The following is a 57,671-nucleotide window of genomic DNA, read 5'->3' on the forward strand; positions in this document are numbered from 1 at the left end:
AGGCTAGGCACCGATTAGAAAATCTAGTGGCTCTAAATTAATAATCGGTAACAACGCATAGAAGCCAAGTAAACTCGCCCTTTGGGAGTGAGCCAGCGCGCCCATTTCTGTGTCAAATAACGTTGAAAGGGAATACCATTCCTACCGTCATTTTCCTTGAACTGAGCACGCTGGTCTCACTCTGAATCCTGCATCTTGAGGTAGCTTGGGTATAATACTACTTACTTGGCTTTGGCGACCTGTAGGTCGCCATTCTTTTACCTTAGTACCAATTTCCAAACTACCTTTCGGCAAAATACTCGTGCAGTGCCTGCCGCCACTCCGTACTTCTTCTTACCCTGAGCAAGGCTCGGTTGAGTGTTTCTGCATATTGGCTTTTATCCTCGATCGCAAACCCGTAGTTCTGTTTTTCAAATTGGTAGGGCAGCACAATGAGATCACCGTATTCGCCTTTCTCCTTGGATTTCTTAATCAGGTATTTTAATACGGCATCGTCCGCGACAATGGCTTGCACCTCATTGGCCTCAAGTGCTTCAAGTAGTTGGCTGTTATCAGTATAAGTGCGGTGAACAATACTGTGATTGGTGAGGAACTCGGATGACGTTGATGCTTCTTTCGCTCCGACTGGAATATTAGCCAAATCATTAGGACCTTTTATGTCAGAGCTTAACAGTCCAAGCGTGAAGGTACTTGCCAGTACGGCCGTAATACTGGCTATAAATAGTGTGGTCGCTATCGCAAGAATTACCGTGATGACTCTGCCGGTTAGGGTTTTAAATTCGAAGTAATTGAAAGGGCCCTTGGTGATAAAAAGCAGCCCGAGAATGAAGCCTTCAATCAATTGTGCGCAGCGAGAGGATGTAGAGTACAGCTTCTCGTTTACCCTGTGCTCAAGCAGGTAGAAGATAGCGCCAACGAAAGCCGCTGCGGCAAGAACAAAACCAAGAACGGTCAATAAATGTTTGTTGGTAATAATATTCTTGACCGAGGACAAATAGCCTTGCTTTTTCACGGCGATCGCCAAATGTGTTTCGTAAAATGAGTGCGAAAAGTCCAGAATGAGCTCGCGTTCGGGTGTAATAGATAAACAAGAAATTCCGATGTTGATTTCTCTCGTCGATACGGCTTCTAGCAACTCTTTCAGGCCAAGTTCCTTGATTTCGTATTGAAGCCCAAGCTGCTCGGCAATTCTCTCCCACAACAGAATGCTCAGACCTGAATAGGTACCGTCGTCGTGTTTGATGACGAAAGGCGGACAGTGATAACTCCCCACTTCAATAACAGGCTTGGCTGTTGTCGCGGCGAAAGCACTTTGACACAGAAGGAGTGCCGGTAACAGGAGGATAAACAGGCGTTGTGCTGGGTTCAGTTTTGACATATTGGCTGCTCTTTTGCCCACACTAGCCTAAGTATAAGTGTCATTTTTCCTTCATGTTGCTGTCTTATTTTTGAATGTAATAAGCCATAAAAACAGTGTGCTTAATGACTTAGGCTATGCTTATAGCAGTTAATGGCAACTCAGAAACTTAGCAAGACTATCGAGTAAGTCGCTATTTTTCTTGGGGGAGGAAGTTAGATGAGGCTTTTCTCTTATTGTGCGCTGGTATTGACCCTATTGTTTACTGCATTTTCAGCTTCTGCCGATAATGTGTGGGTCATCGAAATTAGAGGTGGAATTGGCCCGGCGACGAGTGATTATGTGGCCCGTGAAATCGACGATGCCAGAGAGGCGCAGGCATCATTTATTGTGTTGAAGATGGACACCCCGGGAGGGCTGGATACCTCCATGCGGGATATTATCCGTGCAGTCACGACATCCTCAATTCCTGTCGCAACCTGGGTCGGCCCCTCTGGGGCAAGAGCGGCAAGTGCCGGGACTTATATTTTACTGGCCAGTCATGTTGCGGCTATGGCTCCCGGTACCAATTTAGGGGCGGCGACGCCTGTTAACTTGACGGCTCCGTCTGGAAAAGATGATGACAGCAGCAGTAATCCTTTTGCGCCTAAGGAAGAAAAAAAAGAACCTAAAGACGAGGAAGCAAGCGCTGCTGAAAGTGATAGTGAGGCCAAACCTGAAGATGATCGGGTAAAAGCGAAAACCGCCATGGAGAAGAAGGTCATTAATGATGCCACTGCCTATATTAAGGGGTTGGCCAAGTTACATGGCAGAAATGAAGAATGGGCGGCGAAAGCGGTAACTGAAGCGGCGAGTCTAGATGCCGAAAGTGCCCTGAAAGAAAATGTCATTGATTTTATTGCCGCTGATCTGGATAGCCTGATGACGCAGTCGAACGGGCGAACCATTACCATAAACGGGTTAGAGCAACAAATTGAGCTGGACAATATTGCTTTTGTCGAGAGAGAGCAGGACTGGCGCTTTAAGCTGCTTTCCGTGATCACCAATCCCAATGTGGCCTATATTCTGATGTTAATCGGGATCTATGGCTTGCTGTTGGAGTTTTATAACCCGGGTGTCGGTTTACCGGGGGTTCTCGGCGGAATATGTCTGTTGCTGGCAATGTATTCACTCCAATTGTTACCCGTTAGCTATGCAGGGCTAGGGTTGCTGCTGCTGGGTATTGCACTGATGGTAGCGGAAGCGTTTAGCCCGAGTTTCGGCATACTCGGCCTGGGCGGAATCGTGTCCTTTGTTTTGGGTTCAATTATGCTAATGGACACCGAAACACCTGGCTATCAAATCGCCATCCCGCTTATTGTTGGTCTGACTGTGGTATCTGCTCTCTTCACCTTCGTTATCCTTGCCTTGTTGCTAAAGGCACGGCGCAAGCCTGTCACAACCGGTGTAGAAGTCCTACTGGGACAAAGTGCCAAGGTTGTTAGCGGCTTCCCAGGTGATGGTCGAGTATTGGTTGATGGTGAGATATGGCAGGCGAAATGCGACCAGCCATTGACTAAAGGGCAGAGCGTCGTAGTGAGAAGAGTTTCGGGTTTATATCTTGTTGTAGAAGACGGCTACAGTGATCCCTCAAGTAATAAGGAATAACATATGGTTACTTATTCGTTAGCGACGATAATCGTGCTGGTGGTGGTCTTAATCGTCAGCATGTTTAAGATTTTACGTGAGTATGAACGTGCCGTCGTTTTCTTTTTGGGGCGGTTTTATGAAGTAAAGGGACCTGGTCTGATCATCATTGTACCGATAATCCAGCAAATGGTGCGGGTTGATTTGCGGACCATTGTATTGGATGTCCCTACACAAGATCTGATCACCAGGGATAATGTGTCGGTGCGGGTGAATGCGGTTGTCTACTTTCGTGTCGTTGACCCAAAGATGGCAATCAATAATGTCGAAAATTATCTCGAAGCGACCAGTCAGTTATCGCAGACAACCTTGCGCTCGGTACTCGGTCAGCATGAGCTTGATGAACTATTGTCGGCCCGGGAAGAGCTCAATAAAGATCTGCAGCTGATCCTTGACCAGCATACCGACAATTGGGGTATTAAAATTGCGAATGTCGAAATTAAGCATGTGGATTTAGATGAAAGTATGGTTCGCGCTCTGGCAAGGCAAGCAGAAGCGGAGCGTGCTCGTCGAGCTAAGGTTATTCACGCTGTTGGTGAACTTGAAGCCTCAAAGAAGCTGAAAGACGCTGCTATGGTGTTAAACGAAGCCCCCAATGCTGTTCAGCTTCGTTATATGCAGACGCTAACTGAAATCTCCAACGATCGTACAACAACAATTCTGTTCCCGATGCCAATCGATTTGGTCGATAAGGTGGGGGGCTTTATGAAGGCTTCTTCGGTCTCCTCGGACACGGATCATAAGATTGATTATCCTTAATACCCTAGAAATTTGAGTACAGAAGTTTGAATACTAATAAGTGCACATATAGATAGGCTCCCGATATAGGGAGCCTAATTTGTATATGGTGGCTATAAAGTTTACTAGTCAGGAAATAAACCAGCTTTAAGAACGCTGAAGCATGAAGGTCTGATACTCAAGATCATCGAATTGTCTGTCGAGCATGATGAGTCCAATAATTGTAGTGACCAGCATGGTAATCGCAAACCCATAGCCATAATACACTGGTCCAAGGTCGATACTCAGATGGGCCAGAATAAAGTTACCTGCAGCCATGAGAGCCGTCAGTATTAGTGCTGAGTAGCGTTTGTCGAGGTAGAACATCACGTTCAGTATTGACATCACCAGTACCTGGAGGCTGACGCCAACAAGATCGACATAGAGTAGATGTAAGTAAGCCAAGTCGATGTTTAACGCAACGAGTATGTCTTCAGCCCACAGCAGCAGTAAGGCGAGCGTCATGCCCTGAACTTTAAAGATTTCGTAGATACTCTGTTGACAGGCAAGGATCATTTTATCTTTAAGTAGGAAGATAGAATCCAGTGTTGCACCTTCACGAACGGCATCGTAGAACCTGAGGCAGGCATCGGCAAAATCAGTCTCCATACGGAGCATAAAGACCGCCATTCCAGGAATAATCGCCAGATAGGCGACGAATATCGGCAGATCGTAGATGTAAGAAGCGCGGAACAGGTCAATGACCTGATGGGAGGTTTCGTCTCTGAACCAAAAAACAAATTTATCCAGCCATACCCCTAGGTTGTATAAAAAACCGCATAACAGTAGCGAGTAAAAGACCTTGCTAGGGTTAAGAAACTCAAAGGAAATTAGCTGCTTGGCAGGGAAGTCGCGAATAACGTGATAAAGAAACGCAAATGTCAGTACTGCTTGGCAACCGCAGAAAATCACCATCAGTCCCAGTAAACCGAAAGGCGGTAATGTGACGCTTAATACAATCATCAACCCGTAGCTGAGCATTATGGTGAAAAAGATACGGTAGTACTCTTTCATCCCACTGAGGAAAATGATGATTAGCCACTGATTACAAAGGAGCACGAGGCAAGTAAATATGGCGATTTTGACGGCGGGCTCTAACTGGGGAGATAACGCCATGACACCACCACCCACTGCAGCGGCGATTAAGCTCGTGACTAACATTGAGCCGAGCAGGTTAGGGATAATCCGATGTTCTTCCTCGGCAAATAGAAGGTCAGAAATAAATCGCGTTAACAATAGCTGGAACAGGCCGCTAATGATCAGCGAGCCGGCCATTAAATAGGTAACAATAACCAGAAATTGCACTATTATATTCGTTGGAAAGACAATTCCGATACTGAGCATGCCGATAGCCAGTAGGGCCAGAATTGAAATAACCCACGGACCTGAACTGATCAAGCCAGCTAACCCATAGGCCTCGAGCATAGACAGCAACGAGTTCTTTTTAAGTATCTTCCTTAATTCAAAGCCAATCCCTGCCACCGATGGCCTCCTCATATAAATGTCGATACGAATCGTACATCAGTTTCTCATCGTAGTAACGGGTGACGCGGGCCTTGCCGACATCGCCTGTTTTGATCCAACTATCTGTATCATTTAATACGTTGATAATGGCTTCTGCCCCCTCAAGTGGGCTGGCTATCGGAATAATAACACCACAAGAGCCCAGGGCTGCATCTTCGCCGGCGGCACCGTCAATAATCTCCCGACAAGCACCGACTTCGGTTGAAATACAAGGGATACCCGCCGCCATCGCTTCAAGCAGGACAAGCGGCTGGGCCTCACTGATAGAGGTCAGCATCATTACGCCAAGTTTGGGCATGATTTCCGCTACATTCTGGCTGCCGAGCATTTTGACATTATTGGTGAGGCCGAGGCTCTCTATCAGCAACTCGCACTCATGCACATAGCCAGGATCTTCTTCTGTCGGGCCAATGATCCAGCCTTCAAGTTCCGGTAATTCTTCAATAGCGCCACGAATGGTACGAATGAAGGTTTTAATATCCTTAATTGGCACAACACGCCCAACCAGGCCGACAACAAGGGGGGGGGAGGTCGGTCGTTTTTCGTAGGCAGCATGAAAACGTTGGGTATTAATACCGTTCACGATAACCTGGGTTTTATGCTCGGGAGCGCCGTCCCTATGCTGTCGTTGCCTGTTGCCCTCGAAAAGGGCCACGATTTCATCGGCCTGGTGGTAGGCCGTCAGGCCAAGTTGTTCGAAAAAACGAATCCAAGTTTTGCGGGTTAAATCCATGTCTTTGTGCATACTGATATCAATCAGGCTGTGCCTGTCTTTAATCCAGTTGGCCTGCGACAGGTCGATTTTGCGTTCTTTGGTGTATATGCCGTGTTCTGAAATTAGAAACGGGCGTCCTGTCTCTTGCCGGCATAGCGCGCCAAGGAAGCCGGCATATCCTGTCGATACGCTATGAAAGGCTTTTGCATCCGGAAGGTTCTGAGAAATTTGCGACAGAACAAAAAGCGGTTGGTAAATGCCTCTATAGGTCCAGAAATAGTCAACGAAGGACTGGTTGTCGGCGGACTCAAGATAACGCTCTGTCAGTACATCCCAAGATGCACGGCTATATAAGAAATCAGTCAGGCTAAGTTTGTTTTTCTGTCCTAAAAACTCTGAGATCTGTCCAAGTAAGTCACCGGGAATTGGTGTCTTTTCTCTTTCAAAAAATGACAGAAAGTGTCCCCAGGCTTGAAATAGTTTACTTTTTCCCGTGCGTGGAGATGGTTTCGTTTTTCCTGGGGAAGATAACAAATAGTGGACTTCAAATCCGACGACATTGTCCGGAAATTCATAGGCCGGTTCGCCATAGAAATCAGGATGTCCGCCCAAAAAGATCAGGTGAAAAGTATATTCTGGCAAGCCGCTGATGATTTGGTGTACCCAGCTCGAGACACCTCCCCGTACATAAGGGTAGGTGCCCTCAAGCAGCAGGCAGATATCGACATCTTTGGTCATGACCAATACTCCTTGATTTGGCTGAGACGCTCACCTTTTTGATCAGGGAAGTAGTCAATATATTGCTTAACCTTTTGATAATCTCCGGTTATATAGGCAGCTTCAGCTAAATAAGGAGCCACCTGTTTGACGCGCAAACCACCGTGTAGCGCAGCTGTTAAGTAGATGATGGCCTGATCGGGACGTTGCTGCTCAAGCAGTACGCGCCCTAGCAACAGGTTGTTTGATGCGCGTTGTTCTTTTTCTATGGAAATCTTGAGGTAATGCTCGGCCTGCTCGAGGTAGTGTTTTTTCAGAACGCCTTCGGCAATACCGAGATAACAGAGCTCCCAGTATTGTTGCGCGATTTCGAAGGCTTTGGTTGGTTGAGCTGTGTTTTCATATTGCTTCTTGAACAGAGATATCAACTCGTTAATCTGACTTTCGATACCTTCCAAAGCGGCGTAGGCTAGCAGGCGGACGTCATCGGATAGATCTTTCAGTGCGAGCTGTAACAAGGGGACAGACTGCTGACGAGGAAGATGACATACGGCATTGACAGCAAGTGACCGGCGATCAGGATCATTACTATGGATCAGTATTTCGCGTAGTGCACCGGCACCATACTGGTTGCCTAATACTTCTCCCGGGTTTTGTGGCAGGGGATGTTCCTCACATTCCTGCCAGGTAATCTGGCTTTGTTTTCTTGGCAGGTATAGGGCTATTAATAACGAGCAGGCAGTGCCAATCATGCCGACGAGCGGAAGTAAAAAGTTAAATAGAAACAAAAAGCTCAGTGAGCTAATCAAAGGAAACTTAAACTTTCGCGGCAGCAGCAGCCAGCTTAGCGCGGCAAAGCTGGCACAGGCAATAGCATGTGAGGCGGCAAATGACACCCATTCGGCAGACGTCATTTCATGATTGAAGACGATATAGAAGCTGAGGCTTTCAAATGAGATCGTCTGAATAAATAGCCAGGCTTTCATCATAAGCTCCAAATTCATTCATAAGAGTTTTTATTTGTTTTTGATCTTGCTCTAAAGATAACGGCCCAAGAATATCGATATCGTCAATGTGATTGCCAATTGTAAGAGACAGAAGTTCCTTTAGGCGCTTTATGTATTGCTGGGCATCATAAACGGATGTAAGTGGTAGCAGGACAACAAGTGCGTGCTGGCCTCTTTTGGTCTGACAAGACCAGTAAACATCCGCCCCACGGCGGTAATTGACGATAGAATCCAGGCTTTTGTTATGAGCACCGTTGGTATCAATACATACGACGAGGGTGCTATCGGCACCGTAGTGACGTTTGTTGTACTCGGCCCTGTCAAGGTAACTAAGAAACAGCGTACTCTGGTGAGCTTGCAGGATTGGGGTGACAATCGCGTCACTGAGTAGATCGGCTGCATGGTTTGACACCAGAGACAGAAGAGCGACATTGGCTGGCGTCAGCATAAAGAATTTGGCATGCTCGGCAATAACAAAGCCTTGTAGTGTCTTATGGGTATCAAGTAGTGGGATACATAGCTGGTAACGTGATTTATGGACTTGATTTTCATCTAGTTTCGCGGGTGAAAGAAGTTTCTGGGTTGCCAGCATGTCCTGAAGCATAGGATCGCTCAACACCAGCCTGTGATGATCGCCGAGCGTCGCCTGTACCTCTGGAACAACGTTTCCATCCTTTACCCGGTAAATACCGGCGACTTCCAGCCCGCCAATTTCAGCCAGAAGGTTGAGGAAAGGGTGTCCTAGGTGCTCGAGCCGGTGTGAGCTGTGTTTCGATGCGATTTTATGTAATGCACTGATACTCGCTCTGAGGCTTACCGTCTGCCCGGCAGTGCGCTGTTCCAGCTGGTCATGGGAGACTTTCAGCAAGTGGTAGTTTTGGGTAAAGCTATCAAGCTTTTGCGCCATATAGGTATGATCTAATATGTGCTTCTGGTTAATGCTGTGCCAATAGTCATGGAATTCGCCTGCAATCATTGCGACCAGAATTAAACCGACAGCCAGCGAGAGAGGGTAATACTCCAGCAGTCCAGTTGCATTCATTATGCTTGCCAGCCCTGCTGTTGTAAGCAACCCGCTAATCAAACCCTTGGCAAACCCGTATCGCAATGCAATGAGCAGCGGACCAAAAAGCGGCCAGAAGAAATTATGCTCAGTCGATGACGGAGCAAGGGAGTCTGACTGGGTCCATATGTATATCGAAAGCACTGAAACCACGATAGTTTCAAGCCAGGCGAAGCCATCTTGTTTGAATCCGATAATAAAGCGATTCCAGATGTTGTTCATTGGCAACCTTATTTTACTTACTGCTTGTTATTATTGTTCGACGTTCAGGCCATCAAGAAGGGTCTCGATAACGATATGGCCGGTGCCACTGACACTTTCTCTTCCCCAGCCGCCACGCGTACCTGTTGCGCGCCAGTAAGTATTTTTGCTTTTGGCTGACTGTACTTCCAGGGTAATACCTACAGCGGGCTCTCCATCAAGACCGCTCTTATAGTGCCATTCTTCAACCGATCCTGTGATTACGTAATCGACATTTTGGGAGGCCAGCCACGCCTGGGCATTTTTCCTTCTCGCCGAGTTATCTAAAATACTTGCTAGGTCATTGGTTTCGCTCGTCGGGTACATTACGGCATCAATACCTTTTGCATACAGTTGCGCGTTGAGAATTTGTTCGGCTTTCTCTGCCGCCAGCGGGGTATTGGAGTTATTGATCATAGGCATCACTGCCCAGCGACTCCCAGCGGCAAATGTCGGGCTTTCCGGCACCTGATAGCTTGTGCAGGCACTCAAGGCAAGGGTGGTTGCAAGCAACAGTTTATATTTCAYCATTGTAATCCTTTAAAAACTGTAAAAGTATCCCAGCGAGAGCTTCATAGACTCATCGCCATTTCTGTCCTGGCTCTGCCAGTCGACGGACAAGAAAAGCTCATCGTTACCGACGACGCGCCAACCGAGGCCGGAGCTCACTGTCATATCAACTCGACTGGTGGTGACGTTGTAACCTAGTGAGCTGTCAAACCAGTATCTCGGAGAGGGAACCATGGCTCCGGGCTGACCGGGGTTCCCATGCCAGACGCGCTGACCGATAGCGACACGTTGATATTCGTCTTCAATAAAATCTGCACTGGTTAATGTCGACCTTCCTTCGCGCCATTCATTGACACCGTCAAGCGGATCATCGCTCAGATTAACGCGCTGCATACTGTAATCGCCATAGATTTGCCATGCCGGATCCGCAAAGAAAAACTGTTCAGAAACGCGGAAGTTAAGGTCCCAGCCCTTGCCGATTTCATCATCAAATCGGGTCGAGATATCATGCAGGTTGAATTGGAAAGCAACAGATTCACGTGCTGTCGGCTGGTAGTTTAGGCTCATGCCTACAATATTATCCTGGCCAGAAAGTGTGAGCAGTTGGCTCGCTTCAATTGCATTATTAAGCCCCAGCTTGAAAGAGGCTGTCCAGTACGCGTCCAGCGGTGTCTGATAAGTGACAGATGCGCCTAGTCGCTGGTCACCAAGGCCATCGGCTATATCAAGATTAAGCTTCCATGCAGTATCTAGCCGTTTGTGCAGGTACTGGCCTCGGAGCCTGGTTTCATTGTCGATGTCATTACCTTGAAACTGGACTGGAGCATCTGCGATTTGGTAGTCGCTTCCCAGCCGCCAGCTGCCGTTATGGTGTGGCGAATAGTAATCCAGACTGAATTTGGCGATATCCCATTGGCTGTTCTGAGTAACCTGTGATCGAATACTGTGTGTTTTATCTGGGTGTTGATTGACGTGCACCCGTCTCAGTTGCTTTTCTGCTGGCTTGTCTATCATACGGCCAAGGTTTTCCTGCCCATGTTGCCAAGCTTCCTGATATTGACCTGTGAGCTGAAGAGCCGTGTTTTTGTCTGCTTCCGGCAGGTTAACTGATTCTGCGAGCAGCCTTTCCATTTCATCTCTGTTCTTGCTCTGTATGGCGAGAGATAACTGTTGCCAGTCAGGGAGCTGATAGAGCTTGAGCGCAGTTCTCTTATGCCAGAACAGGAGGGTGTCGGCTCGGTTTTGTGTAAGGAAAAACTGAAAGAGCTCTTGAGTTTTACGGTTGTTGGGGTGTTCCAGAGCCGCTTCGGCGACCTGGGCATAAGCAAACTGCTCGCCCATAAAAAGTGCAACTAACGAGCGATAGGTAATATCGCCATCTTTAAGTTTGAGCAACGAATCACTGAGCTCGGTCGCGACATAACGACGAAGCTTGTAAGCCGTATCATAGCGCCCTTGTAATTCGAGCAAGGCTGCAAAGTTAATAATAACGGCGACATCGGGTTTTTCTGTGTTCAATAGCAGTTGTTGATACCATAACTCCGCCTCTTTGGGACGGCCGAGAAGTTGTGCCGTGGTGGCAAAAGCAAGCCATAGTTCTTTTTCACCTTTAAGGGCAGATTTATAACGACGATAAAGGCTATCCATAGTCTCATTGTCTTGAGTGTTAATGGCGAGCCATAGCAAACCGCCAATGGCACTGACATTGCTCGGTTCCCGTTTGAGAATGTTATTGTACAGAGTGTTTGCTTTCTCTATGTTGTTTTCATCAAGCGCCAACTGAGCCTGGTAAAGTTGAATATTTGTATTATTGGCAAGTGATGGGTCATTTGAAGCCAGTTTCAGCAAACGGATAAATTGGTGTTGATCATTGGCTTCTTTCGCTGCTTTTATGGCGGCGAGTAGTGGCTGTTCATTGTTAGTACTGGTGTATAGGGTCACCAGTTCGTCTATTTTTTCATTCAGGACGGGTAAATTGGTATTGAGGTAGCGGTACACGTCTATGTTGTCGCTCGACAGCACTAACAGTCTATCTTGAGAAAGTTGCGCAAGTTTGCGATCGCTGGTTTCCCAGGCTAGCGTGGCAACGGCTTCAAGGTAATCCTCATCGGCATTCAGCCAGTCAGCAGGGGCAGTTAAGGCTGCCAAAGCCAATTTTGGCTGATAGGTCATGATGTAGGCGTTAGAAAAACGCAGGGCTTCAGCTGTCGTTGGTTTACGCAAGCGCTGCAGTTTCTTCCACTGCTTAATCACCCGGGCATAGTCACTCTGATAGTCATACAATCGCGCGGTGTGGACGACTAAAGCCGGATCCCTGGGGCGCATTGCAGAAAGCCGTTTTATGCTTTTTAGAGCCGCATTGGTGCCTTCAGCCTTTTCAAGTGCATTTAGCCAGCTTGAATACTCCTTGCTGGTGATTTGGTTATTGGCGGCAAGGCGATTATAGAAGACACCTTCGTGATAAATGTCCCCGAGAGCACGGGATTCTTCAACACCAGCTCTGAGTTGCGCTTCTGATGGCGAACGGCCGAGTAGCTCTTTGCTTAGCGCAAAGGCTTTAGGTACATTGCCTTGCCAGCGATAAAGATCATGTAGCTTGGCGATATGCACAGAGGCGTTTGTACTGCTTACCAATTGCTGTTGAAGAGAGGTTGCTAAAGCAAGGTCACCGTTGGTGATAGCGAGTTCTACCGTGCTTGTCATTAGCTGGTTGCTGGGCTCGATGGCCAGTAACTTTCTCGATTGCATCAGCGCGGTATCGAAATTGCCCATTAGCCTGGAGTGATCAATTGTCAGGTGCAAGAAGTCAGGCTGTTGGCTGAGTTTGCCGTTATAGCTGCTAATAAATTGTTTGCTTAATACCGGTTCATTAGACGAGGTCAGCAATGCCAGTAATGATTTTGCCTGGTCGAGACTTTCGAACTCCCTGAATGCATCCAGTTGAAGCTTCAGAGAGTTATCATAGTCTGAATTCTGTAGTGCGAGAGTGATCAGTTCCTGGTGGCTGGTTTCGCCGCTTTGTAGATGTGGCAGCAATAGAGCCAAACCTTTTTCCGGCATTGAAAGTTCAATGGCGGCATCGGCAAACTGACGCGCCAGTTCAGCCTCGGGAACATAATCCGTACTACTGATTATGCGCTTAATCCTGCTTTCTATTTCGTTATTCGCGCTATTCTGATGAAAAACATCCAGTAACAGCTGAAGGTAGACAGCAAAGGCATCCCAGTCTCTGGTGGCATCGTCGTAGGTGAGGATGGTTTCTGACAACGCTAACGCTTCTCTGCGGCGATCGAGCTGGATATAGGTTTCGATCATCAGTTTGATGACTTCTCGGTTGTCTGGTTCCCGACTATTGATTTCACGTAAAAAGGCCAGTGATACATCGGGGGAGGAAGAACGTGCAACGAGCTTGATCAGCATATTCTGGCTAGGCGAGACCAACCATAGTGCCCACAATGAGGTAATCGTAAGAACGGCCAAGGTTCGCTTGTTGACCAGGCGTATTCTCGGCTTTTTTCTTTTACCTGAGTGGGGACGTTTTAAAAATACTGCCATGCGTAGTTCACCGTTAGTCGTTCTTGTTCGTTGTTACAGATTGACTACTGCAGCGTAGTGAGCCAGATACAGTGCCTGCTTTAAGTGCCTGATATCTGACCCCGCCATTCGCGATGACAGTTGCTTTTAGTGTCGAGTCACTGACGAGTTTGCATCCTGAGCCATTGGCGATTTCAAACTCAAGCGGGGTATGACTCTTAATTGTCCAGGACGTAATTGGCCCGTCTTTCTTCCATTGTATAAGCTGGCCGTTGGCATTTTTTAGATAGGCGTCTTGGTTTTGAATGTTAGCCAAAGCAATAACACTGCGCGGCGCAGATAGAGTCAGGAACTTGCCATCTGGCCCTTGGTCCCAGCCTGCGATATTGCTCTTCGAGATAACCGGGAAGCCCATTGAATCCGGTAGGCGGATGCTTGTAATACCTGAACTGGTGATTTGCCAATTTCCATTGAGGGTTTTAGCAATGCCTGTTTCATACAGAGTACGAGCACGCTCGGCATATTCGCTGAGGTAAAGGGGAGTGGCCTTTTGCTTCACTGCCCAGTCATAGACGTCAAGAAGCCCTTTCAGTGAGGCAGGGTAAGCACCTGAGTACATGTGATAGTAGATAGCGATAGTTTTCAGTCGGCGTGGACTGCCAAGTAACTCGAATGTTTCTACAGCACGTCCGTAACCATCATGATGTTCAGTCCAGAGATTGGTATATAAGTTTTCGTTTAGTACCGGCGCATAAACTTGGACCGCTGAGGGATACCAGGCAATAGTGGGCGAGACCTGGGTATAGTTGTCATTTCCCTTTACCACATAGGTATTACCACCGTTAACATTGAGCAGGTTGGCTTTTTCAGCAATGGTTAGAATATCTTCTTTGGGATCGGCTTTTCCTGACCACAGTATCAGCTTTGTTTTCTTGCCTTTGGGGGCGAGATTCTTGTTGATGTAGTCAACACTACCGATGATCTCATTGTGATAGTCCAGGGTGTAGCCGGGAATAGGCAGGTGATCACCATACTGCTTTTTCTTAAATGTCTTGGTCTGGTCCCAGAAAAAAGGGTGGCTAAAAGTATGTGATGCAATCTCTACATTTGGTAATGCAAATATGTCACGGGCTACCGCTTCCATGGCTTCACTTTCTTTAGGGTATAAGCCGCGCTTGCCAACCTCGCCTTCAATAACAGAAACAGTTTGCGGTAGATCGTATTTTTTAAAGACATGCTTTAGCAGTACTTCTGCGGTATAGGGCTTTCCCGGGAACCAGGCTTTGGACGGGAAACCGTCACCGTCGACATGGCTGGTGAGGATCCGTCTGCCTGATTCCGTTGTGGCGTCGGCGGCGGGAATAACCGGAAGGTCCAGTGTCTCGTCGATTAGGCGGAAAGGATCAATTGTCCATGTTTCGGTGTTGTTTGCCAGGTTAAGTACAGGGAGTGGGGCCAAAACCGCGCCTCCCCAAGGGGCCTTGAACAGGAGACCTGAAGAATGGCCGTTTTCATCGGTTGCTTCAATGAGCGGAGCGATGCTGGCATTTTTGGTAACCCAACGCGGATGAGCTTCAAATTCGCTGAAAGTGGGAGGATAGCGATTGGCCACCCAGTCTCTGCCAAGACTGATAGTGACTTTGCCTTCAAGTGTACCAGCTTCGGTAATGCCGAGCTTGGCTCGTAATGTTTCATCTGTAGGCAGTGATTTGATAAAGAGGACCGGGCGTTCGTCAATGGTATGGAAAAGCCATTGCTGAAGTTTGGCATTGCTTTGATAGGAACTTTCTTCCAGCCACAGCAAAACGGCAGCGTAGCGACTTAGGTCGATATTGTCGATGTTGGTTGACCGGACATCCCTGCATTCAGGGACGTAACCCATGTACTCGATAGGCATTGAGATCATCCGGTGACATTCGGACGACGAAAAGTCAGTGAATTGGCTGTCGAAAAAGCCGAGAATACGCTTAGCCACTGGTTCGATTGTACTCACGCCGAACTTATAGAGCATTCCGTCACTGACATACGGCGTATAGCCTTCGTTAAGCAAGCGTTTCGCGGCTGCAATTTGTGCTTCACGGTTTTTCGCCGGGATATAGTCAATAACAATCGCCTCGATGCCACGAGCTTTAACTTGATTCAGTTTGCCGGTAAGCCATTCTGAATCAGAGGGTTTGACTTTCTTATAGCTATTATCGACAGGGTGATAGCTGTTGTAGAGCGACTCGGCGAGCACAGCAGAAACTGGATGCTGTAGCTGCTCGATAATTTCAAAGCCACGGTTTAGGATCAACTCAGGCTTGCCCGTTAACTGATCCAGGCGGGCGATAATACTAACCAGAGCTTGTTGTTGCTGATATTGTCTTTTCTCGCTTTTAGCAAAGAGGTAATAGCTGTCCAGTGTATCGAGAAATAAACCGTCAAACCCTTTAGAGAGATAAGCTTCAGCTTTTTGGGTCAGATATAGTTGCCATTGGGGATCGGTTAAATCCATGGCATAACTTTGCCAGTTTTCATTTCTTGCTGGAGAGGAAGTACGTAAGTTGTCGGGTAAGATTGGACCGTCAAATTCCCCAACACTCAGATAGGCAAAAACTTTAGTTTGTGCTTTTTTTAATGTCCCTATTTGTTTTGGGGTAATTAGGTCCGCGGTTACAACGACACGATCGTAATTCATTAATTCCATAGCGGAATCAATTGAGTTGTAATAAAAAGCAATTGACGAAGGTGTCTGTGCAGACACCAAAGATGGCAAAACGAACAGCACAAAGATCCATATACGCATAATGCAACTCCTTTGCTTGAAATGCCTAAATAGCACTGCACAGCTATGCCAGTTAATTCCACTGTAAGATTTGAGACATGTTTTTTCTACAAATTTGTCTCATATTTAGCGAACTTTGCGTGAACTGACCATTTATTGACCATTTGTTGGTCATTTTGTCGCGGAGTATGCGTTTAGTTTTGCTTGTGTCTTGGAAAATATTTTTTATATGGTTTGTCCGTGGACTTATTGCAACAAGGTTTATGCTGTAAAATGTAGTGTATCAATTGCAGTTAACCGTATTGTTTAGCTGCTAATTAAGCAAAGTGATAATTAAATGACACAAAAGAAGAAAACTCAGGTAACCAAAAAAGGGTTACATCCTCGCAACCCCCACCGTCAGCGTTATGATTTTGACGCCCTGATAGCGAGCTGTCCTTCGTTAAGTCCTTTTGTAGCAATGAACAAGTTTGGTGACTTGTCTGTTGATTTTACCGATCCACAGGCAGTTAAAATGCTGAATAAAGCATTGTTAAGTTATTTTTATCAGGTTCAGCATTGGGATATTCCACCGGGTTACTTGTGTCCGCCAATTCCCGGCCGAGCAGACTATCTTCACTATATTGCAGATTTGTTGGCCGACTCGAACAAGGGCATGATCCCCAAAGGGAAACGAATAACAGGCCTTGATGTTGGAGTCGGAGCGAATTGTGCGTATCCGATTGTCGGGCATAGGGTCTATGGTTGGCGTTTCGTTGGGGCTGATATTGACTCGCTTTCAATTAAGTCAGCGAAGTTTATTGTAGAGTCTAATCCAACGTTGTCTGGTGGGATCAAGTGCCGCTTGCAGAACAATCCAGACCATATCTTTACCGGGATGATCAATGCAGACGATGTTTTTGATTTTACGATGTGCAACCCGCCTTTTCACGCTTCATTGGCAGAAGCGACCGCAGGCAGTGAGCGCAAAGTACGTAATCTTGCTGCCAATGCTCAAAAGAAGGGGACGGATAGCTTTCAAAAATCCGGAAAAGGGAAGAAGCCTGTTCTCAATTTTGGCGGGCAAAAGGCAGAGCTTTGGTGCCCGGGAGGAGAGGCCGCCTTTATCAAGCGCATGATTAAGCAAAGTGTTGACCATCAGGCCCAATGCTTTTGGTTTACAACATTAGTGTCGAAGAAAGAAAATCTGCCGGAAATCTATCGTAGCCTGAAGAAAGCAGGTGCTGTCGATGTACGTATCATAGACATGGCACAAGGCCAGAAAATTACCCGTGTTGTGGCGTGGACGTTCTTGAATGATGAACAGCAGCAAGCCTGGCGTGAACAGCGTTGGGAGCAGTAGAGGTTCGTTTTTCAGCTCGTCACTTCAATAAGTTTCTAGAATTAGTCATGAACAGTAAAGCGGCCTTTGGCCGCTTTTTCTTTGTTCATCATATAACTAAGTCCGAATCCACACATGTACAAAAAAAAATATTGTACAACATGAGAACATAGGCTAACTTTAGTTGTACAAGTTCATTGGTTTGTACAAGGTTGGTGCGATGACTATTTCAGTAGGTATAAGCGCATGTGTTCTCGGACAAAAAGTTCGCTTTGACGGCGGACATAAGCAAAACCGTTTTGCTGCTGATGAACTATCAAAATATTTTGATTTTAAGCCTGTTTGTCCTGAGGTTGGTATTGGGATGACAATTCCGAGACGCGCCATCCGGTTGTTGCAACTGCCAGCAGGCGATGAGCGTTTGGTGGACAGTAAAGACAATGACATCGATTTTACCTCTCAGATGCAAGATTTTGCGAAGCAGCAAATCACCCATTTTGGTGGTTTGCGAGGTTATGTCGTGTGTGCCAAGTCACCGACCTGCGGCATGGAAAGGGTCAAATTACACATCCCCAACGGCAATACTGTACCTGGTGGAAGTGTTGGGGTATATACTCGAGAGTTGATGGAAAAAATGCCTTGGTTACCCATAGAAGAAGACGGTCGTCTGCAGGATCCTGTACTGAGAGAAAACTTTGTTTTTCGTGTCTTTTCACTCAATGACTTCTATCTCTCGACCGGAGAAAACATAAGCTACGATGCCTTTGTTAAGTTTCACTCACGCTATAAGCTCGTTTTGATGGCGCATAGCCCGATAGCCTACAAAGAAATGGGCAGGTTGGTGGCTTCAATAAAAGAGTGGGATTTAACGGAATTCTATGTCGAATATCGCCAGCAGTTTATGGACGCCATAAAAAATAGGGCGAGCAAAAAGAATAACACCAATGTATTAATGCATCTTCAGGGTTATTTCAAACGCTCATTAACCAAAGAGCAAAAACAAGAGTTAGCCGAACTGATAATGAGCTATCGTGAGGGTAACCAACCAATACTGGTACCTTTAGCACTTATTAACCATTACCTGAAGCAATATCCTGATCCGTATTTACAGCTACAAACATTTTTGAATCCATATCCTGAGGAGTTGAAGTTACGTTATGGATTGTGATCATCAGTATTACGCAATAAAAGAAGTCTCCGATATAACGGGGGTGAATTCGGTAACCCTGAGGGCGTGGCAAAGACGTTATGGCTTGTTAAACCCGAAAAGAACTGAAAAAGGTCATCGATTATATTCTGAACAAGATATTGAGAAGATACGCCTTATTCTATCTTGGTTGGATAAGGGGGTAGCAATAGGTAAAGTGCGTCCTCTTATTGAAGGCGTGCAAGATGCCGAACAGGAAAGTGAACAGCCTGAAAATAAAAAGTCTGTCGACTCTCTATTATCAGCTTTAATCGATTGTAATGGTGCCAAACTAGATAAGCTGCTAATCCAGATAATGAAAGAGTATCCACTGGATGTCTTTGTTACGCATATTGTGAATCCTGTGGAAAGCGAGATAAAAAAAGCAGAGAACCCGTTGGCGAGCATTCAATTATCACTGTGGCAGTCAGCTATGATGCAGCGCTGTGTTGCGTTAATTACCCAAGCTAAAAAGCGCTCATCAAAATTATGTTATTTATTGAGCTTTGATCATCCTGACGATTACCGAATGTGGTTGCAGGCATGGCAGTTAACAGATGAGGATTACAACGTCACTGTTCTTGGCTCGTTAGACGGTAAGTTAACCTCCCTTGGAGCGGCATTGGAAGCATTGAAAGTCAGTAAATTGGTCGTGATTGGTGAAAGGCGTATATCGGCAAATAACCTGGAACAACTAAAAAAGCTGGTTGCGAATTCGCAGTGTCATTTTGAACTCGTTGGCAGTATCAGGACGATACACCAGGGTATGTTAGCTGAGCCGTAGTGGCCCGAAATAATCAACGGGAGTTTGTAGCATGGTTAATCAATCATTAGAAAAGAAAAAGGCGTCAGATACTCCCGAAGGTGCAAGTTTAATATGGTTTCGCTCAGATCTTAGGGTGGTCGATAATACAGCTCTCACGGCCGCAACACGTTGTAGTAACAATGTACTTGCAGCCTTTATTTCAACGCCAATGCAGTGGCATGAACATAATGTTGCCCCGATGAAAGTTGATTTTATTCGGCGCCGCCTTGATGTACTCAGGGAGCAACTTTCTGAACTCAATATACCGTTAGTTATTATCGAGGTGGATGACTTCGAGCAAGCGGCGCAGGCGGTTACCGATTTGTCTGTATCTCACAATATCAGCCAAGTTTATTGTAATCAGCAATATGAGTGGAATGAGCGTCTGCGGGATGAACTCACCGCAGGGCTGTTAGAGAAACACAACATCAGGTTCAGCGCGTTTGATGATGACTGCATTATTACGCCGGGGAAGGTACTGACAAGAAATGGTCAGCCTTTTAAGGTATTCACTCCCTTCAGACGTGAGTGGCTAAAGGTCTATCGTTTTGAAGTGCCTTCTGTCCATCCTAAACCTGAAAAGCAGCAAGCAAATGGTTTTATGGTGGATGTGCAACCAGAGCCGGGGATGTCGTTTACTTACCCGGCTGCAGACAGTGTTCACTGGCCGGTCGATGAAGAAGCTATCAAGCAGCGGCTTCGTATGTTTTGTGAAGAAAAAGCAGCGCTTTATCATCAGCAAAGAGATATTCCGGCCATAGATGGAACCAGTTGCTTGTCACCGTATTTGAGCATAGGAGCACTGTCTGTTCGTCAATGTATGGCTGCATTGCTGGCTGAGTTTCCGCAATGTTTAGATGATTCGAAAAGTGGCGCATTTTGTTGGTTAAATGAAATTATCTGGCGAGAGTTCTATCGTCACTTAATTGTGGCCTGGCCGAAATTAAGCCGGAACCAACCTTTTCTCGATTGGACCCGCAATGTGGTGTGGCAGCAGTCCGACTCTATGCTGAATGCCTGGCAGCAAGGCAGGACGGGCTATCCGATTGTCGATGCTGCGATGAGACAGCTCAGGCAGACAGGCTGGATGCACAATCGGCTAAGGATGATTACAGCCAGTTTTTTGACCAAAGATCTGCTCATTCACTGGCAAGCTGGCGAACAATGGTTCATGTCTCAGCTGATTGATGGTGATTTGGCTTCAAACAATGGCGGCTGGCAATGGGCAGCCTCGACTGGCACCGATGCCCAACCCTATTTCAGGGTGTTTAACCCGACCGTTCAGGGGGAGAGGTTTGATCCAGATGGTAGCTTTATCCGTACTTGGATACATGAATTACGAGACGTGCCAGATAAATATATTCATCAGCCGTTTTTATGGGACAAGGCGGAGAGTCTGAATTATCCGAAGCCGATTGTTGATCATAAAAGTGCAAGGCTCAGAGCTATTGAAGTATTTAAATCGGCCAAAGCTCTAATTGGTGAAGCCCAATAAACCGAATCGGGCTGGGTATTAAATATATTATGTTGAGGATTGAAATATGGCTGAACAGTCAGGGTTTTTGACAGCTAAATTTGTCGAAACATATAACCAACTTACCAAGCATAATTTAACTGAGCTTGAAGAACTCTATCATTCTGATGTGATTTTCGAAGACCCTGCCCACAAGATGGTTGGTTGGCCAAATTTACATGACTATTTCACCCGGCTATTTCGGACCGTCAACGAATGCCAATTCGAAGTACATGACACTTTATCATCACAAAACAAAGCCTACATTCAATGGACAATGACATTCAGCCATCCACGTATTGCAGGCGGAAAACCACGCTCTGTTAGGGGGTGTTCACGGCTAGAGTACAAAGATGATCGTGTTATTTATCATCGGGACTATTTTGACATGGGCGAAATGGTTTATGAGGGGGTGCCGGTTCTCGGCTCTGTTATCCGCCGGATAAAGGTGAGCATGTGATGATGGGACAAGTATTAATTACCGGGGCCAGCTCGGGTATCGGTGAACAGCTTGCAATAGATTATGCGGGAGACGGCTGGCAGGTATATGCCTGCGGCCAATCGCAGCAGCGGCTAGATCCACTCTGTCGGCACAGTGCAAATATTCAACCTGTTCAGTTTAATGTTACCGATATGGATGAAGTCACCCTAGCTATGACGTCATTGCCACAGGTTCCGAAACTGATCATTTTAAATGCTGGTACGTGTGAATATATCGAACACGGACAAATTGACGTCGAACTATTCAGGCGTGTATTTGATGTCAATGTCTACGGACTGCTTAATTGTATTCAAGCTTTGCAGCATTACTTTGATGCCGAAACCCAGCTGGTGATTGTTGGCTCAACGGCATCTTATATTCCGTTGCCCCGGGCTGAGGCATATGGCGCATCGAAAGCGGCTGTTGCCTATATCGCCAATACGCTTGCAATTGATCTTGCGAATAAAGGCGTCAAGGTCACGTTGGTCAGCCCCGGTTTTGTCAAAACACCGTTAACCGATAAAAATGACTTCGCTATGCCCATGCTGGTGACAACGCAATATGCGTCGGCTGCGATTCGAAAAGGTATTGCCGCCGGAAAAGCAGAAATTCATTTCCCACTTAAGTTCAGCTTATTTCTTAAAACGATTGCGCTATTGCCAACTCGGGTTCAGTTGGCTGTGGTTAAACGAATGACAGGAAAACAATCATGAAAATAGCCATTATCGGTACTGGAATATCAGGGTTAACATGTGCGTGGTATTTGCATCGTCAACATGATATTACCGTCTATGAAGCCAATGATTATATTGGTGGCCATACTGCAACGGTCGATGTCTCAGTGGCCAGCGGAGACTACGCGATTGATACTGGCTTTATCGTTTTTAATGATCGGACCTATCCGAGATTCGAGCGTTTGTTGTCGGAAATTGGTATTAGCGGCGATCCGACAGAAATGAGCTTCAGTATCCACAATGATAGCAACGGGCTGGAATATAACGGTCATAGCTTAGCATCCATGTTTGCTCAGAAGCGTAATATGGTTAACCCGAGGTTTTTATACTTTATCTATGAAATTCTCCGGTTTAACAAGTTGGCAATGTCGGTGGATTTGGCTGACGAGCAAAGCCGTACTTTGGGAGAGTTTTTACAGCTTCACAAATTCAGTCAGTATTTTGCCGAGAATTATATTTTGCCCATGGGCGCGGCTATCTGGTCCTCAACTTTGTCAGACATGCGTGCGTTTCCGTTATCGTTCTTTATTCGGTTTTTCCGAAATCATGGACTTCTTGAAGTGACAAATCGCCCGCAGTGGTTCGTTATCCCTGGTGGGTCGCGAGAATATATCAAGAAACTCATTGTCCCTTTCCGGGATAAAATATTGTTGAGCCAGCCGGTTAGAAAAGTAATTCGTCAGCAAGGGAAAGTCATCGTCGAAACCGAACTCAGTCGTGAAGTTTACGATCAGGTGATATTTGCCAGTCATAGTGATCAGGCGTTATCGATGTTAGGGGATGCCACGGCTGAAGAGCAGCGGGTACTGGGTGCAATGGAGTATCAGGATAACGAAGTTGTGCTCCATACCGACATCAAGATGCTGCCTCAATCTCGGGCTGCATGGGCTGCCTGGAATTATCACCTTGGTCCCTGCGTCGAAAATGGGCAACTTAGAGACAATAAGTTAGCCAGTCTGACCTACAACATGAATATTCTTCAGAATATTTCATCTCCCGAGACGTTTTGCGTCACTCTAAACCTGACAGAGCGGATAGCGCCGGAAAAAATACTCCGACGGTTTACGTACGCTCATCCTGTATTTTCCACGTCGAGCATGATGGCGCAGCAAGCAAGAAGCGATATTAACGGTGTTAACAACACATGGTACTGCGGGGCCTATTGGTATAACGGCTTTCATGAAGACGGAGTACATAGCGCGCTAGATGTGGTAGACGGTATATCAAAACTTGCCACAGAGCCAGTCACAGATGAATTGCAGGCAAGTCGGTCTCATACTGCAGCCTCTCAGGTTGAGGGAGAAAGGTATGAATAGCGGACTGTATGTTGGCACTGTCAGGCATCGACGGTTCACACCGGTAGAGCACAGTTTTAGCTACCCGATGTTTATGCCCTTGATAGATCTCGATGAGCTTGAAGAATTACAAAAAACTGTGAAAGGGTTTGGTAAGAGCGTATTGAATTTCGCCCGTTTTCGTCCACTGGATTTTATGAATGATCCAAGTGCACAAGAACAGGCTAGAGATATTGACCCTCAATCATTAAAGCAGGCTGTGCTTGCCAAGGTCGAGAACCTGACTGGAGAGCGAGTCCAGGGGCGAGTCATGATGCTCTGTCAGCTTCGTTATGCCGGCGTGTATTTCAGTCCGCTGAATATGTATTACCTCTACGATGAACAGGGTAATTGGCGCTGGGTATTGGCCGAGGTAAGCAACACTCCCTGGAACGAAAGGCACTATTATGCAGTGCCAGCTGGCTCACGCTATCACAATCCTAAAGCTTTTCATGTCTCGCCATTTAATCCGATGAGCCAGGAGTACCATTGGCGGCTCAAGGCTCCAGAAAAACAACTGGTTGTGCATTTGGATATTCGCTCTAGTGGTAGGGACCAAAATATCATGGATGCCACCATGGTAATGAAGCGCCGACCTTTTACGACAAAAGTGCTCTGGCAGCTTATTAGCGCCACACCGGTTCAAGCAATAAAAATAGTGATTGGTATTTATTGGCAAGCATTGCGGCTGTGGTTGAAAGGTGCGCCTTTCTACAACCATTCGCCAAGTAAGCAGATTCCGTCAAATCAAGAATAGAACAGTAAATAAGGGGCTCATTATGTTTAAAAGTGATGTAAGTCGTTCTGAGTTGGTGATGACGGGAACAGAGAATATTGCCCGCAAAGTGATCTTCAAGGCACTTGAACAGCTTGAAGGCGCAGGGCTTACCGTCGTCGAACAGAGTGGAGATACGTATTTTTTTGGTGAGCGTCAGGCCAGTTGTCAGGCTCAGCTGATTGTACAAAATCCTGCGTTCTATAAGCGGTTATTGTCTGGCGGCAGTATTGCAGCTGGTGAGTCTTATATTGATGGTTGGTGGGACTCCCCCGATGTGACTCAAGTTGTGAGAGTAATTGCCAAAAACCTGCCAGTTATGGAGCGGATTGAGAAAAAAATGAGTTGGCTGAGTGTGCTGAGAGATAAGTGGGTACACCGAACCCAACGTAACAGCAAGGAAGCCGCTAAACAAAATATTTTGGCCCATTATGATCTCGGTAATGATTTCTACCGTACCTTCTTAGACCCGAACATGCTTTATTCGGCGGCTATTTATGATGACAAGCATCAGGAGTTGTTTCAGGCGCAGATCAACAAGATGGACAGGCTTTGCCGGAAGTTGAATCTGACTGAATCAGATCATCTGTTGGAAATAGGTACAGGATGGGGAGCGTTAGCGATACATGCGGCCAAGTACTACGGCTGTAAGGTGACAACAACGACCATTTCCGATGCGCAGCACCAATGGGCCAAAGAGCGAATTGAGCAGGAGGGGTTGTCAGATCAAATAACCTTGTTGCTCAGTGATTACCGGGAACTGAGTGGCCAGTATGACAAGATTGTCTCGGTGGAAATGATAGAAGCTGTCGGTAAGGAGTATCTGACCACTTACATCAAAAAGTGCCAGTCGCTGCTGAAACCCGAAGGTTTGTTTGCTATTCAGGCGATTACGATGAATGACCAACGCTACGATAGCTACAGCAAGGGTGTCGACTTTATCCAGAAGTACATTTTTCCGGGAGGCTTCTTACCGTCAGTGACCACAGTCGCCAATCAAATGACCGAACATAGTGATTTCATTATTCGCGATATTAAAGATATCGGTATGGACTATGCGAAGACATTGGCAGACTGGCATCACAACTTTAACGACAGTATCGAGAAGCTTACAGAGCAAGGGTTTGATAATAGGTTCATCCGAATGTGGCGGTTTTATCTTTGCTACTGCGAAGGTGGCTTTTTAGAGCGCAGTATTAGTACCGTTCAACTCGTTGCCAGTCGTTCGGGATGGCGTGAATAGCCGTTTCAAACTGGAGGTTGTATGCCTGCTCGTCAATTACTGATTATTGGTTTGATCTTTAATGTTTATTGGTTTCTGGCGGTGATAGGTCAGGGGCAGTTTGTTTGGCTTCTGGCTATTTTGTTGCTCGCTTGCTGGTGGCGTTACCAGGGGACGTGGCGGTTTGGACTGATGTTGGGCGCAACGGGTGTGCTGATGGACTTGATGCTTAGCTGGATGGGTCTCTACACGTTTGCAGCTAATGCTTTTCCAATTTGGTTAGTGCTGCTTTGGCTAGGTTTTGGATCCTTTGTCTGGATAGTGCGCCAGACTATAGTGGCTAACTCGCCATACATCATAGTGGTGCTGGGCGGTATAGGCGGGACCATGAGCTATTTTGCCGGTTACCGGTTCGGAGCCGTAATGTGGCCGTTAGGCATCGAGATTACCCTTATCTGTATTTTGGTGTGCTGGTTATGTTTTTCGGTATTGGTATTAGCGCTTCTCAATAGATGTAACAGGCAACAGTTGGAGGGTGTATGAAGGTAGTAATAGCATTGACTTTCCTGTTGGCCGTAATGACAGCAACAGCCAAGACACCATGGCAAAGCTGGCCAACTGTCGGGGATGCTCGGCTAAAATGGGGACCTTGGGTGATTTATGATTCCGAACTGAGAACGCCAACGGGAATTTATCGCAACGATACTGAAGATCTTGCCTTAGTGATCAAGTATCAGCGTAACGTTGATAAAGAAGATCTGCTGGAAGCTACCGATAAGCAATGGAAGCACTTGGGGATCTCTGCACAGAAACGTCAGGCATGGTTATCACGTTTGGCTGAAATCTGGCCGGATGTACAAAAGGGGGACAGGTTGATTTTTGTCATTGAGCAGGCTGGAGGTGTTTTCTATCAGGATAACCGTCAAATTGGAGTGCTGACAGACCAAGAAATGTCAATGTCGTTTCTTCATATCTGGCTATCTCCAAGGACTTCCTACCCGGATATTCGTCGTCAACTGATTGGGCAAGCCTAAGTTCATTAGCTGTAAATATAAGGCATACACGAAAAAAAAGCCTGAGAAAGCAAGCTTGGAAAAGGCATGAAGATTTGGAGAGGCTACATGGTATTTACGTTGAAACGGCTTGTCATGGCGGCCGTTGTATTATTGCTTCCTGGTTGCTCTCTATCGATTGATGAATATCAGGGAACAGAACCGGATTTTAACCTGTTTGAGTATTTTGACGGTACTGTTATGGCCTGGGGAATGTTACAGGACAGAGACGGAAAGCAGACCAGACGTTTTGAAGTGGTGATTCAGGGACGTGTACAAGGCAATACGTTAACGCTCGACGAGGACTTTATTTTCGATGACGGCGAAAAGCAACAGCGAACCTGGGTGATTACACGTACAAGTGATGGGCATTATTCAGGACGGGCTGGTGACGTCATTGGGCTGGCAACAGGCAAGTCAGTCGGTAATGCGCTTAATTGGCAATATGTACTCCGTATTCCGGTTGATGATACGACTTACGATATTAGTATTGATGACTGGATGTACAGGCAAGATCATAAGCGGGTATTTAACATCGCCACAATGACTAAATGGGGAGTTAGGGTAGGGACACTGACATTGTTTTTTGAAAAGCAATAATAGTCGGCTCAGGTTCAGCAACTGGCCATAAGTTGACGTTTATATTTTTGTTTCGCTTCATACATGTCAGAATCAGCAAGACAAAGCAGTGAGTGAATGTCGTATTCATCTATGTCACACCGCTGAATTAGGGTATAGCCAATTGAAGCCGAACAGTTAACATTGTCAATTGCAAGGCCTCCCCCGATATCATTGAGGAGTTGTTTGTGCTGGCGTCTAAATGCGTTCTTGTCTTCAAATGTTGATAGCAAAGCGAATTCATCTCCACCCAGCCTCCCGACAACGCCTGTGTCACAGCTCAGCTTATTTAAGCGTTTTGCTGTTTCGACCAGGACCAAATCACCAAAAGCATGACCATACTGATCGTTGATTGTCTTGAAGTTGTTGATGTCGATATAAAACAACGCAACGTAGTCATCGTGTTTGTTGTAGTCATCGATCTCTAGTTGCAACTTCTGACAAAATGCCCGCCGATTATAGGCATTGGTGAGAAAATCATAGGTTGCAGACTGCATTAGCTCTTCTTCAATTTCGTATTTTTCGAGTGTAACAGCGCATACCGATGCCGCCATTTCTAAAATTTCCAGCTCGAAAGGCGAGGGGCTTGATGGTTTGCGACTGTAAGTGGCGAAAGTACCTAATAGCTTGTTCTTAGAGGATAAGATCGGAACAGACCAGCAGGAGGAAAGATTGGCTCTGGAAGCGATGGTTTTGAAGTGATCCCAGTTACTGTGTGTATCGATGTTTTCAGTGATCACTTTCTGTCTATGGTATGCAGCAGCCCCGCATGAGCCAACGGTTGGCCCGATGTGAATACCTTCAATCGCTTTGTTATAACACTCAGGTAAACTGGGCGCACAGGCACAGTGAAGGGTGTCTGTTTTTGGATTGAGCAGCATGATTGATGTCAACCGATCGGTGTAGATGTTCTCGGTAACGTCAATCAGCTGTTCGAGCATTTCCTCTTTCTGTTGTCCCAGGGCGAGCATCCGCAGGATTTTATTGAAAGCTCTGTGCGCGTGAAGAAGTTCGTTAATCAAAATACTTCCTTTCAGGCTAACTGTTTATTATTAGAGTTGCTTTTAATAGTTATCTTTTAATTTTATCCAATAACGTTTATGCAACAAAGCCAAGGCGTCGAAGTTTTGATATTTATTGTGAAACTGTGACCCTCATAATATATTTGTCAATTGTGGTAGTGATTTATCAGCTGACTCCCCGCGACATCGCAACAATCCGTTTGAGTATCCACCTAAGCAGCAGTGGGATCTCTTCAATGTTATCTTCGTCAGTATATTCAACCATGGCCAGCGCAACATCCGGTTTTGCGTGACGCTTAAGGGCCCTCAATATAATCTTTTTGGGCGGTACCTGGCTATCATGTGGGATGTTTGCCAGACGACGGAACAAAGGCTCGTAACCATTGTTAAACAGGAAGTGTTCGATATCCCGGTTAGGCAGCACGGTTAGTCGGTGGCGTTCGGCTTCGTTGCCCAATAAATTTCGGACAGTATCGGCATATTTTTTACCGGCCAGATCACCGTCAGCGACGAGGTGCCACTCAATTCCCAGGCTCCTTGCTACCTTAATGAGCGGCTTCAGGCCACTTTGTGCAAACTCAATAATTTGTACACCTTCAGCGGCCAAGTTATAACCGCAGATACGGGCAAATTCATTGAACAACCAGACTTCGGTTTCCCCTTCGACTAACAACCAGGCACGGGCAAACAGTGCATTGGGCCGATGAAGCCGAACATGGAAAGTTACTCGTCTTTCTTCGTCACGGCTGAGCCTCTTTGGAAGTATCGAATAGACATGGGTACGGTCCGGCTCACGAATCAACTTTTTGATCGTGTGTAACGGCACAACACTCGTTAGATCCGGGCTATTAGTCGTTAAGATCTTCTGCATAGGCATATTCATAATAAATGACCAGGCCTGGTGCAGAATGGTTGGGTGAAGTCGGCCTTCTGGATCTTCGAGGATCATAATAGGGCGCGAAATACGCTTCAGTTCAACCGGCCCTCTTGCTCGGATAAACGCATTGAGTAAGCCCATTAGCACCAGTCGACCTTGTTTGGTCATCTGTGGTTGGGTGAGTTGTTCCAAGGGATTGACGGCGTACTGAGCTTTGACCGGAAAGTGAGCGCGGTTAAAATCCTTTGAGCGATTGTGTGGCGTAAAAGCGAAATAATGATCAACCAGAGTTCTTAACGCATTAATGCTGCTTTTAATTTCTTCAGGACTAACATGCCCCGGTCGGGTCATGAGCCGTTCGCAGGTGTTTTCAAGGCGCCGTTGGATACGCGCGTTTTCAGTCTTCTCTTTGTCACCGTTGCTATGACCATTCCCGTTACCATTGCTGCTAACGGGTTCAGTACGCAGCCTGCGCGCATCTCGAATCCTGACAATAGGGTGTAAAATCATCAGCTGGCGAGCGAGTTTGTCATTGTCGTCGCAATCTATAACTTGGCCGTTTTGATTGAGGAATGCACGGTGATTAATGATTTTGTCGTCTTTGACAATGCTGTCGAGCTGATAGTAAAGGTGCTTGATATCATCGTTACCTTCAACCCAAAGGGGAGCAAAGCACTTGTATTTACGTAGCTTATATTCTCCCGGATAGTCTTCTTTCCAATGAAGAACGATCTGCAACTGGGTCATCTTGGTATGACCTGCCGTGTAGTCGACATGAAAATCTGAGAACTTAAAATTATAAAACTTGGTATCAGGAGAGAGGGCGATACTTAACGCATCGAGCAATGAAGACTTACCCCAGGCGTTTTCACCGATAAGCACTGTTAACTCATCAAAAGTCAGTGATAGGCGTTTGATCCCTCTGAATCCAGAAACTTCAATTCGGTTTAGCTGCATAGTTCACCTCTAATATTTAGAGTACAGCACCTTTGTCGTATATGTGCGTGTCAAGCTCACAGAACAGTAAGAACTCATTGATTTTAAAGACTCAATCGCCAAATTAGACTGAAAGCTTGTTGTTATTCAGTCAGGTTGATATAGTCCGGAAAACTGAATTTGCCGGCATTTGACTTAACCTTCAACTGCTTAGGTGTAATTGAAAAAGATAAATAATTTACTGGAGTTGTCAGATGGCTAAGATAATCCATTCTATGATCCGTGTTCTGGATCTTGATAAATCATTGAAATTCTATAAGCAGGCGCTTGATCTTGATATTGCTGAGCGATTGGATTTTGAAGGCTTTAGCCTTGTCTATCTGCGCAATGAAGAAAACGATATGGAACTCGAACTGACCTGGAATGAAGGTACAGAAGAGCCATACACTCATGGTACAGGGTATGGTCATATCGCAGTTGCGGTTGATGATTTGGAAGCAGAACATGAGAAACTAGAGGCGTTTGGGTATGAGCCTGCTGAGATAAAAGAATTCTTCCGTGACGGTGTATTACTGGCGAAGTTCTTCTTTGTTCAGGACCCTGATGGTTATAAAGTTGAGTTCCTGCAACGCCATGGCCGCTACCAATAAACAGCTATATGCGTGACTATGAGCGATAGGGCTTTCTCCAGTTTTACTGGTCAGTATCCGTCGCTCTGTCAGTAACATGCTTGATAGCTTTTCTGACCAAGATCCCGCAAGTGATCCCCGCAATCATACAGAAGATAGTAATGGCACCTGCGGGTGAGAAAGATGGCAGAGCGATAAGTAATTGTGAGTCATTGCCACCTAATGCCAATGAAGCGCCAATGCCCATGATTATTCCTGCAATTAAGTGGACGATAATCTGGCTTGGCCTTAGTTCAAATTCCTGGACTGATAGTCGTTTTTTTGCGCTGATACTCATTCCGAACACAAGGCCGACAAGTATTAGGTAACGTTGCAGAGGCGGCCATTTCTCTGCTTCCCCGTGAATACTGGCGGCCGAAATGTCTTTGAACAGCTGGCTGGGTGACCATTCAGGTACCTGGTATGTAAGAATACTTGCAATAACACCAAATAATATGATGCCAAGAAGAATCGGTCTTCGTTGCGGCGGTATCCTAAACATGATGATCGCAACAAGAACAAACAACACCACAATCACGGTAACGGAGGGGCTTGTTATCGGTGCGAGTGGTGTGTAGTTAAGAACTGTGGGAATAGAGGCGAGTAAGCACCATCCGATGAGCCATCCGCCCACCGTAGCAAACATATGGTAATGGCCCTTGGATAGCTTGGTGATGGTTGATATAGAGCAGCCTTTATTGATGGCTGCTCCCAGCCCGAACAGTAATCCCCCCAAGATGAACGGAGTGCTGACGGAATGGCGGTTCATTGCGAGGCTGACACTGTCTTCAATAGCGTAGGGGGTGACGAGCCAGAACCAAAACCCGCAACATAATATTGTGACAAGAAATCCGGGGCGTTTGGCAAGTAGCTCCTGAACACCTCTTACCATACAAAGGCCTGTTTTCTGAGCAAGAATGCCGACTAGGCAGGCAAGAATAATAGGTAACAGATAACCAAGCATGATATCGCCCTGTCATAAATTTGTAGTGATTATCTTTTAACTATAATACGTCAGGCTCAGGCTGATTCGCCGAGGWAGAGTGTCTATGGCTTGGCGTAAAGACATATCGAATGAAGTGCTACTAGAACTCTCATACATCTTGTCAAATGTCACAAACTTAGTTTGTGTAAAAGAATGTATCAGGAAATTATGTGATTTGAGTCATATTGTATTATGATGATGTCTTATACCAGAGATAAAGAAAGAAATGGAGAGCAATAAGCCTATATGACAATGCACCGCTCAGCGAAATTAACAATCGCGCATATCAACGACACACATTCACACTTTGAACCTTCTTCGATATCACTCAGTTTGCCCGAGCAAGTACTGGACGCGGAGACGTCGGTTTATGCAAGCTGTGGTGGGTTCTCCCGCGTGTCGTCAGCGGTTAAGGATGTCAAAATGCAGGCACACCTGAAAGGGCGTGAATTTATGTTTGTCCATGCTGGCGACTGTTTTCAGGGCACATTGTTCTTCTCGCTCTATAAAGGCCTGGCAAATGCAAAATTGCTCAATGCAATTGGTGTAGAAGCTATGGCGTTAGGTAATCATGAGCTGGACATGGGCAATGGCGTTGTTGCTGATTTCATGGATCAGGCTAATTTCCCTCTGTTGGTAGCCAACTGGAATTTGGCGGATGAAAACCAATCCAAGCCTAATCCGCTCCGTAGCAAGAACAATGTTTACGCATTCGATAACACCAATGATCATGGCCGCTATATCGTTAAAGATGTTGAGGGTGAACCGGTCGCGATTTTTGGGTTGGCCATTGAGAATATGGCAGGTATTGCCAACCCTGATCCTGATACATATTTCCTCAATGTTGTGAGCGTTGCTGAGAAAACCATTTCGTCTATCAGACAGCAAGGGATCAACAAAATCGTTTTGCTAAGCCATCTTGGCTATGACCGGGATCTCGAGCTAGCCTCTCAGGTTGATGGAATTGGTGCGATTATCGGTGGGCATACCCATACAATGCAGGGCGACTTTTCCAATATCGGTTACGGTGTCACTGACTCCTACGCGAAAATGGTAAACGGTACCTGTGTGGTACAGGCTGGATGCAATGCATTGGCACTGGGGCAGCTTGAACTTGATTTTAATTCGGATGGTACTGTCGCCAGTGCTAGCGGGGCAAACCAGCTCTTGTTGGGAAGACAATTTACTGTGGATGCAACGCGAAGTGAGCACCTTGACGAAAGTAGCCATGATGCGGTCAAACAGTATCTGAAGGCACAAGCAAATGTTCGCTTTTGTGCCAAAGACCCGTTTATAGAGAATATCCTCAACACAGACTACCGTCCTGATGTACGTCAGCTTCAAACACAGCATATTGCAGAAGCGGTGGAGCCTTTACGCCATGTCAGGATCCCCGATCATAAAGGCGGAAGCCAGATAGCACCGCTGGTGGTTGATAGCTTTGTCTGGAAGGGGCGGCAGCTGGGTCATGACGTTGATTTTGCCATTCACAATGCTGGTGGGGTTAGAGCCTCGCTTAACCCTGGTCCAATTACGTCGGCTGATATTGCCGGTAAATTGCTTCCTTTCGCGATTGAACTAATGGTCTATCAGGTGAAAGGTAGGCAGATCAGGGCTGCTTTGGAAGGGGCGATTAACAATGCCATTGATAATGGTGTTGAGGGAACAGGGAGTGGCAGCTTCCCTTATACATCACATTTGCGCTTCACCTATCGTTGTTGTTCGTCACCTGGTTTGCGAATCGAAAGCTTGCAAACGTTCAAGGATGGAATCTGGAACGATATTGATGATGAGACGGTTTATACCTCGGTTTCTTCTGGTTATACGGCCACGGGTAAAGAAGGCTACAGTGCGTTGCTGGACTGCGTTTCTGAACCAGTGACACTCAACGTAACGATGGCAGATGCTTTTTCAACGTATGCAAAAGAAATGGGGGCGTTGGCTGCACCGACAGAAACGCTGATCTCCTATATTCCATGCGAATGCTCTCAGGTTGTCGCCTGATTAGATAAGTCACCAAAATGAATCAATACACCTTTTATAGGCCGTTGCTAAACCAACCAAGGGTTAGCAAGGCGGCGATAATTCTCCGGACGTAGAATTATCGCCATAGACGACGGGGTTTGTTTGGACAAACTTCATAACGTTCCGTGGTGCAGAGCAAATAACGAAACAGTCAGCTGATTGACTGATATAGGCGATGCCATGAAAAAACTGACAAATAAAACTTGGACAAAAACTCAACTGCTTAGTGACGTTGTCACCAATAAAAATATTGTCGTTAAGGGCAATCACAGTTATTACAGTGATTATTGGGACGATGGTTTTGAACAATCCGTGGTTCGTTACCTGCTCGGTGATGAGCTAACCCGTGATGCGCCCACACGATGGGAAGTCGATAAACTCTATATCGGTGACTATGTGTGTATCGCGGCAGAAGTTGTCATTTTGATGGGAGGAAACCATAACCACCGGGTTGATTGGTTTTCACTCTACCCGTTTATGGATCATATTGAAGAATCCTATATCGGTAAAGGTGATACCCATATAGGTGATGGTTGCTGGATTGGTATGCGGGCAATGATTATGCCTGGCGTTACAATAGGTGAGGGAGCGGTGATAGCCGCCAATAGTGTCGTTACCAAGAACGTTGAGCCCTATAGTATTGTCGGAGGCAATCCGGCAAAGCATATACGCTATCGTTTTTCCCGTGAGGTGATAGATAAATTGGTGGAATTTGATATCTACAGTTGGCCTGAAGATAAGTTCGATTCCCTGAAGCCTTATTTATGCAGCTCTGATTTGACCGCCCTTGAAAGGGCAATCAAAGACTATGAACAAGAGTAAAGTCTCAGAATCTTAACGTAATATCTGCATCGAAATTGCGCTTTATTGCCGTCAAATGTCGTCAAAATATTGTAATTTGAGTGTCTGGAGCGTCATTTAAATGGCGCTCCTTTTTTCATTTATTCAGGAGGGGAATATATTTGGGAGCAAGTTAAAAATAATTCAGCTAATTAATAGAAAGATGCAAAAAAAAACTAAAGACTTAAAAGCCTATGACGATAAAAGGTAGTCAGGTAAGTAATTGTGGAGATGCGGTATGAGTCGTGATTGGGTCGATGTGGCAATGGTAACTGGGTGGATTTCAGCTTGGTCTGTGTTGATTTATTTTATCCCAGCAGCTGGCGTTTAACACTATTTGGATATACCTATTGTGAATATAATGAATGCGTTGATCGGTAAAAAGCCGCGCTTGGTCGCGGCTTTTTAGTATCATTTCTCGCTTATCAAGCGGTAATAGCCTCTGGCTGTTCAGAATTAGCGACTTCCTTTGCTAGTCGATAAGCGGCTAAATCTTCGATTGTCAGTACAGGCATATCAAATTTCTCACCAAACTTAATTACTTCTGGCAGGCGGGCCATTGTGCCATCTGGGTTAGTGAGCTCACAAAGTACACCGTAAGGCTTCAAGCCTGAAAGCCTCATCAAATCAATAGTTGCTTCGGTATGACCACGACGCGCCAGTACACCTTCAGGATTCGCTTTAAGTGGGAATACATGACCAGGGCGGCTTAAATCGGCAGGTTTTGCTCCGTCTGCAATTGCCGCTTTAATTGTCGTTACACGATCGGCTGCAGATACGCCTGTAGTTACACCATGGGCCGCTTCGATAGTGACGGTGAATCCAGTCTGGTTTGCACTGGTATTGTTTTCAACCATCATTGGTAGTTCAAGCTGCTCGACGCGCTCTTCAGTTAGGCAGAGGCAAACAATGCCTGAACATTCACGGATCATAATTGCCATTTGTTCTGCGGTAAGTGTTTCAGCAGAGAAAATGATGTCACCTTCGTTTTCACGATCTTCATCGTCAACAACAAGAACACCGCGACCGTTGCGGATTGCATCAAGACCAGCTTCAACACGCTCGAATGGCGTACCAAAAGGGGATAGTAGTGACTGATTCATGGTAAAAGTACTCCAAATAAAAAAGATACCAGAATCAGGGCGTGAAAAGTCAGCGTTTTAGCCAATGCTAAAATAGCTTTACAGAAAGGTATAACAAAGCCAACTTGCATCGGCATTTGTATTGTAAAAGCCTATGGCCAAGGGCCATCACCGATTCTCTTTCATCCGGACTATAACCGTCGGCTCTGGATTGATACTTATAGTAAGTATTGGACCAGATCTGCTGACCTTAAAAGGTTGGTTGCGTAACAAACCTTTTAAGCGCTCGCGGGCTTTTCAAATGGCAAACTCTGCTGTTTGAACTACCGCCGGTGGGGAATTTCGCCCCGCCCTGAGAATTCGAAGAAATCTTATGGAAATCAACCGATACAAGCAAGAGAAAGTGTCGATTTTGGCGCATAAGTTTGAACTGGATGGCTCGCTGAGTGATTTGTCATCAGAGTTCGCGCGGATTTCAACCAGCTTCCTTGGTCGTTAGATATCAGCATTGGAGGACGCTGATGTCTTGAGTACAGTACTTTTTCTTAGATAGCGATTGAGCCACTTGACGAGCATAGGCAAACAATAGGTAGGTAGTTGAATTGCCCCCATCAGGATCAAAAAATCGGGCCCCAGGTAGCTGCCTGCAACGGTAAAGGTAAGCAGTACATTACGATTAGCTGAGGTAATCGCTGCCAGTAATCCTTCATTGATACCAGCCCTGGCGTAGGCTACATAACCTGCAAGAAAGTATAAGGCGCAAATAGCTAGTCCAATAAAGAAGAAAACGATACCTGCTGAATATGATTGATCGAATACTTCCCTGAAAGGACCAATCAGGCCAAATGGAAAAGCCAGCACTAATAAGATAGTTACCTGGGATAGTTTTGAATGTACCCGGCTGAGCAGGTTACGAGGAACAACACGGTAACACACTGCAGAAAATAGCATTGGGCCAAAAATGAATATAACCAAACGCTGAAGGTAGCTTTGCATATCCAGTGAAAAGCTACTGTCCTGAAAAAGCAATAAGTTCACATAGAGCACAACAGGCATTAGCAGTGTCGAAGAGATGGTTATGGCCATTGCTTTTTGGGGCTCAAGGCCTACAGAGCGAGCTATGGCAGGCGTGGCAAATAGTGAGCCTGTGGCAGCGACAGCTGATATAGCAAGCGTTAGTGAGGCGCTGGCGCCAGCAAGAAGGGCTATAGAACAGCTTACGAGTGAGAGGAACACGGAATGAAAGCCGGCATATAGCCACACAGAGCGCAGTGCCAGCATTTTGATTAATTCGCGCTGTTGCATGCCAAGCAACGTAAAGAGCATTAAGCAAAATAAAATATAGGGAAGGTAGGGAAATACGGCTGCGGAAGCTGATGGAAATGCGAACCCGCATACAGCTGCAATGATAAGTAATAGAGACGAATGACGTGATAGGAAGCTCAGCATAATTTTATTTTCTTATGATATGTTGCATTATTGTTATACAAAAAGTAGGCCGAATGCAAGCTTATGCTAAACAAGCAATTGAAGGGTGTTTTTGCGGGTATTTATGCATAAAACTTGCAGCTTTAGACTAGGCTTTTTTTGCCCTTTTAACTGCAACTTAACACATTAGGAAAACTAATCCTGATATGGAAATATTGTCATTTTTGGAAGGAAAAATAAGCAGTTAAGATTACCTCAGTTCAAAAATACAACAAAAGAGAGGCAATCATGGCACAGGCACTGAATTTTGACACCATCGCAACCCCAGCCGCAATGGACAAAAAAGCCTATGCGGTTAACATCAAAGGATTGATTGCACACGCATTGGATATCTTGCTTGGTGGTAAAAAAACGCCTAAGCAATATAATGTTTCTGATTTACCTGCGCACCTGCAAAAAGACATCGGCCTGTACCGATAGCAGCAAGTCAGAACCAAAGGACATCAAAAAAACGCCGGCTTTTGCCGGCGTTTTTGTATTCTTTAATTAATCTTATCTGAATTGTTGCACTCTTGTTTCTGTGGGCGGCATTTTTATTGATCTTTTTTGCCATATTTTAATCTTGGTTTAATTATTTTTTTCAAGAATATGGCATTATGGTCCCGTATGTGTATAAGCCACGGAGATGAATTTAGTGGGTTTTTTCTCAAAACTGTTTGGGTTAGATAAAGAAAGCAAGGTTGCTGAGGTGGAGCCTGTAGAATACGAAGGCTATCTGATCTATCCAGAACCTATTGCTGAAGGCGGGCAATTCCGTATAGCAGGCCGGATCTGCAAGCAAATTGATGGAGAGATGAAAACTCATACATTTATTCGCTCAGATTTACTTGCATCAAAGCAAGATGCTGAAGAGTTTATGTTGAACAAAGCGAAGATGTTCATCGATCAAACTGGCGACAGCATGTTTCAGTGAGAATTCTATTCAAAAGAAGCCAGTACCTGCCACTGGCTTTTTTTGTTTTTGTCTGGGCAGGTGGTGCTACTGGGAAGTAGTAAGTTTTACGCAACTTCATCAGGGATAGATAGGCTTAAGTTATGCCAATTAAGCTTTCAAGGCGTATCTTCTTCTGGTGAGTTTTAAACAAGTATTCTGCACAATCAGAGTGCTGTTTTGGACGATTAGATGGTTAAACTCGGTAAGCATGGCGATTTATGCAGCTTTTCGTGCGTATTTTGTTAATTTTATTCGTGGTTTGACCTCTGTCCAGGTGTTATAAACGTTCTTTTATTTCTGTTAGAAGGTAACATTCGTTGTAAATAACAACGTATATGTTGGAAAGTTTTGTATTATTCCTACAAAGTACTTGATATTACTGAGTGGGTTGGATACAAAATCGTTACTTCTTTGCCAATGTTCAGGGAATAATAATGCAAATTGGTGTGCCAAAAGAAATACTCGCCAATGAAACGCGAGTGGCTGCGACACCTAAAACGGTTGATCAGCTTATAAAAATGGGGTTCAGTGTTGCGATTGAGCAAAACGCTGGTATACACGCAAGTTTCGACAATGCAGCTTATGAAGCTGCGGGTGCGACAGTCGTTTCAACTGAGGAAGTATGGCAGTCAGATCTTATTCTGAAAGTTAATGCACCGCAGGTAAACGATGAAACTGGCGTTGACGAATTTGACTTGATAAAAGAAGGCGCAAGCCTTGTCAGCTTCATTTGGCCGGCTCAGAATCCTGAGTTGCTCGAAAAGCTATCAGGCAAAAACATCAACGTAATGGCAATGGACTCAGTGCCTCGTATTTCTCGTGCTCAGGCACTTGATGCCTTGAGTTCGATGGCTAACATTGCCGGTTATCGCGCTGTTGTTGAATCAGCTCACGAGTTTGGACGTTTCTTTACGGGCCAAATTACTGCAGCTGGTAAAGTACCGCCTGCCAAAGTACTTGTTGCGGGTGCTGGTGTTGCCGGTCTTGCTGCTATCGGTGCTGCTGGTAGCCTGGGTGCTATCGTTCGTGCCTTTGACGTTCGTCCTGAAGTTAAAGAGCAGGTTGAATCCATGGGAGCCGAATTCCTTGAAGTCGACTACAAGGAAGACACCAGCACTGGTGATGGCTACGCAAAAGAAATGTCTGATGAGTTCAACAAAGCTGCCGAGCGTCTATACGCAGAGCAGGCCAAAGACGTTGATATCATCATTACAACTGCATTGATCCCTGGCCGTCCGGCACCGGAATTGATCACCAAAGAAATGGTTGATTCAATGAAGTCGGGCAGTGTTATCGTTGACCTTGCCGCAGCAAACGGTGGTAACTGTGCTTACACTGAGGCTGACAAGGTTATTACTACCGATAATGGTGTCAAGATCATTGGTTACACTGATATGGTTGGTCGTCTGCCTACGCAGTCTTCTCAGCTGTACGGTACAAACCTGGTTAACCTGCTTAAACTTCTTTGCAAAGAAAAAGACGGTAATATCGATATCAACTTCGACGACGAAGTGTTACGCGGTCTTACTGTTATCAAAGAAGGTGAAGTAACTTGGCCTGCGCCACCTATCAAGGTATCTGCTCAGCCACAACAGCCAGTTCAGGAAATTGCTGCGCCAGAAGAGGTAAAAGAAGAGCCTGCTTCTCCGGCGAAGAAATACGGACTGATGGCTGCTGGTATTGCAGCATTTGGTTGGATCGCAAATTACGCGCCTGCTGAATTCCTTTCTCACTTTACGGTATTCGTACTGGCATGTGTTGTGGGTTACTACGTTGTATGGAACGTAACGCACGCACTGCATACACCGCTAATGTCTGTTACCAATGCAATTTCCGGCATCATCATCGTTGGTGCTCTATTGCAGATCGGTCAAGGTATCGGTTTGGTAACTCTCTTAGCATTTATTGCCGTACTCATTGCAAGTATCAACATATTTGGTGGTTTCTTTGTCACCAAGCGGATGCTTGAAATGTTCCGTAAAGACAAATAAGGAGTAACACATGTCTGCAGGAATCGTACAAGCAGCATATATTGTTGCTGCGGTACTTTTTATCATGTCTCTTGCGGGTCTATCCAAGCAAGAAACCGCACGTGCCGGTAACTATTACGGTATTGCGGGTATGGCTATTGCGCTGATTGCCACTATTTTCGGTCCTGAAGCACAGGGAACCGGCTGGATTATTCTGGCGATGGTAATTGGTGGAGCTATTGGTATCCGTCTGGCGCAGAAAGTTGAAATGACTGAAATGCCAGAGCTGGTTGCTATTCTTCACAGCTTTGTAGGTCTGGCTGCTGTTCTTGTTGGCTTTAACACTTACATCGACCATGGTGATCTAACTGGTGCGCTATTGAACATTCACCTTGTTGAAGTGTTCCTTGGTGTATTCATCGGTGCGGTAACCTTTACTGGTTCGATTGTAGCGTTCGGTAAACTGCGTGGCATTATTGACTCTAAGTCTCTGATGCTTCCACACCGTCACAAGCTAAACCTGGCTGCGATTGTTGTTTCAGTTCTTCTGATGTTCTACTTCGTTAATGTAGAAGGTTCAACATTCGCGCTTATTCTTGTTACCTTGATTGCATTTGCGTTCGGTTATCACCTGGTTGCTTCAATCGGTGGTGCGGATATGCCTGTTGTTGTTTCAATGCTTAACTCCTACTCAGGTTGGGCAGCGGCAGCAGCTGGTTTCATGCTGGCGAACGACTTGCTAATCGTAACAGGTGCTCTGGTTGGTTCATCTGGTGCAATCCTTTCATACATCATGTGTAAGGCAATGAACCGTTCGTTCATCAGCGTTATTGCCGGTGGCTTTGGTACTGAAGTAGTTGAGTCTGCGGATCAAGACTACGGCGAGCACCGTGAAGCATCGGCTGAAGAAGTCGCTGAAATGCTTAGCGACGCTAAAACAGTGGTTATCACTCCTGGATACGGTATGGCAGTTGCCCAGGCGCAGTATCCAGTACACGAGATCACTGACAAGCTACGCAAGAAAGGTGTTAATGTGCGTTTCGGTATTCACCCAGTAGCGGGTCGTCTACCTGGTCACATGAACGTACTGCTTGCTGAAGCGAAAGTACCTTATGACGTCGTTCTTGAAATGGATGAGATCAACGATGATCTGTCAGAGACGGATGTTGTATTGGTAATCGGCGCGAACGATACAGTGAACCCAGCAGCGATGGAAGATCCAAACAGCCCAATCGCAGGCATGCCTGTATTGGAAGTTTGGAATGCCAAGCATGTTATCGTCTTTAAACGTTCAATGAACCCTGGTTATGCCGGTGTACAAAATCCATTGTTCTTTAAAGAAAACTCTCAAATGCTATTTGGTGATGCAAAAGATTCTTGTAACAAGATCCTTGAACATATCTAATGTTTGCATACTGACATAGACAACAATGGGAGCCTTTAGGGCTCCCATTTTTTTTATGAAAAAATTCTGCCAGAAATAACAATCACTTTAGTAGCACGAAAGTGCTCGTTTCATAACTGTCTTAAACTAATGACAATTTTCTGACAATAGGGGGGCATTGAGTGATACACTTTGCTTATGAAAAAGTATGTCTTATTAATTTTGCTATTGGTTTCAGGGCCTAACCTGGCTTCAGTTGAGAATTTACCCGATCGACTTAGCGCGGTGCGCTCAGAGCTGCTTAATAGTGAGCCTTTAGCGACATACGACTTTCGTCAGCTTCAAAGCCGCTTCCCAAACTCGCTGTTATTACCTTCTAGTTTGTTACCCCAATCGGCAGCTTATCCGCTCAAATCACTGAAAAGGCTTTATACCAACGCAATAACTTGCAAAGGTCCATGGCCTGTCAGTCCACTGGTTACTCAGCCTGTCGTATTCACCAGGGCTATTTGTAACAACACAGTATTGCCAAAGGGGTGGTTTGTACGCTCTGGCTATATTCATCCTGGCGGTGGAAGCTATGCTTCCCGTTATCTGGGCAAACACCCTGACTCGGCAGAACAGCTTGATGGTTTTTTGCATATCCAGGAAAGGGAACTGGCACCAACGAATACTATTCTTGGTCGTTTGCAGCGCATGAGCAGTAATGAAATTCAGGTGTTTATCGCTGGGGCAGAGACTTTTATCTCTAATGGCGAACTTTGGATTAGAAATGGCAATGAGTACCATATTTATGATCAGCCAACATGGTCATTCGCACTTGATAAATATGATGTTACCTTTAGCCGATTGAACCAGACTGACTTCTGTTTGGTTAAAAGCGGCAACCTATGTTGGCAGGAAGTGGATAAATCCCACCTGACATTTTATTTGCTGGTTGGCCTACTTGTTGCCAATGTTTCATTATTGATTGGCTGGGGAGCATATCGTTTACGTATTCGTCGTCGTGCCATGCAGGAACGCATGCTAGTACTGCAAATACTCACCCATGAGCTAAGAACGCCGATCGCCAGCTTGGCACTGACTGTTGAAGGATTTAGACGTCACTTTGATGCTTTGCCCGAAAGTCTATATGATGAGTTCAGACGTTTGACGGAAGACTCAAGACGACTTCGACAGCTTGCTGAAGCCAGCAAGGACTATTTGCAGGCTAACCAGCAGGAGCTGAGTGTTCAGCAGGTTGATTCATTCAATGAATGGATTGAATACCTCAGTGAACCGTATGAGGATGTATCTCTCGAACTTGGCGAAGACAGAGCCGTAAACGTAAATATTTATTGGCTGGGCACATGTATTGATAATTTGTTATCTAATGCTCAGAAATATGGCACAGCGCCAGTTACATTAACTTCATCGTTCCGTGACGGAAAACTAATTGTAAGGGTTAAAGACAATGGACCGCTCGGTTCTAAGGACTGGGCAAGATTAAGGAAGCCCTTTGTAAGTGAAAAAGGCTTGGGGCTTGGCCTTACAATCGTTGAATCGATGATTCGTAGAATGGGAGGGCGCATGAAGCTTGAAGGCCCTCCTACAACATTTATTTTGGAGATACCGTGTGAATCAAACTCTGCTTCTGGTTGAAGATGACCGCAACCTTGCCGATGGTTTACTCGAAGCCTTAAAAGACGCTGGCTATGAATGCCTGTACGCCGATTGCGCGACAAAGGTTGCTGATTTATGGCCAAATGCTGATTTGGTCGTGTTGGATCGCCAGTTACCGGAAGGTGACTCGCTGGATTATTTAAACGACTGGCTCTTGATTAAGCATGTGCCGGTTATTCTGCTTACTGCAATGGTATCAGTGTCAGACAAAGTTGTCGGGTTGGACTCGGGGGCGAAAGATTATTTGACCAAACCGTTCGCAGAAGAAGAACTGCTGGCAAGGATACGTTTACACCTGCGTTCTGCCAGTACGAGTACAGAAGAAGCGCCTGTTGCCAATGTAATATCTGTGGGTGACATCGATATTGACCTTGATAGCCGAGAGGTTAGAAAGGGCAGTGATGTGATTGTTTTGACGCGTACTGAATTTGAGCTTTTGGTATTCTTGGCAAAGAACTCTGGCCGAGTGTTCACTCGTGACGAGCTTCTTGACCAAGTCTGGGGCTACAATCATTACCCTACAACACGTACTGTTGATACGCATATCCTGCAGCTACGCCAGAAGCTGGTAGGTATCGAAATTGAAACACTGCGTGGGGTAGGTTATCGGATGAAATCGTCGTAGTGAAGAGTAAGATTTCGTATACCTGTTCACTGTTTATTCTGCACTCGGTGCTAGCTGCTCCGAGTGTGGCTGCAAACTGGTTTACAGGGCAAGATGCATACACTGTTGCCCACCAAAGGCTGCTTGAAGGTAAGACGTCTGACAGTTTTGATAGTATGGTTCAGGCGTGGCAGCAGGATCCAAATCAAGATCAACAAAGTAATCTCAATGCGTTATTCAAGCTGGCAATTACGGAAGATTGCGGACGAAGTCTGGCGCAGAAGGTGCTACCGCCGTGGATACCTAACTTATCGATTGAACGTGAAGTTATTCAGAACCTTAATCAGACCATGCTTAAGTTATCGATAGCGGGAGTCACTCAATCGAATATTGCCGAAGTCAAACTGACGAAGTGGCCAAATCAAAACATCATCGCCAGTACACCAAACGTAGAGGAAGGTGGCTATTTTTCTGTTGAGACCCGACGGCTTGAGAAGCCAATCGGTGCTGGCTTGTATCAATTAACCATTAATACTGATGGTGAAGACAGCTTCAATCATTGGATCTTGCTGACCGAACCCACCGTCAAGCAACGAATAGGCTGGAAAGACAGTAAAAATTGGCGTATCGAGCAAGGGCGTTTACCGGATCCTGCCTGTCCGTCAGCTGTACTTTCGATGAGTCTGTATGATCTGAATGACACTACGTGGACTCCGCTCTGGACCGAAGATGTTGATGGCCGGCTGCCGACAACATTGCCCAAAATTGATGTTCCGGATGGGCGTTACTGGTTGAGTGTTGGTCTGATAGAAAGCCGCTGGCAGGGCGATATCTCGGTTTTAGATATCCAAACTATCACTCGACCTGTTGATTATCCTGGTTTGTGATAGCCAGATACACTCTAAATAATTGTTTTAAAACGAATAGCTGTAAATAGGGGAAGCCTGTTCCACATCTGGGATATGTTTATTTATAAACATGTATTTTAATTGTACCTTTTAAGGTGTATTATTAATGCATGTTTAGATGTGGGTTTAGGTTTACCTATGATGCAGATCCTCGATAGCGAAAAAGAACAACGAATTATCCCCGTTTTTCGCTTAGCTTTTCGTCCTTTTTTTCTTGGAGCCAGCGCATTTTCAGTGATTTCAATGCTGCTTTGGGCTCTATTCTGGTCTGGGAGTGTTGATCTCAGTGCTTTGATGTATGGCAATCCGTTGTGGTGGCATAGCCATGAAATGTTGTTTGGTTTTACCGGTGCTGTCATTATCGGCTTCTTGCTGACTGCCGTTCAAAACTGGACCGGAAACCCTGGTGTACGAGGCTGGAAGCTGGCTTCAATATTTATGCTTTGGTTGCTTGCCCGCATCGGTCTTCTTGTTGGTACACCAAGCACAGCAATCATGATTCTTGATCTGCTTTGGATGCCTTTGGCCGCCTATTTCCTTGCAAAGCCGATTTTTATACGCAAGCAATGGAACAATTTGTTTTTTGCCCCTTTGATTTTGCTGCTTACGTATCTTAACGCTCGCTTTCATATGTTGGCGCTTGGTGTTGGTGAAGCCGATCTGCGCTCAGTATCCTTCATGTCACTGATTGTGGTTTCGGTAATAGTACTCGTTGTTGGGGGCAGGGTCATTCCGTTCTTTACATGGCGGGGAACAAATACCGAGCAGATCACCCGTGTTAAGTGGATTGAACTAGGAGCTTTGATACCAAGCTGGCTGCTGCTTGCTAACGTACTGCTGCCAGTACCTGCGACATTGAGTGAGTTCACTTTACCACTGCTGTTAGCGGCAACCAGCATATTTAACCTAATTCGTTTTGTACGCTGGCGTTCGTTTTCTACTCTGAAAACACCTCTGCTGTGGCTGTTGCACTTTGCCTATATGTTTATGATTCTAGGGATGCTTCTACTTGCTGTTCACTTTCAAACGGGAGATGTTAGTTACAGTGTAGCGCTGCATTTCATTACCGTTGGTGGTATTGGGTGTATGATTCTGGCGATGATTGCGCGTGTTTCTCTTGGCCATACCGGAAGAAGTTTGCAGATCAATCGTGTCATGGTGGCGGCTTTTGTAACCTTAATGGCATCAGCGCTAATTCGAACTGTAGTCGTGATGCTATTCCCAACATTGATGCTTGATGGGTATATCTTATCGGCGATTCTGTGGGCAGTTGCCTTTGCGATATTCACCGTTGTGTATTATCCGATATTAACCAAGTCACGATTGGATGGACGTCCGGGATAAATAGGTGACAAGCACCTTGATTATCCCTAGAATAACGCTCCCTTTATATCGATAAGAATGAACCGCTATGTTTAACAACGTGCCGACATTGACCCACGAACAACAGCAAAAGGCTGCAGAAAAGATACATGAACTGATGGCTCAGGGTATCAGCAGTGGAGAGGCAATTATGATTGTTGCCAATGAAATTCGTGAAGCTGACGCGAAAAAGCAAGCGGCACAGAGTGAAACAGACTCATAGCTTATCGCTTTAAGTTAATTCATTTATGAAAATAGGCACCTTTGGGTGCCTATTTTTTCATCAAACTGTGCGATAAATCTCAAGAGCTATATCTACCCTTAGCAAACAGACTGATGCTGAAATAGAATAATTAAGTTAGCTTTTATAAGGACTTTTGCACAGGGGGCAGGATGAATAACCGTTACCTGAAAGCTCGTACACTTGCTCGTGCTAAACACAAAGATCAAATGTACGGTGCTGTTCCTTATTATGTCCATCTCGATGCGGTTTCACGGTTAGCTAGTCCATTTGGCACAGATGCGATGATAGTCGCCCAGTTACATGATGTTATTGAAGATACTCCAACGAGTATTGATGAACTGGCGGCTGATTTTGGCTACCTGGTCGCCGATGCTGTTGGTTATATGAGTGACGGTAAGCTTGAAGACAGAGCGGCTAGAAAAGCAGATATAAATTTTCGCTTAGGTGCTCTGGATGTCGACGAAGAGGCGGCCAGGATTGCTTTAATTGTTAAAGCATGTGACCGTCTTGCTAATGTAAGAGCAAGCTCAAAAAGTACCGAGAAATACTTTCATTTATACCAACAAGAACACCCGGATTTTAAGCAAGCGGTTTATCGAAAAGGCCTATGCGAAGCTATCTGGTGGGAATTGGATAACTTACTCAAGTATTCGGAAGCATCGTAACAAGGAATAATATAGCGCAACTATACAGCACAACGTAAAAAGGGGCCTTAGCCCCTTTTTACGTATATTAGCTTATTGGCGTCGAATTATTCTTCGTCGTAAATTGTTGGAATTGGTTGACGCTTATGTTGCGTCGCCTGGTAGATTTCAACTAAACGTTCTGCAACTTCAGTCTCAACCGGTTTTCCTTCCAGGAAGTCATCTATTTGATCGTAAGTTACCAGCAGCGCATGCTCATCGGGTTTTTGCGGCGCAAGCTCTTCCAGATCAGCCGTCGGTACTTTCTTCACAAGAAGTTCAGGAGCACCCAGTGCGGCAGCAAGCTGACGTACCTGACGTTTGTTCAAGCCAAATAGAGGGGCAAGATCGCAAGCGCCATCACCAAACTTGGTATAGAAGCCGGTAATGTTTTCCGCTGAGTGATCAGTACCCAGAACCATACCGCCAACAAGGCCAGCTACTTCATACTGGGCAATCATGCGGGCACGTGCCTTTACATTGCCTTTTACAAAGTCGACTTTGTTGTGGCATGTAGGTAAAAGCTCCGTACCTTCCAACGCTTCGAGGGTACTTGCATGGGTACCGTCAACACCGTCTTTGATGTTTATACTGATGGAGTGGGTTGGTTGAATAAATGAAAGAGCCAGCTGTGCTTCGTCTTCGTCGTGTTGTTCACCGTAAGGTAGACGAACTGCAATAAATTGATAATCTTGCGTGTTGGTTTCGTCATTCAGTCTGTTGATTGCAAGCTGAGCCAATCGACCGCAAAGTGTGGAATCGATACCGCCACTGATCCCTAGAACCAGAGACTTGCAGTTTGCCTGCTTCAGTTTATGCTGAATAAAACCGACACGGCGTTGAATTTCGAAATCGACATCAATTTCTGGCAGGACACGCATCTCTGCGCGAATAAGCTGTTCCATAGTGAATGAATCCTCAGGGCGTTGCCCAGTTTCTAATCATTTAGCTCAACCGAATGCAAAAAAATTCAGGTTTGCATTAAATCTTTACCAAAATCATGCGATAACTCTAAGACAGGATCAATCCTGAACTCACAATAAATCCAAATTAATGATAAATCGGTATAAAAAAGGGGCATTCTAGTCATGACAGCATCAATTGCCGTGTTTGGTAGCGCATTTAATCCACCCAGCCTAGGGCATAAATCTGTGCTAGAAAGGCTGCAGCGTTTCGACCGCGTATTACTGTTGCCAAGCTATGCGCATGCGTGGGGAAAAGTGATGATCGACTATGATGCCCGTTGTGAATTGGTTGATGCTTTTATCGATGATCTCAACCTACCTAACCTTGAGCTATCACGGTTGGAGCAAGAGATGGCTGTCGGTAACGAGCCTATAACGACCTATGCAGTACTCAGCAAGTTGCAGCAGCAAATTCCAGATGCAGAGCTTACATTTGTGCTTGGCCCGGATAACTTTCTTAATTTTGCGAAGTTTTTCAATTGTCAGGAAATTGTCAAAAAATGGCAAATCCTGGCATGTCCGGAGACGGTTAGCATACGAAGCACAAATTTACGTGATAATATTGTCAATAAGCGTTCCATCTCACACTTAACGACTCCAACAGTGGCTAGAATGCTTGATGACCGAACGCGTTATTGCTTTCACGAGACCAGCACCAAGGGTCACTGACAAGCAATAACGATATCGGGTGACCTTGTAATTTCACCATGGTATCGGAAGGCTTGTTTTGAGCAGTTGTAAGATAAGATCATATATCTATGCTTTCATAGCCAGTTCAATAAGCGCTTACGCTTGGGCTATGCCTTGTGAACAATTTACAGCAAGTCAGCTAGCTGGCATGACGGTCGAAGAGCAAAAAACCTTTTCGACGTCTTGCAGCGTTATCAACGATTCGCCACCAGATTATTATGTTCCTGCCGAGCGTCAACAAACCCAGCAAGCATGGGAGTCTGAGTCAAAGCCTGAAAGTGATTTCTGGGATGACTGGAAAGGCAGCAATGGTTCGCCAGTAGTGTCGTCCAAATCAAAGTCAAATTCACAATTTTTCGGCCTGGGTGTCTGGGTCCCGGCCAAGTACGAAGATCCCGATATTGAGACAATGAGAGACGCTGAAGAGTGGATTAAAAACCACGGATTACAAATGAGCTTTGGCGTGGGTGGGGAAGACGGTCGTTCAACGCGCGTCAGGGTTGACTATCGCTGGCATGGCGAAAACCTTGATGATATCTCCCTGCAAGTAGAGATCCCCTTTCAGTAGCCATAATATACCATCGGTCACCGCATCAAATTTACTGTTTCAATTTTAAAAGCGACGTTGTCACGTCGCTTTTTCTATTTCGTTCCAGCCTATTCCGTTGATTAGTTGAGTTCTAGTCCAAGAATCGGTTTTGCTAGTGCGGAAATCGTGTCCTTCGGCGTATTCAGCGTATCCGCAATTTGCTCAAGTTTACGGCCTGAACGGGATAGCTTAAGCGCCTCGCGCATTATTATACATGCTTCAAGCTCACTGCTTGAGAAGCCAATGATCTCCGAAATGGCCGCCAGTGCTGGTTTATCCGTTACCCTGTCACCTTTTAGCAACTGGCTGAGCTGGCCATTATAGTCATTGCGCAAGGCAGGACAGAGTGAGTTTGTTTTAACTTTTAACTTAGCAACTTGATCAGCTATTACACGCAATAGATTGCCAGCTGGACCGTCAAGGCTATCAGCTGACTGCGTTTTGAATTCTTGGCGCAATTCGACAAGCAGTGCCGTTAAAAGCTTACTGACAGAGAAAAAGCCAGCTTCTCTACATACCGGTGTTGTTAAACGAGCAGAGAACTCTACTTTGTCATATTGAGTTCCCGGTAGAATGGTGAGTGCATGTAGGCAGTCAAAAGGGATCCAGAAGCCGGCACCTTTCGTGATTAAGAATTCTTGCTTACCAAGTCGGACAAGCGCAGAGCCTTCCTGAACAACAATCATATAAGAAGTATGACTTTTGCGGCGTGAGCCAACGTGTAGGAAGTTTTGAATGTTGTGTGAAAATTCTATAGCCTGTTTCATAGTAAGTCTCTAGCAAAAAAGCACGCACATATTGTTCTGTTTTAAGCAAACCGTCAATAATTGGCATGGATTAGTCCGTGATTTGATGCATTTTTAGTAAGAATTGCTACGCTAACAACAGACACCGTGGCTTAAATTACGGTAATGTGTCTGAAATCTATCCATATTTATGTGGTATGACCTCCAACCAGGCAGGTAGTTGCGTCATGTCATTGGGCAAACTGATAAATCTGCGTAAAATGTCGCGGTTTTTATTTTATATGAAGCATAACTGTGCAAACTGATAACGATATATATAAAGAGATCCGTCCGTATAACGATGACGAAGTAAGTGAGGCAATTGAACGCCTTGTTAACGATAAGGAATTCATTTCTGCAATCCTAAATTATCGTTTTCCCCAACTATCAGGCGTACTTGGCTGGTTATTGATCCCATTGATCAAACGCTTCCTGATTAAAAAATGGTCTAGCGTCAAGACAGTAGAAGATGTTCAGTTCCAGGTCGCCAAATATATGAACGCGACCATTGATCACTCATGTGACGGTGTCACAAACAGTGGCATGGAGAAGCTGGACCCGAATCAGTCTTACCTGTTTATTTCAAACCATCGCGATATCGCCATGGATCCTGCGATGGTTAATTGGTGTCTATACAAGCAGAACTTTAAAACGGTTCGTATCGCTATCGGCGACAACTTGCTTAAGAAACCTTGTGCGACAGAATTAATGCGCCTGAACAAAAGCTTCATTGTAAAGCGTTCCGCGAAAGGACCGCGCGAAATGATGAAGGCACTTGGTCAGCTTTCAAGCTATATTTCTCACTCTCTTGAAACTGGCAATTCTATCTGGATTGCTCAGAAAGAGGGTCGAGCCAAAGATGGAAACGATAAAACGGATCCGGCTATTCTGAAGATGTTTTTCATGGAAGGACGCAAGCGCAAACAATCTTTCAGTGAATTTATCGCGGGCCTGAATATCGTCCCGGTTGCCATCTCCTACGAAAACGATCCATGTGATGTGGCCAAAGCAAAAGAGCTTTACGAGAAAGCAACGTCTGGTAGCTACGAGAAAGGCGAACTCGAGGATATAGAAAGTATTATCCAGGGTATCGTGGGCCAAAAGCGCCGCATTCATGTTAGCTTTGGCGATGTGATCAAGGCACCGTTTGAAACACCAGAAGAACTGGCTGAAGAAGTTGATCGACAGATCACCGAAAACTATCACTTGTTTCCGGCGAACTATATTGCAGCAGACCAGACGCATGAGTCTGTTACTGACGCAGAGAAAACACGATTCTCTGAGAAGCTATCTGATTTACCAGCAGGTGTAGTCGATATCCTGAAGAAGATGTATGCATTTCCTGCACTGAAAAAACAGCAATAAGATGACTGGCAGCAGGTATTAACTACCTGCTGCCAAGTTTAATATTTAGGATCGGGAGTGGCACTCAAGGTTCTTACTATCGCTTTAGGAGACAACACTTCAACCCGCCGGTTTTTTCTTTTGTCTGCTTCTGATGAACCCTTCGCAATCTTTTCACTAAATCCCGCCGCGACTATCTGGATTCTTTCCTCTTCAACTCCAAAAACAGATGAAATATAGATGGCGACACTAAACGCACGCTCATAGGAAAGCACAATGTTTTCTTCTTCGTTGCCACTGTCATCACTGTGTCCAACCACGACAATGAAACTGTCAGGATGTTGCCTGAGCCTGACTGCTATAGCATCAAGATCACGTTGGTTGGTTGCATCAAGCTCGTAGCTGTCTTTATCAAAATACACAGTCTGACGCATTTCGGGCAGTTCAGTTAGCAGGATCTTAGCGCTTGGTACTACAGAGGATGGAGATGTTGATTGTTGTACCTGGCTATTAGTGACGGCGTCACTTCCATTTCCGCAACCAGTCAGCAATAAGCCGCTCAGTAAGTACGGAATCAATGAATAGCATTGTTTTCTCTTGCACGACATTAGGCAACCTAAAGCAGTAAAGCACTACTTTAGGTTTAGAACATCTCTCTAGAATCACAACTACAGAATTGAGAAGGAATTTGCCTGTCTAGCGTTTAATAGCGGGGTTGGGGGTGCGGTAAGGCGGAACTGCCATACTTTCAGACATGAAATCTATAAATGAACGAACCTTAGGCGCGAGATATTTGCGTCGTGGGTACACAGCATAAATCGGTAGTTCTACGTCAGCTTTCCACTCAGGTAGTAGTTCAACAAGTCTACCAGTCTCGAGTTCATCATTAATTAAGTAGGTAGCCAGGTAGGCAATGCCCAATCCAGACAGTGCTGCATCGAGAACTGCCGGCGCGTTATCGATACGATAAGTGCCTCTTGCTCGAATTGATTGTCTTACACCATCGCGTGTGAATTCCCAGTTAACGTATTTTCGTTCACGGCTCTGGTAGGTAATGCAGTTATGCTTACGCAATTCACTTGGTGATGATGGCGTGCCATTTTGTTTCAGATAGTCTGGCGATGCAACGACAACAAACTTACAGTCGGCTAGCTTACGTGCCACCATACCTTCTGGCGGGTGTTCATGAATTGCAACCCAGCAGTCAAAGCCTTCTTCAAGCAGGTTAGGGCGGTGGTCAAATAAACTGACTTCAAGCTCTAGGTCTGGATGGGATTTTTGGAACTCGGCCAGTGCCGATGTAATGTTGGCATTGCCAAATGACTGCGCAATACCGACGCGAAGCACGCCTTTAATCTCATTACGGTAACCAGCAACCATTGCTTCAGCTTCACTGACTGTATCCAGCAGTTGCTGGCCGTACTCTGAGTACTGCAAACCTATATCTGTTAGTGCTACGGCGCGAGTACTACGTTGTACTAACTGACAGCCTAATCGTTCTTCAAGAAAGCGAATCTGCTTACTGACTTGTGATTTCGAGATGCCAAGACGCTCTGCTGCACGAGTGAAGTTTTGTTCGTGACCAACAGTAGCGAGGATAACCATTTGTTGAAGATTTTCTAGCATAGGGGAGAACCATAAAGAGACAACATTAAAAGTATACCATTGATTACAAACCGGTAAATAATCTAGGTCATGGTCTGTGACAATGTCACAGTGAAATTTATTGCCTCCACACGCTCTCTCCACAAGATATCTCTGCAATAAGAAGAAGATCTCACTCTCAAGCCTAAGATCTTCTAGATATTAATAAAATCAGCCCATACAGAATAATCGTTTGTTTGCTCTGAGTAGTAGTCACTTGCTGATAGTAGGTTAGTGGATATTTACTTTATATAATTCAGTATCTTACAATATAGTTTTTGTGTGTGAACAATGCCAACTCTGATTTTGTAACTAAATTACACCAGCCACTGCCGATCAGTTTATTATTCTGATCATCAAGGATCTTTGGATGTACGTCTTTTACTATTGATTTAATCGATGTGGAACATCAAATTGAACGTTTTTATTAATTTAATGTGGTTGACTATGATGAAGCCTCATTAGGAGGTTGTATGTTTAAAGTTTTATGGCGATTCTTTGTTTTGGGTTTATACAGTTTTGGGGGGCCTGCCGCTCACATCGGTTATTTCCAGCGGGAGTTCGTTCAGAATAGAAAATGGCTGAGTGATCAGGACTTCACTCACGCAGTCGCTTTGTGTCAGTTTTTGCCTGGCCCGGCAAGTAGCCAACTTGGTATGTATATCGGTTATAAGAAGGCGGGTTATTTTGGTGCTGCTTCGGCGTTCATCGGCTTTACCTTTCCATCTTTTTTACTGCTGACGTTATTGGCTATTGGTAACCAGCAGTACAATGATGTCGCTATTATCGACACTGTTATACAGGCTGCGAAGCTATTGGCTGTTGTTGTGGTCGCAGATGCGCTTTGGGGAATGGCGAGGAAGAATCTGACCGGAAAGTTGACCTTTAGCGTCGCCTGTTTGGCGGCGGTAGGAATCTATTTCAGCACTGGATTGATAGGGCAGATCTTTCCTATTCTCTGTGCTGCTACACTTGGCTTTTTACTTTCATTTAAAGACGGAGCCACTCAGTCAGACTCGGGTGAGAATACGCTTATTAAGCCAAACGTCTTTATACTGGGTTTCTTTGCTCTGTTACTTGTCGGCATGCCGATGCTCGCAGGGCAGTTTGAACTGTTTGGTTTGTTTAATATCTTCTATCAGGCAGGGAGCTTCGTTTTTGGTGGTGGGCACGTAGTACTGCCTCTGTTGGAACCAATGCTTGATGGAATGGTCAGCCAGGATACGTTTCTGAGTGCCTATGCCTCTGCGCAGCTTGTACCAGGCCCGATGTTTACTATGGCGAGTTATCTCGGTGCATCTGCATTTGCCGATAGCCCAGTATTAGGCAGCCTGGTTGCTACCATTGCTGTTTTCCTACCAGGAAGTCTTTTGCTGTTTGCTTTCCTGCCTGCGTGGAGTGCTTTAGTTAACCATAGCCGGTTGAAGTCATCGATTATGCTTGTTAACGCCAGTGTTGTAGGCTTGTTGGCTAGTGCATTTGTTAAGCCTGTGCTGCTGACATCAATAGGATCGGTTTTTGATGTTCTTGCTGTCGTCGTGGGTTACCTTCTATTGAAATATCGAAATTGTCCGGTCTGGCTACTGATCATCTTGTTCGCCGGGTACAAATTTAGCATTTAAGTCAACACTCGAAATAGCAGCCAAAAGGCTGCTATTTCCTTTATTCCTAACGCACTATAACTTTATGGTTTGTATCTAAATATAATATCCGTACATCATTCACCTTATAAATATAAACACTACGAAGGTAGGCTTAAGTAGTGAAATGTATCGAGATATTTTGTTGATTAAGCTAATGTTAAGTCAGTCCTGCTAGTGTTTTTGGTATTACATACACACTTGAACACAACAAATGATGATAAAAAGAAAGGTTCGACCAAATCTTACCAATTATGATGTACTTGAGCTCATTCAAGAAGAACTTCGTCAATCAGAGAAACGTATTGTCAGAAAGGTGATTATTGCTGTCTCATCTGGGGTTTTAATGGTACTGCTATTTATAGTTATCACCATTAGTACGCAAGGCAAAACAGTACGAGATTATGCTGCAGAAGCCATGAAAAAAGCCTTCGAAGCTGAGCGGGCAGTACACATTATTGATGAGGCTGCTGGCACCAATTTTCTAGACCAATCCAAGAGCGGCGCCAAATAAGAAGGTAAATACGAAGTTAACTACGAAACTAGGCATGAAGTCAGGTATATATTCGGGGCTCTAGGATGGAGTCCTTGGCTACATTTGCACTACCAATGAATGATTCTTTATCAATAGCTCAGGCTTCGCCGTTTTTAGCATCGACTGTTTTGTATCTTCTTCATCGAGTCTATAAACGGGTTGGGTCAGAATCAACTGGCCAACCATTTCAACAACTGAGGACAGTAACTGTTTGCTGGCAAAGCTTGTTAATTCGTCAGGTGTTAACTCTAGCGATTCGACCTCAAGATCATTTAAGAAAATAGCGCCTTCATCCTTGTCATAATACGGCACAGCACTAAAGCTGACATCTATGGCCACCTCTTGTTGTCGTTGACCCGATATCATGAGTTTTGCCTGAGATTTGGCGTCAAGACTTACTCGATCATCAGCCACCCGTCCTATACCAACTTTTATGTCACTGAACTTAACATTGGCGTAGGCTAAACCTTTTATTCCGACAGTCCGCTCAAAAGCAGCACGACTATCAAGATAATCTTGAATCTCTGCCTCAGTTACGCTGTAACTTGCGCAGGATGACAATGCGAAAGTAATGAGTAAGGCGACTAGTTTCTTCACTGCTGACCTTCTAAGTTTTACTCAAACATTCTTTAAGTATCAGCAATCTATTGGYTGTCTGCCACTTCAGGCGCGAGAAACACTAAAAACAGTATTTAAATTCGTCTTTATACAGTTTATCCAGCTGTTTACGGTACTTCACTGCTTGTTTGTTAGTGTATTTCTGCCGCATTTTACTGTGAATTTTTTCAATCTTGGCACGTGTCTTTAGGCATTTTTCATGCTTTTCGCTGTTCGCGGCAACATATGAGGCGCTAGATAGCAGAGTTATGATAAGTGTCGCACTGACTAATTTCCTAATCATCGATGTACCTGGTTAATTGATTGTTAGCAGCAGTATATGGGAATTACAGTTGCATGATTGCTTAAGTGGTTATGATTTGGAGTTTGAGCTCAGTTTTAGTTAGCAAGCTACAGCATAATTACTCACTGTTAGAGGGGGAGAGCATGATGAGTGTTCAGTTAGGCTGAACACTCATCATAGGGGCGTTAAGCGATTTCAGAGAAGAGTAGTTCAAGATCATAGTTGTTACGTTTTAATGTATTTTTCAGCTTATTCAAGGAGCTTACCTGCAGCTGTCGAATACGTTCTCTGGTTAAACCCACTTCATCAGCTACCTGTTGTAATGTCTGTACTTCATGGCCTAACAGGCCAAAACGACGACAAATGATTTCTCGATCCCGCTCATTGAGACAATCTAGCATCGATATTGCTAGGTTTCGTATATCCTGCTTGTTGATAACGGTATCGGGCTGTGTTGATGTGTTGTCGGCAATAAATGCAGAAATTGTCTGTGAGTTGCTGTCTTCTGTGATTGCCTGGTCAATAGATACAACAGGAGCATCAAGCGCTAATACGCTTGAGACATCATCGACACTTCGTTCAAGCTTCTCAGCAATCTCTTCATGGCTTGGCTCTTGGTTGGAGCTTTTCATTAACTGCTTATAAGTTCGTAGAATCGTATTTATTTCCTTAGAGACATGCACTGGAAGACGAATCGTACGGGCTTGATTGTGTATAGAGCGTTCAATGGTCTGTTTAATCCACCATGTCGCATAAGTTGAAAATCGGAAGCCGCGCTCCGGATCGAATTTTTCAACGGCCGTAATTAAACCGATATTTCCTTCATCGATTAGATCACTTAATAACATGCCGCTACCACGGTATTTCTTCGCAATACTCACAACAAGACGAAGATTACTTTCAATCATCGTAGCTTTTGCATACTCATCGCCTAAAAGGCTTTTGCGGCTATATTGAATTTCATCATGTTTAGATAACAGTGGCTTCTGCGCTATATCCTGTAGATATAGGTGTATGACATCTGTTTCAAATCCATGTACATCTTGCGGTCTGATATCCATACCATTTCCCTCAATAAATTGTACAACACTATTTTTTTATACTTATTTTCCTATACACAACCACAGTAACATACACATGTTGCATATTCTATTCGATAACACCTTAAATATTGCAAATAGGTATAACTATTTGTTATTTAGGGAAAGGGTGGCGATGGGGTGCGAATTTCATTTTAGGAATTGATTTAATGCTGTGTCTTGACAGGGGTAAAAAGATAATCGCTATAATATCAATGGTTTATAATTATTTAGAGAGAGAAGGGGTCTCTGAATAGATGTATATTACGCATGATTAATGTGCCTGAAATGTCATTGTGACGCTGTCACTTGTTGCGTTAGGGTTATTATATTGTGATGCGCGTCAATAATAGCCATATATAGTTACATAAAATTTAATAGCTTAATTTCTATTAATAATAGCTGAGAAAACTATCTTTAACTAAATTCATCAGCTAGCTTCAAAATATTGCGACAAGTATCACCAGCTTGAATGTTTTTATAAATTTCATTTAACCCTTATAAGATTGTAATAATGATTATATCTAGAGAGTAATCATTAAAATTCATTTTTGTAAGTTCAATTATTATTAATGTGGAATGCAGATTCCATGCTTTCAGTAGGGTTTTTGATGTTTATTAATTGAGAGAATAGTTATGTCTGAATATATGGCTAAAATTGTATACTTTTTTAAGCAGGTTACGGCGTCACTCTTACAGAATTGAACAACAATAATAGAAGGTCCTATGCTCCATATTGAAGAAATAAAGCTAAGAATTGCTACGAGTAAAGATAAACTACCTTTATATTCATTGCTGACTACAGATGAAGAGTGGGCAAAGTTTAACGGTCCATATTTTCCGTACTCAACACCGACACTGGAAGAATTCGAAGCTGGTATGTTTAAGCG

53 protein-coding genes and 1 riboswitch (1 of these 54 running past the window's edge) are annotated in these 57,671 nt (G+C 45.1%); of the genes, 34 read left to right on the top strand and 19 right to left on the bottom strand.

What is annotated here, in order from left to right; translation table 11 throughout:
• Positions 1 to 280 precede the first annotated feature (280 nt).
• Positions 281 to 1,378: a substrate-binding periplasmic protein gene (locus tag L4D19_RS18015; RefSeq protein WP_428453621.1), complete on the bottom strand. Its 1,098-nt coding sequence runs from the start codon at positions 1,376 to 1,378 to the stop codon at positions 281 to 283.
• A gap of 198 nt (positions 1,379 to 1,576) precedes the next feature.
• On the opposite strand from L4D19_RS18015, the gene L4D19_RS18020 reads away from it, so the two are divergent.
• Together L4D19_RS18020 and L4D19_RS18025 are read left to right on the top strand one after the other, a co-directional pair.
• Entirely contained in the window at positions 1,577 to 3,004 is a 1,428-nt protein-coding gene (locus tag L4D19_RS18020; RefSeq protein WP_428453622.1) for an NfeD family protein, read from the top strand.
• 3 nt (positions 3,005 to 3,007) lie between these two features.
• Positions 3,008 to 3,802, top strand: coding sequence for a slipin family protein (locus tag L4D19_RS18025; protein WP_428453623.1), 795 nt, complete (start codon positions 3,008 to 3,010; stop codon positions 3,800 to 3,802).
• Between the two features lie 126 nt (positions 3,803 to 3,928).
• Here L4D19_RS18025 and pelG read toward each other — a convergent pair whose 3' ends face one another.
• The 7 genes from pelG to L4D19_RS18060 are packed head-to-tail and all read right to left on the bottom strand — an operon-like array spanning position 3,929 to position 15,915.
• The gene (gene pelG / locus L4D19_RS18030; RefSeq protein WP_428453624.1) at positions 3,929 to 5,302 is read right to left on the bottom strand and encodes an exopolysaccharide Pel transporter PelG; all 1,374 of its coding nucleotides are present in this window, start codon (positions 5,300 to 5,302) and stop codon (positions 3,929 to 3,931) included.
• A complete protein-coding gene (pelF, locus tag L4D19_RS18035) occupies positions 5,283 to 6,797 on the bottom strand; it encodes a GT4 family glycosyltransferase PelF (protein WP_428453625.1) in 1,515 nt (504 codons plus the stop codon). The genes pelG and pelF overlap by 20 nt, the downstream gene beginning before the upstream one ends.
• Positions 6,794 to 7,762 (bottom strand): hypothetical protein, encoded by a 969-nt coding sequence (locus L4D19_RS18040; RefSeq protein ID WP_428453626.1) that lies wholly within the window; start codon positions 7,760 to 7,762, stop codon positions 6,794 to 6,796. Before L4D19_RS18040 ends, pelF begins: the two co-directional genes overlap by 4 nt.
• Positions 7,725 to 9,068, bottom strand: a complete 1,344-nt coding sequence (locus L4D19_RS18045; protein ID WP_428453627.1) for a PelD GGDEF domain-containing protein — start codon at positions 9,066 to 9,068, stop codon at positions 7,725 to 7,727. Before L4D19_RS18045 ends, L4D19_RS18040 begins: the two co-directional genes overlap by 38 nt.
• A 30-nt stretch (positions 9,069 to 9,098) precedes the next feature.
• Positions 9,099 to 9,617 carry a hypothetical protein gene (locus L4D19_RS18050; RefSeq protein ID WP_428453628.1) on the bottom strand — a complete coding sequence of 173 codons (519 nt, stop codon included), beginning with the start codon at positions 9,615 to 9,617 and terminating at the stop codon, positions 9,099 to 9,101.
• Between the two features lie 9 nt (positions 9,618 to 9,626).
• A complete protein-coding gene (locus L4D19_RS18055) occupies positions 9,627 to 13,151 on the bottom strand; it encodes a tetratricopeptide repeat protein (RefSeq protein WP_428453629.1) in 3,525 nt (1,174 codons plus the stop codon).
• A gap of 13 nt (positions 13,152 to 13,164) precedes the next feature.
• Entirely contained in the window at positions 13,165 to 15,915 is a 2,751-nt protein-coding gene (locus L4D19_RS18060) for an endo alpha-1,4 polygalactosaminidase (RefSeq protein WP_428453630.1), read from the bottom strand.
• 316 nt (positions 15,916 to 16,231) lie between these two features.
• Here L4D19_RS18060 and rlmF point away from each other — a divergent pair, with 316 nt between their 5' ends.
• From rlmF to L4D19_RS18120, 12 genes are all read left to right on the top strand, one after another.
• Entirely contained in the window at positions 16,232 to 17,236 is a 1,005-nt protein-coding gene (gene rlmF / locus L4D19_RS18065; RefSeq protein WP_428453631.1) for a 23S rRNA (adenine(1618)-N(6))-methyltransferase RlmF, read from the top strand.
• Between the two features lie 199 nt (positions 17,237 to 17,435).
• Positions 17,436 to 18,383: a YbgA family protein gene (locus L4D19_RS18070; protein ID WP_428453632.1), complete on the top strand. Its 948-nt coding sequence runs from the start codon at positions 17,436 to 17,438 to the stop codon at positions 18,381 to 18,383.
• The gene (locus tag L4D19_RS18075) at positions 18,373 to 19,185 is read left to right on the top strand and encodes a MerR family transcriptional regulator (protein WP_428453633.1); all 813 of its coding nucleotides are present in this window, start codon (positions 18,373 to 18,375) and stop codon (positions 19,183 to 19,185) included. Before L4D19_RS18070 ends, L4D19_RS18075 begins: the two co-directional genes overlap by 11 nt.
• Positions 19,186 to 19,216: 31 nt before the next feature.
• Positions 19,217 to 20,701 (top strand): deoxyribodipyrimidine photo-lyase, encoded by a 1,485-nt coding sequence (gene phrB, locus L4D19_RS18080; RefSeq protein ID WP_428453634.1) that lies wholly within the window; start codon positions 19,217 to 19,219, stop codon positions 20,699 to 20,701.
• Positions 20,702 to 20,747: 46 nt separating this feature from the next.
• Positions 20,748 to 21,179, top strand: a complete 432-nt coding sequence (locus tag L4D19_RS18085) for a nuclear transport factor 2 family protein (RefSeq protein ID WP_428453635.1) — start codon at positions 20,748 to 20,750, stop codon at positions 21,177 to 21,179.
• A gap of 2 nt (positions 21,180 to 21,181) precedes the next feature.
• Positions 21,182 to 21,913 (top strand): SDR family NAD(P)-dependent oxidoreductase, encoded by a 732-nt coding sequence (locus L4D19_RS18090; RefSeq protein WP_428453799.1) that lies wholly within the window; start codon positions 21,182 to 21,184, stop codon positions 21,911 to 21,913.
• Complete coding sequence (locus L4D19_RS18095; RefSeq protein ID WP_428453636.1) at positions 21,910 to 23,250, top strand: NAD(P)/FAD-dependent oxidoreductase; 1,341 nt, start codon at positions 21,910 to 21,912, stop codon at positions 23,248 to 23,250. The genes L4D19_RS18090 and L4D19_RS18095 overlap by 4 nt, the downstream gene beginning before the upstream one ends.
• Positions 23,243 to 24,025, top strand: a complete 783-nt coding sequence (locus L4D19_RS18100) for a DUF1365 domain-containing protein (RefSeq protein ID WP_428453637.1) — start codon at positions 23,243 to 23,245, stop codon at positions 24,023 to 24,025. Before L4D19_RS18095 ends, L4D19_RS18100 begins: the two co-directional genes overlap by 8 nt.
• Before the next feature lie 22 nt (positions 24,026 to 24,047).
• On the top strand, positions 24,048 to 25,286 hold the full coding sequence (locus L4D19_RS18105; protein ID WP_428453638.1) for a class I SAM-dependent methyltransferase: 1,239 nt from the start codon (positions 24,048 to 24,050) through the stop codon (positions 25,284 to 25,286).
• 21 nt (positions 25,287 to 25,307) lie between these two features.
• Positions 25,308 to 25,808 carry a DUF2878 domain-containing protein gene (locus L4D19_RS18110; protein ID WP_428453639.1) on the top strand — a complete coding sequence of 167 codons (501 nt, stop codon included), beginning with the start codon at positions 25,308 to 25,310 and terminating at the stop codon, positions 25,806 to 25,808.
• A complete protein-coding gene (locus L4D19_RS18115; protein WP_428453640.1) occupies positions 25,805 to 26,299 on the top strand; it encodes a chalcone isomerase family protein in 495 nt (164 codons plus the stop codon). The genes L4D19_RS18110 and L4D19_RS18115 overlap by 4 nt, the downstream gene beginning before the upstream one ends.
• Before the next feature lie 87 nt (positions 26,300 to 26,386).
• Positions 26,387 to 26,917: a DUF3833 domain-containing protein gene (locus tag L4D19_RS18120; protein ID WP_428453800.1), complete on the top strand. Its 531-nt coding sequence runs from the start codon at positions 26,387 to 26,389 to the stop codon at positions 26,915 to 26,917.
• 14 nt (positions 26,918 to 26,931) lie between these two features.
• Here L4D19_RS18120 and L4D19_RS18125 read toward each other — a convergent pair whose 3' ends face one another.
• Both L4D19_RS18125 and L4D19_RS18130 read right to left on the bottom strand, forming a co-directional pair.
• Positions 26,932 to 27,957: a sensor domain-containing diguanylate cyclase gene (locus L4D19_RS18125; protein ID WP_428453641.1), complete on the bottom strand. Its 1,026-nt coding sequence runs from the start codon at positions 27,955 to 27,957 to the stop codon at positions 26,932 to 26,934.
• 166 nt (positions 27,958 to 28,123) lie between these two features.
• Positions 28,124 to 29,791 carry an ATP-dependent endonuclease gene (locus L4D19_RS18130; protein ID WP_428453642.1) on the bottom strand — a complete coding sequence of 556 codons (1,668 nt, stop codon included), beginning with the start codon at positions 29,789 to 29,791 and terminating at the stop codon, positions 28,124 to 28,126.
• A gap of 233 nt (positions 29,792 to 30,024) precedes the next feature.
• Here L4D19_RS18130 and L4D19_RS18135 point away from each other — a divergent pair, with 233 nt between their 5' ends.
• On the top strand, positions 30,025 to 30,420 hold the full coding sequence (locus L4D19_RS18135) for a VOC family protein (RefSeq protein WP_428453643.1): 396 nt from the start codon (positions 30,025 to 30,027) through the stop codon (positions 30,418 to 30,420).
• Between the two features lie 43 nt (positions 30,421 to 30,463).
• On the opposite strand, the gene L4D19_RS18140 is transcribed toward L4D19_RS18135, so the two are convergent.
• A complete protein-coding gene (locus L4D19_RS18140; RefSeq protein ID WP_428453644.1) occupies positions 30,464 to 31,402 on the bottom strand; it encodes a YeeE/YedE thiosulfate transporter family protein in 939 nt (312 codons plus the stop codon).
• Between the two features lie 267 nt (positions 31,403 to 31,669).
• Here L4D19_RS18140 and L4D19_RS18145 point away from each other — a divergent pair, with 267 nt between their 5' ends.
• Both L4D19_RS18145 and L4D19_RS18150 read left to right on the top strand, forming a co-directional pair.
• A complete protein-coding gene (locus L4D19_RS18145; protein ID WP_428453645.1) occupies positions 31,670 to 33,427 on the top strand; it encodes a bifunctional metallophosphatase/5'-nucleotidase in 1,758 nt (585 codons plus the stop codon).
• Between the two features lie 201 nt (positions 33,428 to 33,628).
• Positions 33,629 to 34,270, top strand: coding sequence for a CatB-related O-acetyltransferase (locus L4D19_RS18150; RefSeq protein ID WP_425439653.1), 642 nt, complete (start codon positions 33,629 to 33,631; stop codon positions 34,268 to 34,270).
• 443 nt (positions 34,271 to 34,713) lie between these two features.
• Here the strand turns inward: L4D19_RS18150 and ribB are convergent, their stop codons facing one another.
• Entirely contained in the window at positions 34,714 to 35,391 is a 678-nt protein-coding gene (ribB, locus tag L4D19_RS18155; protein ID WP_075767532.1) for a 3,4-dihydroxy-2-butanone-4-phosphate synthase, read from the bottom strand.
• Between the two features lie 149 nt (positions 35,392 to 35,540).
• A riboswitch (FMN riboswitch) is annotated at positions 35,541 to 35,734 on the bottom strand.
• A 9-nt stretch (positions 35,735 to 35,743) separates the two neighbouring features.
• Between ribB and L4D19_RS18160 the strand changes: the two genes are divergently transcribed.
• The gene (locus tag L4D19_RS18160; protein WP_281251588.1) at positions 35,744 to 35,869 is read left to right on the top strand and encodes a hypothetical protein; all 126 of its coding nucleotides are present in this window, start codon (positions 35,744 to 35,746) and stop codon (positions 35,867 to 35,869) included.
• On the opposite strand, the gene L4D19_RS18165 is transcribed toward L4D19_RS18160, so the two are convergent.
• Complete coding sequence (locus tag L4D19_RS18165) at positions 35,866 to 36,675, bottom strand: hypothetical protein (protein ID WP_428453646.1); 810 nt, start codon at positions 36,673 to 36,675, stop codon at positions 35,866 to 35,868. The two genes, L4D19_RS18160 and L4D19_RS18165, sit on opposite strands and share 4 nt — an antisense overlap.
• Positions 36,676 to 37,086: 411 nt before the next feature.
• Here L4D19_RS18165 and L4D19_RS18170 point away from each other — a divergent pair, with 411 nt between their 5' ends.
• The 10 genes from L4D19_RS18170 to L4D19_RS18215 all read left to right on the top strand — a co-directional run bounded on the left by L4D19_RS18170 (position 37,087) and on the right by L4D19_RS18215 (position 46,591).
• Positions 37,087 to 37,278, top strand: a complete 192-nt coding sequence (locus tag L4D19_RS18170; RefSeq protein ID WP_428453647.1) for a hypothetical protein — start codon at positions 37,087 to 37,089, stop codon at positions 37,276 to 37,278.
• A 214-nt stretch (positions 37,279 to 37,492) separates the two neighbouring features.
• The gene (locus L4D19_RS18175; protein ID WP_160649478.1) at positions 37,493 to 37,771 is read left to right on the top strand and encodes an HlyU family transcriptional regulator; all 279 of its coding nucleotides are present in this window, start codon (positions 37,493 to 37,495) and stop codon (positions 37,769 to 37,771) included.
• A 455-nt stretch (positions 37,772 to 38,226) separates the two neighbouring features.
• The gene (gene pntA / locus L4D19_RS18180) at positions 38,227 to 39,783 is read left to right on the top strand and encodes a Re/Si-specific NAD(P)(+) transhydrogenase subunit alpha (RefSeq protein WP_428453648.1); all 1,557 of its coding nucleotides are present in this window, start codon (positions 38,227 to 38,229) and stop codon (positions 39,781 to 39,783) included.
• A 10-nt stretch (positions 39,784 to 39,793) separates the two neighbouring features.
• Positions 39,794 to 41,167 (top strand): Re/Si-specific NAD(P)(+) transhydrogenase subunit beta, encoded by a 1,374-nt coding sequence (pntB, locus tag L4D19_RS18185; protein WP_428453649.1) that lies wholly within the window; start codon positions 39,794 to 39,796, stop codon positions 41,165 to 41,167.
• 177 nt (positions 41,168 to 41,344) lie between these two features.
• On the top strand, positions 41,345 to 42,787 hold the full coding sequence (gene vxrA / locus L4D19_RS18190) for a sensor histidine kinase VxrA (protein ID WP_428453650.1): 1,443 nt from the start codon (positions 41,345 to 41,347) through the stop codon (positions 42,785 to 42,787).
• Positions 42,762 to 43,433, top strand: a complete 672-nt coding sequence (locus L4D19_RS18195) for a response regulator transcription factor (protein ID WP_428453651.1) — start codon at positions 42,762 to 42,764, stop codon at positions 43,431 to 43,433. Before vxrA ends, L4D19_RS18195 begins: the two co-directional genes overlap by 26 nt.
• On the top strand, positions 43,433 to 44,299 hold the full coding sequence (locus L4D19_RS18200; RefSeq protein WP_428453652.1) for a DUF2861 family protein: 867 nt from the start codon (positions 43,433 to 43,435) through the stop codon (positions 44,297 to 44,299). The genes L4D19_RS18195 and L4D19_RS18200 overlap by 1 nt, the downstream gene beginning before the upstream one ends.
• 102 nt (positions 44,300 to 44,401) lie before the next feature.
• Positions 44,402 to 45,664: an NnrS family protein gene (locus L4D19_RS18205; protein ID WP_428453653.1), complete on the top strand. Its 1,263-nt coding sequence runs from the start codon at positions 44,402 to 44,404 to the stop codon at positions 45,662 to 45,664.
• Between the two features lie 67 nt (positions 45,665 to 45,731).
• The gene (locus tag L4D19_RS18210; protein WP_428453654.1) at positions 45,732 to 45,905 is read left to right on the top strand and encodes a YoaH family protein; all 174 of its coding nucleotides are present in this window, start codon (positions 45,732 to 45,734) and stop codon (positions 45,903 to 45,905) included.
• 170 nt (positions 45,906 to 46,075) lie between these two features.
• Positions 46,076 to 46,591: an HD domain-containing protein gene (locus tag L4D19_RS18215; RefSeq protein WP_160649255.1), complete on the top strand. Its 516-nt coding sequence runs from the start codon at positions 46,076 to 46,078 to the stop codon at positions 46,589 to 46,591.
• An 86-nt stretch (positions 46,592 to 46,677) separates the two neighbouring features.
• On the opposite strand, the gene nadE is transcribed toward L4D19_RS18215, so the two are convergent.
• A complete protein-coding gene (gene nadE, locus L4D19_RS18220; RefSeq protein WP_428453655.1) occupies positions 46,678 to 47,514 on the bottom strand; it encodes an NAD(+) synthase in 837 nt (278 codons plus the stop codon).
• Between the two features lie 183 nt (positions 47,515 to 47,697).
• On the opposite strand from nadE, the gene L4D19_RS18225 reads away from it, so the two are divergent.
• Entirely contained in the window at positions 47,698 to 48,243 is a 546-nt protein-coding gene (locus L4D19_RS18225) for a nicotinate-nicotinamide nucleotide adenylyltransferase (RefSeq protein ID WP_428453656.1), read from the top strand.
• Between the two features lie 130 nt (positions 48,244 to 48,373).
• Positions 48,374 to 48,832, top strand: coding sequence for a hypothetical protein (locus L4D19_RS18230; RefSeq protein WP_428453657.1), 459 nt, complete (start codon positions 48,374 to 48,376; stop codon positions 48,830 to 48,832).
• Between the two features lie 101 nt (positions 48,833 to 48,933).
• On the opposite strand, the gene L4D19_RS18235 is transcribed toward L4D19_RS18230, so the two are convergent.
• On the bottom strand, positions 48,934 to 49,620 hold the full coding sequence (locus L4D19_RS18235) for a hypothetical protein (RefSeq protein ID WP_428453658.1): 687 nt from the start codon (positions 49,618 to 49,620) through the stop codon (positions 48,934 to 48,936).
• 273 nt (positions 49,621 to 49,893) lie between these two features.
• On the opposite strand from L4D19_RS18235, the gene L4D19_RS18240 reads away from it, so the two are divergent.
• Entirely contained in the window at positions 49,894 to 51,003 is a 1,110-nt protein-coding gene (locus L4D19_RS18240; protein WP_428453659.1) for a 1-acyl-sn-glycerol-3-phosphate acyltransferase, read from the top strand.
• A gap of 38 nt (positions 51,004 to 51,041) precedes the next feature.
• Here L4D19_RS18240 and L4D19_RS18245 read toward each other — a convergent pair whose 3' ends face one another.
• Positions 51,042 to 51,590, bottom strand: a complete 549-nt coding sequence (locus L4D19_RS18245) for an OmpA family protein (RefSeq protein WP_083652117.1) — start codon at positions 51,588 to 51,590, stop codon at positions 51,042 to 51,044.
• An 88-nt stretch (positions 51,591 to 51,678) separates the two neighbouring features.
• Positions 51,679 to 52,608, bottom strand: coding sequence for a LysR family transcriptional regulator (locus L4D19_RS18250; protein WP_075767516.1), 930 nt, complete (start codon positions 52,606 to 52,608; stop codon positions 51,679 to 51,681).
• A 491-nt stretch (positions 52,609 to 53,099) separates the two neighbouring features.
• Between L4D19_RS18250 and chrA the strand changes: the two genes are divergently transcribed.
• Positions 53,100 to 54,248 (top strand): chromate efflux transporter, encoded by a 1,149-nt coding sequence (gene chrA, locus L4D19_RS18255; RefSeq protein WP_428453660.1) that lies wholly within the window; start codon positions 53,100 to 53,102, stop codon positions 54,246 to 54,248.
• Between the two features lie 232 nt (positions 54,249 to 54,480).
• Positions 54,481 to 54,780: a hypothetical protein gene (locus L4D19_RS18260; RefSeq protein WP_428453661.1), complete on the top strand. Its 300-nt coding sequence runs from the start codon at positions 54,481 to 54,483 to the stop codon at positions 54,778 to 54,780.
• A 78-nt stretch (positions 54,781 to 54,858) separates the two neighbouring features.
• Here the strand turns inward: L4D19_RS18260 and L4D19_RS18265 are convergent, their stop codons facing one another.
• Both L4D19_RS18265 and rpoS read right to left on the bottom strand, forming a co-directional pair.
• Positions 54,859 to 55,398: a YceB family lipoprotein gene (locus L4D19_RS18265; RefSeq protein ID WP_428453662.1), complete on the bottom strand. Its 540-nt coding sequence runs from the start codon at positions 55,396 to 55,398 to the stop codon at positions 54,859 to 54,861.
• Between the two features lie 489 nt (positions 55,399 to 55,887).
• Entirely contained in the window at positions 55,888 to 56,763 is an 876-nt protein-coding gene (rpoS, locus tag L4D19_RS18270; RefSeq protein WP_075767512.1) for an RNA polymerase sigma factor RpoS, read from the bottom strand.
• Positions 56,764 to 57,507: 744 nt separating this feature from the next.
• Between rpoS and L4D19_RS18275 the strand changes: the two genes are divergently transcribed.
• Positions 57,508 to 57,671, top strand: partial view of a GNAT family N-acetyltransferase gene (locus L4D19_RS18275; RefSeq protein ID WP_428453663.1) — the start only. It continues 430 nt past the right edge of the window; only the first 164 of its 594 coding nucleotides appear in the window; the start codon lies at positions 57,508 to 57,510; its stop codon lies beyond the right edge, outside the window.

Source organism: Photobacterium kasasachensis (assembly GCF_050336885.1).
GTDB lineage: Bacteria > Pseudomonadota > Gammaproteobacteria > Enterobacterales > Vibrionaceae > Photobacterium > Photobacterium kasasachensis.

Excerpts from the sequence above, each read along its gene's own strand:
- L4D19_RS18015 (WP_428453621.1), bottom strand. The coding sequence starts at position 1,378 with ATGTCAAAACTGAACCCAGCACAACGCCTGTTTATCCTCCTGTTACCG.
- L4D19_RS18020 (WP_428453622.1), top strand. The coding sequence starts at position 1,577 with ATGAGGCTTTTCTCTTATTGTGCGCTGGTATTGACCCTATTGTTTACT.
- L4D19_RS18025 (WP_428453623.1), top strand. The coding sequence starts at position 3,008 with ATGGTTACTTATTCGTTAGCGACGATAATCGTGCTGGTGGTGGTCTTA.
- pelF (WP_428453625.1), bottom strand. The coding sequence starts at position 6,797 with ATGACCAAAGATGTCGATATCTGCCTGCTGCTTGAGGGCACCTACCCT.
- L4D19_RS18040 (WP_428453626.1), bottom strand. The coding sequence starts at position 7,762 with ATGAAAGCCTGGCTATTTATTCAGACGATCTCATTTGAAAGCCTCAGC.
- L4D19_RS18045 (WP_428453627.1), bottom strand. The coding sequence starts at position 9,068 with ATGAACAACATCTGGAATCGCTTTATTATCGGATTCAAACAAGATGGC.
- L4D19_RS18055 (WP_428453629.1), bottom strand. The coding sequence starts at position 13,151 with ATGGCAGTATTTTTAAAACGTCCCCACTCAGGTAAAAGAAAAAAGCCG.
- L4D19_RS18060 (WP_428453630.1), bottom strand. The coding sequence starts at position 15,915 with ATGCGTATATGGATCTTTGTGCTGTTCGTTTTGCCATCTTTGGTGTCT.
- rlmF (WP_428453631.1), top strand. The coding sequence starts at position 16,232 with ATGACACAAAAGAAGAAAACTCAGGTAACCAAAAAAGGGTTACATCCT.
- L4D19_RS18070 (WP_428453632.1), top strand. The coding sequence starts at position 17,436 with ATGACTATTTCAGTAGGTATAAGCGCATGTGTTCTCGGACAAAAAGTT.
- L4D19_RS18075 (WP_428453633.1), top strand. The coding sequence starts at position 18,373 with ATGGATTGTGATCATCAGTATTACGCAATAAAAGAAGTCTCCGATATA.
- phrB (WP_428453634.1), top strand. The coding sequence starts at position 19,217 with ATGGTTAATCAATCATTAGAAAAGAAAAAGGCGTCAGATACTCCCGAA.
- L4D19_RS18085 (WP_428453635.1), top strand. The coding sequence starts at position 20,748 with ATGGCTGAACAGTCAGGGTTTTTGACAGCTAAATTTGTCGAAACATAT.
- L4D19_RS18090 (WP_428453799.1), top strand. The coding sequence starts at position 21,182 with ATGGGACAAGTATTAATTACCGGGGCCAGCTCGGGTATCGGTGAACAG.
- L4D19_RS18095 (WP_428453636.1), top strand. The coding sequence starts at position 21,910 with ATGAAAATAGCCATTATCGGTACTGGAATATCAGGGTTAACATGTGCG.
- L4D19_RS18100 (WP_428453637.1), top strand. The coding sequence starts at position 23,243 with ATGAATAGCGGACTGTATGTTGGCACTGTCAGGCATCGACGGTTCACA.
- L4D19_RS18105 (WP_428453638.1), top strand. The coding sequence starts at position 24,048 with ATGTTTAAAAGTGATGTAAGTCGTTCTGAGTTGGTGATGACGGGAACA.
- L4D19_RS18110 (WP_428453639.1), top strand. The coding sequence starts at position 25,308 with ATGCCTGCTCGTCAATTACTGATTATTGGTTTGATCTTTAATGTTTAT.
- L4D19_RS18115 (WP_428453640.1), top strand. The coding sequence starts at position 25,805 with ATGAAGGTAGTAATAGCATTGACTTTCCTGTTGGCCGTAATGACAGCA.
- L4D19_RS18120 (WP_428453800.1), top strand. The coding sequence starts at position 26,387 with ATGGTATTTACGTTGAAACGGCTTGTCATGGCGGCCGTTGTATTATTG.
- L4D19_RS18130 (WP_428453642.1), bottom strand. The coding sequence starts at position 29,791 with ATGCAGCTAAACCGAATTGAAGTTTCTGGATTCAGAGGGATCAAACGC.
- L4D19_RS18135 (WP_428453643.1), top strand. The coding sequence starts at position 30,025 with ATGGCTAAGATAATCCATTCTATGATCCGTGTTCTGGATCTTGATAAA.
- L4D19_RS18140 (WP_428453644.1), bottom strand. The coding sequence starts at position 31,402 with ATGCTTGGTTATCTGTTACCTATTATTCTTGCCTGCCTAGTCGGCATT.
- L4D19_RS18145 (WP_428453645.1), top strand. The coding sequence starts at position 31,670 with ATGACAATGCACCGCTCAGCGAAATTAACAATCGCGCATATCAACGAC.
- L4D19_RS18150 (WP_425439653.1), top strand. The coding sequence starts at position 33,629 with ATGAAAAAACTGACAAATAAAACTTGGACAAAAACTCAACTGCTTAGT.
- ribB (WP_075767532.1), bottom strand. The coding sequence starts at position 35,391 with ATGAATCAGTCACTACTATCCCCTTTTGGTACGCCATTCGAGCGTGTT.
- L4D19_RS18160 (WP_281251588.1), top strand. The coding sequence starts at position 35,744 with ATGGAAATCAACCGATACAAGCAAGAGAAAGTGTCGATTTTGGCGCAT.
- L4D19_RS18165 (WP_428453646.1), bottom strand. The coding sequence starts at position 36,675 with ATGCAACAGCGCGAATTAATCAAAATGCTGGCACTGCGCTCTGTGTGG.
- L4D19_RS18170 (WP_428453647.1), top strand. The coding sequence starts at position 37,087 with ATGGCACAGGCACTGAATTTTGACACCATCGCAACCCCAGCCGCAATG.
- pntA (WP_428453648.1), top strand. The coding sequence starts at position 38,227 with ATGCAAATTGGTGTGCCAAAAGAAATACTCGCCAATGAAACGCGAGTG.
- pntB (WP_428453649.1), top strand. The coding sequence starts at position 39,794 with ATGTCTGCAGGAATCGTACAAGCAGCATATATTGTTGCTGCGGTACTT.
- vxrA (WP_428453650.1), top strand. The coding sequence starts at position 41,345 with ATGAAAAAGTATGTCTTATTAATTTTGCTATTGGTTTCAGGGCCTAAC.
- L4D19_RS18210 (WP_428453654.1), top strand. The coding sequence starts at position 45,732 with ATGTTTAACAACGTGCCGACATTGACCCACGAACAACAGCAAAAGGCT.
- L4D19_RS18215 (WP_160649255.1), top strand. The coding sequence starts at position 46,076 with ATGAATAACCGTTACCTGAAAGCTCGTACACTTGCTCGTGCTAAACAC.
- nadE (WP_428453655.1), bottom strand. The coding sequence starts at position 47,514 with ATGGAACAGCTTATTCGCGCAGAGATGCGTGTCCTGCCAGAAATTGAT.
- L4D19_RS18225 (WP_428453656.1), top strand. The coding sequence starts at position 47,698 with ATGACAGCATCAATTGCCGTGTTTGGTAGCGCATTTAATCCACCCAGC.
- L4D19_RS18230 (WP_428453657.1), top strand. The coding sequence starts at position 48,374 with ATGCCTTGTGAACAATTTACAGCAAGTCAGCTAGCTGGCATGACGGTC.
- L4D19_RS18235 (WP_428453658.1), bottom strand. The coding sequence starts at position 49,620 with ATGAAACAGGCTATAGAATTTTCACACAACATTCAAAACTTCCTACAC.
- L4D19_RS18245 (WP_083652117.1), bottom strand. The coding sequence starts at position 51,590 with ATGTCGTGCAAGAGAAAACAATGCTATTCATTGATTCCGTACTTACTG.
- L4D19_RS18250 (WP_075767516.1), bottom strand. The coding sequence starts at position 52,608 with ATGCTAGAAAATCTTCAACAAATGGTTATCCTCGCTACTGTTGGTCAC.
- chrA (WP_428453660.1), top strand. The coding sequence starts at position 53,100 with ATGTTTAAAGTTTTATGGCGATTCTTTGTTTTGGGTTTATACAGTTTT.
- L4D19_RS18260 (WP_428453661.1), top strand. The coding sequence starts at position 54,481 with ATGATGATAAAAAGAAAGGTTCGACCAAATCTTACCAATTATGATGTA.
- rpoS (WP_075767512.1), bottom strand. The coding sequence starts at position 56,763 with ATGGATATCAGACCGCAAGATGTACATGGATTTGAAACAGATGTCATA.